Source organism: Rhodococcus sp. 105337 (assembly GCF_012844225.1).
Taxonomy (GTDB): domain Bacteria; phylum Actinomycetota; class Actinomycetes; order Mycobacteriales; family Mycobacteriaceae; genus Rhodococcus.
Window position 1 is genome coordinate 1 of sequence record NZ_JABAGQ010000010.1, and the last position, 57,189, is coordinate 57,189.

Here is a 57,189-nt window from a genome sequence, read left to right on the forward strand (position 1 = left end):
CCTCGGCGAGGGAGCGACACGCCGCGGACCTGGCCGGATGCGCTCAGCCGATTCCCACCACTCCCCGGGACTTACCCCAGATGCCGGGCGTGCAGATCAACCGAGAAGCGTACCTCCGAAGCGAGTTGAAGCGATTCTGCACCCAGGACCAGATCGAGCGAGCGATTGCCAAAACGCCCGCAGAGGCGGGCGTTTCTCTCGCCGTGGTCGACAAGATCGCGAACAGCGTGATCAGGTACGAGACAAGCAAGGTCACCGCGATCTCGACACTAACCGGCATCCCCGGAGGTATCGCTGCATTTGGCACAGTGCCGGCCGACATCGCGCAGTATTACGGGCACGTCCTGCGCGTCGTCCAGAAACTCGCCTACATCTACAGCTGGCCTGAACTCTTCGACAGCAACGGCGACGGACTGGACTCCGCGACCGAGAGCATGCTCACTCTGTTTATCGGCGTGATGGTCGGGTTGAACGCGGCCCAGATCGGTGTGGCGCAGGTGTCCGCGATGATTGCAAAGGAACTGACCAGAAAGCTGCCGCAGCAGGCTCTAACGAAGGGTGTCATCTACCCGGTGGTCAAGAAGGTGGCGTCACTGCTGGGCATTCAAATGACCAAGCAGGTCTTTGCGAAGAGCGCCGCAAAGGTCGTGCCGCTAGTGGGTGCGGCCGTCTCGGGGGGCCTCACCTTCGCCACCTTTAGGCCTATGTCGAAGCGGCTCCAGAAGCATCTTGCGACTCTGCCGCTGACCAAGCTCAGGCACGAAGACGCGCCGGCTGGGGTTTGGAACCCCCGGGACTGCCTTCCCAAAACGCTGTAAGCATGTCACCCGCGGCACCCACCACCGACCCAGTTGATTTCGCTACTGCAACGAAATTCAGGGCAGTTTGCCATCGAAGATGGGCCGCATGAAGGTGCGCTCGTAACGGAGCACACAGCCGCTCCGGTCTCGGATCGCGTTGGCCGCGCGAAACTCGTCGTCGGAATCGAACAACGCGCGGTACCGCTCGTACGCGGCGAGGGACTCGAACGAGAAGAGAGCCAGCGCACGGTCGCTGGCACCCTCACCGGGAAGGAAGTATCCGTGGTGGGTACCGCCGTGTTTGTCGACGAGCGCGATCCATGCGCGAGCGAACCGCTCGAAGTCGTCGGTTTTCGCCGGGTCGATCGTGTACTCCACAACGCACGTGATCATGACGCGAGGGTAATGCCGCAGGGGTGTACTCGGGCGGACGAATCACAATCCGGTCAGCGACTTCCACATAGGCGCACCGGCCCGTCACCACGCAGATGCTCTCCGGCCGTACCGGGCGACGTAGTGCCACACTCTCTTCAGATCCTGTGGGTCGACGTTCCCCACCCGAGCTGGTCCGAGTGAATACGGTGTGATCCACCCGTGCCGGGCGACCGAGCGAGCCACCTGGACCACCGCGTTCCCTCGGTACTCCGGATGAGCCTCGGCTTGTTCTATCGCAAGTCTGTAACCGTCGTGCCACAGAACAGCACAGGGCATCGTCCTTGCGACCTCATCGAACCGAGTGCCTCGGTAGCTCGGGTCCAGAACGAGTGCCTCGACGTCACATTCGATGTTGATGGGTCCGTGCACATGGGCCTCGATGTAGTGGTCGAGCGGATCGTCGAACTCGGCAACCGCCGCGGCCTGCAGCAGATGACTCGATGTCTCCGCGGTCCCGAACAACTGTGGTTCGTGCACGCTGTCGGGAAAGCAGAACGTGGTGCGCTCGAGAGTGTGCTCAGCCAGCACGAAGTACGACGACCCGAACCGCGGCGAACCACCGTAACCATCGCAATGACGGTCGAGGGAGCCGTACTTGGGACGATCCGACGCCGGGCGGGAGTCGTAGACACCACCGAACATCCGGCTTTCCCACCGCCACCGATCACCGCCTTCGAATGCCGTGAGTCCACCATTGCCCGTATTCGTCTCGAACTGCGAGAGATAGGCGCCACGACGGGCAATTGCGGACAGCGTCGACAGCCCACGGTACGGAGCATCCGGATGAAAATGCATCGTCACCCGCATCGACCCGCCGATGCTCTCCCCCGCAGCCGACGCACGTACGTGGGCAACTGCGGCCTCGGCCGAATCCACCGATCCCTCCATCCCCACTCTCCCGCCGTGCGACGCTACAACTCCAACCACGCCGTTGCACAGTGCATTCTGACTCGAGCTGCCGCCCGCACTCCGATTGAACACGATTGCGCTGCACGCCACTCCGGGAGTAGCCGTCGATCCGACACGAATATCGAGGGCCGGCACGATCTCGCGCACGGTGCGCGACCCGACGACAATCAGAGGATCGTCTCGACCGCGCGTTGCAGGGTGTGTGCGCTGGCTTCGAGTGCGGCACGTTCCTGTTCCGTCATCGGGGGCTGATGCATCTGGCTTACTCCGGCGCGGCCGAGCACCGAAAGCAACGACATCGTGACTCGGTACTCCGGGTGGTATCCGGCGACGGTGAAGACGGCCCGCTCGTCGCGCAGAACCGCTTCGGCCAGTCGTGCGCTCACCGCGCCGATACCGTACTGGCTCGCGCCGATCCCTTCGATGATGTTGATGTTGGCATAGCGGATTTCTGCCTCCACCCGGTCGCGGATCTGCTGACCCTGCTCGGCCAGCAGGTCGAGTACCGGCACGCCCGCAGCGGTGGCCGACGACCAGAGCAGCACCTCGCTGGTGCCGTGTTCGCCGATCACGAAAGCCTGGATATCGCTGGGACTGACTCCGAGATGATCGCCGAGGTGGACCCGGAAGCGCAGACTGTCGAGCACGGTGCCGGTGGAGAACACCCGGTCGTGCCCTGCCAGCACACGGGTCAGGTCGGCCAAGGGGTCCGGCGGGTCGGTGACCACCATGATCGTGGCGTCCGGTGCTGCCGCGACGAGTCCGGGGATCAACTCCCGATATACCCCGGCATTGTGTTCGAGCAACCGCAGTCGGCCCGCCGGGTCGCTCCGGTCGGTCGCGCCGCCCGCGGCTTCGTTCTCGCCCGCTGTGACGATCAACAGATCCGCGCCATCGAGGTCGTCTCGCCCGCCGGCGCGCACGTCCACCGGCGGAACCAGCGGCGTTCCGTAGCGCATGTCGAGCGCCACTGCCTGTGCCCGCTTCACGTTCTTGTCCACCAGCACGATTTCCCTGGCGGTCCCCCTGCCCAGCAGTGCAAGGGTGGTAGCCGATCCGACCGCGCCGACCCCCACCACGCCGATCTTCACGGCCGCCGCCGAGGACGAGGCGGATGGATCGGAACCGATGTGCAGCAGTGTGTTTCGCGAAGCCCGGGGATACTTGTCACGTTGTGGATCCTTGCCGTAGGTCTGCGCCTTCAGCGTGTGCGGAGGTGGTCCGCTTGCTCGGCATTCCGTCGAGTCCAGTACACACCGTGGTCACGGCTTCCGGAGTGAATCCCGCACGACCAGATCGACGTCGACGCCGGTCTTCCGGCGTGCCGGCACCCTGCGCGTGCATCCCGACAGCTGGCCGGTATACGAAAGGAAGCGAATGCGCTTGTAACAACGCCGCGTTCGGCCCCGATTCGTTCGGTGAAGGCTGTCACTACCACGTCAGGAGCGGAACATGGGATCGGTCGAGATCATCACGTGGCTTCAGGAGGGTGCGAGCCAGGGAGACCCCATCCGGGGGCCGCTCTACGTCATCACCTTTATCGCACTGGGCCTGTACAGCGTCCTCTTCGAGGGTGCCATCATCTGAGCCCGGCACTGTTCACCGTGTCAGGTGCAGCAGTTCGGGTCCAGTACGACGCGCAGCGCTTCGAGTGCGTCCGTTCGTACACGGTGGTAGACGTTCATTCCGTTGCGGGTGGATTCCACCATTCCGGCTTTCCGCAGCTGCCCGAGATGGTGACTGACGGTGGATTCCGCCAGGTCGACGGCCGTGGCGAGGTCGCATGTGCACACTTCGCCGGCGGGGTCGGTGAGCAGGATCGACATCAGCTGGATGCGGGTCGGATCCGCCAGCGCTTTGAGGCGGAGCGCCACTTCGAGTGCAGCGTTGCCGCTCATCGGGGCAGCGGACACCGGTTCGCAGCAAATCGGTGTGGTGATGTCGACGACGGGCAGTGCCTTGGGCATGGGAACTATTCTGCCGACCTCCTTGACATATGTCAAAAAGGTGGACCACACTGGAAGCCGCTAATTCGATGTATGTCTCACACGTGGAGGTTCCCATGTCCCGCGCTCAGCTCGCACTCAACGTCGACGACCTGTCCGAGGCCGTTGCTTTCTACTCGAAGTTGTTCGGTGCCGAGCCGAACAAGCTCCGACCCGGGTATGCGAACTTCGCCCTGTCGGAACCGCCGCTCAAGTTGGTGCTCCTCGAGAATCCCGGCAAGGGCGGTTCGCTCAATCACCTGGGCGTCGAGGTCGAATCCAGCGAGAAGGTGCACGAGGAGATCGCCCGGCTCACCGATGCCGGACTGTTCACCGAAGAGGAGATCGGCACCACGTGCTGCTTCGCGACGCAGGACAAGGTGTGGGCCACCGCCCCGGACGGCGAGAAGTGGGAGGTCTACACCGTGCTCGCCGACAGCGAGACCTTCGGTACCAGCCCCACGCTGCTCGCGGACGAAAACTCCGGTGCGGCAGCGTGTTGTGGCTCGGCCGCCTCGTCTGCCGCTACCGAACCCGTCGCCGGCATCGGCGCCGCCGCGGAGCAGCCGACTTCGTGCTGCTGACGCCCGAACCCCGGTCGTCCTCCCGGGTGTGTGTCCGGGAGGACGGGGGCTGCCGGTGTCCGGCGTGATTCAGGATGCGGTGGAGGCGGGGACTCGGACGAATCGCTTTCGCAGCGCGAGCGAGACGTACACGAGCGCAACGAGTACCGGCACCTCGATCAACGGGCCAACCACTCCGGCCAGTGCCTGTCCCGACGTGACGCCGAACGTCGCGATCGCCACAGCAATCGCCAGCTCGAAGTTGTTACCGGCGGCGGTGAATGCGAGCGTCGTCGTCCGCTCGTACCCGAGGCCCACGGCGGCACCGAACAGGTAACCACCGCCCCACATGAGAGCGAAGTACGCCAGCAACGGCAATGCGATCCGCGCGACATCCCAGGGCTGTGACGTGATCCGGTCGCCTTGGAGCGCAAAGAGAATGACGATCGTGAACAGCAAACCGTACAGCGCCCACGGGCCGATCTTCGGAATGAACCGGGTCTCGTACCACTCCCGGCCCTTGGCCTTCTCGCCGAAGTGCCGCGTCAGGAAACCGGCGACCAGGGGGATGCCGAGGAAGATCAATACCGATCCGGCAATCTGCCACGGCGACACATCGAGCGTGGTCTGCTCGAGCCCGAGCCAGCCGGGCAGCACCGAGAGGTAGAACCAGCCGAGCACGGCGAACATGACGACCTGGAAGACGGAATTGATCGCGACCAGCACGGCAGCAGCCTCGCGATCACCACACGCGAGGTCGTTCCAGATGATCACCATCGCGATGCACCGCGCCAGTCCGACGATGATCAAGCCCGTGCGGTACTCCGGCAGGTCCGGGAGCAGCAACCACGCAAGCGCGAACATCAGGGCGGGGCCGAGCACCCAGTTGAGCACCAGCGACGAGATCAGCAAGGTGCGGTCGCCGGTGACCGTGTCGAGGCGGTCGTAGCGGACCTTCGCCAGCACCGGATACATCATGATCAGCAGACCCAGTGCGATCGGCAAGGAGATGCCATCGATCTCGATGACGCTCAATGCGTCCCCGAGTCCGGGGATCATGCGGCCCAGCAGGAGACCGGCGACCATGGCGACGCCGATCCAGACGGGCAGGAACCGGTCGAGGGTCGACATCTTGCCGACGACCGGCGGACGTCCGGTGGTGGCGGTCACGAGAGTGTCTCCTGGAGTGGGTCGTTCGGCGAGCAGGACGAGGCGGGCAGCGCTCCGGATTCGATCGCCAGCACTGCGGACAGTTCTTCGAGAGCGGCGGGGACCACTCGGTAGTACACCCAGGTGCCGCGACGCTCACAGTCCAGCAACCCGGCTTCGCGCAACACCTTGAGGTGGTGGGAAATGGTGGGCTGCGCCAGGTCGAAAGCGGGACTGATGTCGCACACGCATGCCTCGCCACCCTCGTGGCTCGCGACCATGCTGAGCATTCGCAAGCGCACCGGATCACCGAGCGCTCTGAACATCCGGCCCAGGTCGGCAGCTCGCTCGGAGGACAACGGCTCACGCCCGATCGGCGGGCAGCATGGCGCGACCACGCTCGACAACTGATTCGACATATGTCTATATTGACGTTCATCGATACAACGCGTCAAATGGGCCTCGCCGGAAAGGACCTTCTATCTTGTCCACTGCTTCGGTGCTGTTCGTGTGTGTCAAGAACGGCGGAAAGTCCCAGATGGCGGCAGCGCTCATGCGCAAGTCCGCCGGCGACCGCGTGGGCGTCCATTCGGCCGGCACAGCGCCCGGATCGTCCCTCAACGCCTTGTCGGTGCAGGTACTCGACGAGGTCGGCGCACCGACCGCCGGCGAGTATCCCAAGCCGATCGATCCGCATCTCCTGAGCGAGGTGGACCTGGTCGTCACCCTGGGCAGTGAAGCCCGCGTCGATGCGCCCGCCACCGTCGTCGTGGAGGACTGGATCACCGACGAACCGTCGGAGCGCGGTATCGACGGGATCGAGCGTATGCGTCTGGTCCGCGACGACATCGCCGCGCGCGTCGACGAACTCACCGCCCGGTTGCTCACGGCCGCGGACGGACGATAACCCGACTCGTTCCCGTGGGCCACCCAGGGCGAGCGTGAGTGAAATCTCGGTCTCGCCGTCGCCCGCGGGCGTTAGGGTTCGACCGTGCGCAGGAGATTCGGAACACCGCCGCCTCGTCGTGCGCTCGGGGTGACCATGTCGGTGTTCGACACGACTGCACAAGAATTGGGCTTCGCTCTCGACGCCGCACAACAGCGTGCGGCCGAGGTCCTCGCGGACTCCGACCGGAACGTGTATCTCTGGGGTCCCGTGGGCAGGGGCAAGAGTTGGCTGATGGCAACCTATTTCGCCGCAGTACCGACCGACCGGAAGAAGCGCATCCACTTCCACGAGTTCTTCCGCGATCTGCACCTCGCCATCCGGCGACACCGCAGCAACCTTTCGGCCGCCTTGGACGAACTGCTGCACGACGTGGACCTACTGTGCTTCGACGAATTCCACGTTCACGACCCGGCTGACGGAAAGTTCATCGCCCGGTTGATGCCCGCGCTTCTCGACCGGCGCGTCCGGGTAGTTCTGACCTCGAATTACCCGCCCAGGTCCTTGCTTCCCAACCCGCTGTTCCACGACGACTTCCTCCCCACGATCGAATTGATCGAGAGTTCCCTGGCGGTCGTCGAGATCGACGGTGCTCTCGACTACCGCACCACATCCCGGCACGAGGCAGGGTTCGCCGCCGGATGGTGGGTCTCGCCGGGAACGGCCGAACAACGTGCTCGTCTCGGGCTCCGCTCACCACACCCCGACGAGCGGCGAATCCTCACCCCGGCGGGCCACCCTGTGCATGTCCGCCGGGCCACGGGACATTCTCTCTGGTTCGATTTCGGCGAACTCTGCGGAACCACCACCGCCCCGGTCGACTATCTCGCGCTCGCGGCGCACCACTTCGATTGGGTGATCGACGGTGTGCCGGATCTTCGCACCGTCGGGAGGGAACCGGCCCAGCGTTTCGCCAACGTCGTCGACGTGCTCTATGACCGAGACGTGACTCCGGTTTTCCTCGCGGCCACGTCGGTGGACAGCCTCGTCGGCGGTGCTCGGCTTCCCGTCGATATCGCACGGATCGTGAGCAGGCTAGGACAACTGGGAACTGCGGCACACGAACCGTAAGCACGTTCCGCCGACTTTCCGGATCGGGAGACGCCCGACCTCGTGTCGTTTACCGTCGAGCGATGAACGCCGACACCACGCGGTCCGCAGCCGTCCGGGTACGAGACGCATTCGAAAAGATCCTGGGTATCCGAGTGCCCGTGCGGGTTCGATGCTGGGACGGTTCCGTCAGTGGGCCGGACTCGCCCGCGACGGTGGTGTTCCGCAACCGCCGCGCGATCCGCAGAGTGTTGTGGTCGCCGGGCGAACTGGGACTGGTGCGCGCGTATATCGCCGGCGACCTCGAGATCGACGGCGACGTGTACGCGCTGTTGTCACTGCCCGGTCTTGTGAACCGGGTCGGGGCGTTCGATATCCGGGACGCCCGCCGGGCACTCGGCGGTGTCTGGGAGTTGGCCCGTCTCGGCGGCGTCGGGCTGCGGCCGCGACCGCCCGCGGTCGAGGTACCGCGCCGGCGCGGCATCAAGCACAGTCGCGCCCGCGACGCGTCGTCGGTGTCGCACCATTACGACGTCGGCAACGCGTTCTACCGGATTTTTCTCGGTCCGAGCATGGTGTATTCGTGCGCGTACTGGGACGAGACGGCCGACGGTCTGGACGCCGCGCAGCGCGCCAAGCTCGACCTGGTGTGCCGCAAACTCGGCTTACGGCCGGGGATGCGACTGCTCGATGTGGGCTGTGGGTGGGGGTCGATGGCGATCCACGCTGCGCGCCACTACGGCGTCGACGTGGTCGGCGTGACGCTGAGCCGCGAACAGGCGGCGTGGGCACGGAAAGCCGCAGCGGAGGCGGGCCTGTCGGATCGGCTCGAGTTCCGTGTCCAGGATTACCGCGATGTCGACGACGGGCCGTTCGACGCGATCTCGAGTATCGGGATGTCGGAGCACGTCGGGGATGCCGCGCTGCCCACCTACGCCGCCACACTGCACGGACTGTTGCGGCCACAGGGTCGGCTGCTGAACCACGCCATCGCCGCGGTCAGCACCCGAGATCCCGGCGGTAACGACAAGCCGGGCCTGATCCAGAACTACATCTTTCCCGATGGCGAGATCCTGCCGCTGAGCCGCACCGTGGACGCGTTCGAGCAGGTCGGTCTCGAAGTGCGCGACAGCGAGGCATTGCGCGAGCACTATGCGCTCACGCTCCGGGAATGGGTGCGCCACCTGCAGGAATCGTGGGACGATGCTGTCGCCTCCGTCGGTGCCGAACGAGCGCGCACATGGCTGCTGTATCTCGTGGCCAGCGCTCTCGGATTCGAGGAACCCGGCAGGCTCACCATCCACCAGGTGCTCGCCGTGCGTCCCGCAGACGACGGAGCGAGCGGTGTGCCCCGGACGCGATCACAGTGGCTCGCCCCCGCGTCGACGACGCGTGAGCCGGACGCTGCCGAAGCCCCCTGACCGCGTCCGGGACGGTTCGAAGAGGTCACGACGGCGGAAACCCTCCGGTGGCTACCGGTCCCCAGCGCTCGATGCGGATGCGGATCAGCGACTTGTTCTGGCGGGCCATGGCCTCGCGGTATTCGTTCCAGTCCGGGTGTTCCCCCGCGATGCTCCGGTAGTACTCGACCAGTCCGTCCAGTGCGTCGGGCATGTCCAGGACTTCGGCATGTCCATCGACCTGCACATACGGTCCGTCCCAGTCGTCCGACAGCACACACACCGACACGCGGGGGTCCCGCCGGACATTGTGGGACTTGGCTCGTTGCGGATAGGTGGAGACGACGATGTTCCCCTCGGCATCGAGGCCGCAGGTGACGGGCGACATCTGGGGACTCCCGTCCGCACGGAACGTCGTGAGGACCCCTCGGTGGCGTGGACGGAGAAACTCGAGAAGTTCGTCGCGCTCGACCTTGTCGGCAGTGGCTGTGCGAGGCATGTCGGACCTTTCGCTCGGGGGCGTCGTCGTCCCACCGTGGATTCTGCGCCGGAAAGTATTGATAGGCAAGCGCTGACTTGCCTATAGTGGGGAGGTGGTCACCGTCTATCGTGCGCTCGACGACGAGACGAGGCGCATCATTCTCGACGAATTGGCGGCGAGCGACGGCAAGACACTGTTCGAAATCTGTTCCCGTCTCACGATGGAGCACGGGCTCGGCCTTACACGCCAGGCGATTTCGCAGCACCTCGGCGTTCTGGAGTCGGCCGGGCTGGTCGTCACCGAGCGACGGGGCAGGTCCAAGTTCCACTACTTCAATTCGGAGCCACTCACCGAGATCACCAGGCGATGGCCCATCGGCGAAGGAAGAGAACCATGAGACTCGACATGACGAGCGTGTACGTCGACGACCAGAGGGCAGCCCTCGAGTTCTATACCGAAGTGCTGGGATTCACGAAACGCCACGAGATTCCTCTCGGTGACGACTGGTGGCTCACCGTCGTCTCACCCGATGCTCCGGACGGTCCCGAACTGCTGCTCGAGCCGTCGCATCACCCCGCCGTGAAGCCCTACCGGGATGCACTGGTGGAGGACGGAATTCCCTTGGCGCAGTTCACAGTCGACGATGTCGACGCCGAGTTTGCGCGGCTGACCGCACAAGGGGTTGTCTTCACGCAGCCGCCGACCGATATCGGCATGGTAATCGTCGCGGTCTTCGACGACACCTGCGGCAATCTCATCCAGATCGTCGCGCCGAAGCCGGATCCGGTGGGTGAAGCACCACTTCCGCAGTGATCACAGCACCCCGAGTCGCACGGTCACCGGCCAGGTGATCCGCCGTCTCCGGGTCGGCTCACCCCAGAGGCTGCGCAGGTCCGCCGCGAAGGAGTGGAGCATCGGCGTCTGCTGGGCGGCTTCGACGGCACGTACGGCAGACCACGTCGAGATATAGCCGAGTGTGTCGTCCACGGCCCACTCTTGGTGGATCTCCATCGGCGGTGCCGGGACCTCCGTGAACGGGAATTCGATATCGGCGTATCCGTTGTCGACGAGTCGCCGTTCCGGAGACCAGTACGGTCCGATCTCGAACCGGTAGAAGTCCTGGAATCGCGCGTCGAGGTCCGGCCCGAACTGCATCACGCCGTAACTGACGAGCGCGAGCACCGCCTGATCGGCCGCGATCCGGCGCACCTCGGAATAGAACGCACGCCGATCGAACCAGTGTGCCGCCTGCGCTGCCGTGATCAACGCGGTGCTCCGGTCGAGGATCGGCATGTTCTCGGCGGCGGCGACGACATACCGAACCCCTTCGGCCGCACGAGCATTGCGAAGTTGATCGACGCTGGGGTCCGACCCGACGACCGTATCGAAGTACGGGACGAGTTGTGTTGTCAGCTGGCCGTTTCCGCAACCGGCATCGACCGCGAGCCCATACGACGGAGCAAGGGACGCCAAGAACCTCGCCAGGCCGGCGGGGTACTCGGGACGGAACCGTGCGTACGCCTCGCCGCCCCGATCGAACCAGTTCTTCGGTGGCCCTCCCTCTGCCTCGGACACGCTCGTCCCCTTCCGTGGGTGGCCGGCGTACCCACCAGCCAGTAGTCGACCGTCGGGGCTGTGCGCCGTAAGGAAAACGTTAGGAACGGTACCTCGGGGCGTCAGGATTCCGCATGGATCCACGTCGCCGGCCCGGAGGAGTGCCAGCGTGGCATTTCGGGCGCCGACCGGCGCTCACTGCGCCGACGACAAGGGAAGACGACATGGCAGACACCGCGTATGTGGTGCTGATCCTCGCGGGATTCGTTACGTGCGCGCTGGTGCTGCGCGCTCTGCGGTCGGACGGTGAGAACCGATGACCTGGGCCGGAGCGACGAGCGTCGTGCTCGTCCTGATCGCCGCGGCACTGGTGATCTATCTGCTCGCCGCGCTGCTCGACCCCGAGAGGTTCTGACCGTCCGATGAATCCTGCTATTGCTGCGGCGCTGCAACTCGCCCTCGTCGTGGCTGTTCTTGCACTGGCATACGTTCCGCTCGGTGACTACATGGCGCGGGTCTACACCACCGATCCCGATCTCCGTTCGGGAGACGGGAGGGTGGAGTCGCTGATCTACCGGCTGGGCCGGATCGATCCGCGCGCCGAGCAGACCTGGTACGGGTACGCGGGCAGCGTGCTCGGGTTCTCGCTGGCGAGCGTTCTGGGCTTGTACCTGCTGCAGCGCGTCCAGGGTCTTCTGCCGCTCGATCACGGACTGTCCGGCGTCAGCCCCCCGGTCGCGTTCAACACTGCGATCTCGTTCGTCACCAACACCAACTGGCAGTCCTACGTTCCGGAAACCACGATGAGCCCCGTGACCCAGTCGGTCGGGCTCGCCGTGCAGAACTTCGTGTCGGCCGCGGTAGGCATGGCCGTCGCGATCGCTCTCATCCGTGGCATCGTGCGAGCCGCACGGGGTGGCGAAATCGGAAACTTCTGGGTCGATCTCACCCGGGGCACACTCCGCATTCTGATGCCGCTCGCGTTCGTCATCGCTTTGATCCTGCTCACCCAGGGCGTCATCCAGTCCTATCGCTCCGGGTTCGACGCGGTCGGTGTGGACGGCAACGGATTCACCACTGCCCTCGCGCCCGTCGCATCGCAGGAAGCGATCAAACTCCTGGGCACCAACGGCGGCGGCGTGCTGGCGGCAAACTCGGCCCATCCGTTCGAAAACCCTACTCCGGTCAGCAATATCGTCCAGATCATCGCGATCCTGCTGATTCCGGTGGCGCTCACCCGCACGTTCGGCACCCTGGTCGGGAACAGGCGTCAGGGATTGACGGTCCTGGGAGTGATGGCGCTGTTGTTCGGGACGATGCTCGCGTTGGCTTCCGCTGCCGAGTCCGGTACTCGCGGGGCTGCTGCCACGGCCGCCGGCGCAACGATGGAAGGCAAAGAGGTCCGGTTCGGCATCCCCGGATCCGTGCTGTTCGCCGTGTCGACGACCGGTACCAGCACCGGCGCAGTGAATTCGGCACACGACAGCATGTCGCCCCTCGGCGGCGGCACCGTGCTGCTGAACATGCTGTTCGGTGAGATCGCTCCCGGCGGGGTGGGCAGTGGCCTCTACGGGATTCTGGTGCTTGCCGTGATCGCCGTATTCGTAGGTGGTCTGCTCGTGGGCCGCACGCCGGAGTTCCTGGGCAAGAAACTTCGCAGGCGCGAAATCACCCTCGCCGCTCTGACGGTGCTGGTGATGCCCGCACTGGTGCTGACCGGCACGGCCGTCGCCGTGATCCTGTCGTCCACCACCGGATTCCTGGGTAACTCCGGCGAACCCGGTACACCCGGGGCTATTCATGGGTTCGGAGAAGTGTTGTACGCCTACGCATCGGCAGCGAACAACAACGGCAGCGCCTTCGGCGGTCTCACCGTGACCAGTGACTGGTTCCAGGCCTCGCTCGGGATGTGCATGCTCTTCGGGCGATTCCTCCCCATCCTGTTCGTGCTCGCTCTGGCCGGGTCGTTCGCGGCGCAACGCCGGATCCCCGCGGGCGCCGGAACGCTTCCCACCACCGGCGTCGCATTCGCGGGTCTGCTCACCGGCACGGTGGTCCTCGTCGCGGCACTCACGTTCTTCCCCGCGCTGGCGCTGGGGCCGATTGCCGAGGCCCTGCAATGACTTCGACGTTCCGTTCATTCTGCTCCATCACCACTTACACCCTGGAGATGTCTCGGTGACCATCGAACTTCGACGCCCTCGGGAGGACGACGTAACCGCGCCCGCCCCCCGCATCGCCGGCGGTCTGTTCTCGCCCCGGCAACTGATCGAATCCGTGCCGGGTGCAGTGCGCAAACTCGATCCCCGGCACATGGCACGCAACCCGGTGATGTTCGTCGTCCTGGTCGGTTCGGCGATCGCGACCGGTGCGGCGATCGTGGAGTCCACCGTCTTCTCCTGGCTGATCGCACTGTGGTTGTGGTTCACGGTGTTGTTCGCGAACCTGGCCGAATCGGTTGCCGAGGGGCGGGGCAAAGCCCAAGCGGCGAGCCTCCGGAAGGCGAAGCAGAACACCGTCTCTCGTCGCCTGCTGCCGTCTGGCTCGGAAGAGACCGTACCGGCTACCGAATTGAAGGTCGGAGATCTCGTCGTCGTGGAGGCCGGTGAAACGATCCCCGGTGACGGCGACGTCATCGAAGGAATCGCGACAGTCGACGAGTCCGCGATCACCGGCGAGTCCGCGCCGGTCATCCGCGAGTCGGGTGGGGATCGCTGCGCGGTCACCGGAGGCACTACCGTGTTGTCCGACCGTATCGTCGTGGGGATCACCGCTCCTGCGGGCCACACGTTCGTGGACCGCGTGATCGCGCTCGTGGAAGGTGCATCTCGGCGGAAGACCCCGAACGAGATCGCGCTCAACATCCTCCTCGCAGCACTGACGATCGTGTTCCTGTTCGCCGTCGTGGCCATCGGTCCCATGAGTGCCTACGCCGGTGCCGAGCAGGGCCCGGTCGAATTGATCGCATTGCTGGTCTGCCTGATCCCCACCACCATCGGTGCGCTGCTGTCGGCTATCGGTATCGCTGGAATGGACCGTCTCGTGCAGCGCAACGTGCTGGCGATGTCCGGGCGCGCCGTCGAGGCCGCAGGAGACATCGACACCCTGCTCCTGGACAAGACCGGGACGATCACCTTCGGCAACCGCCGCGCGACCGCACTGCACCCCGCACCCGGAGTGACGGAGGCCGAGGTGGCCGGCGCCGCGCGACTGTCGAGTCTTGCCGATACAACACCGGAGGGACGCAGCATCGTCGAACTGTGCGCCGAGCAGTACCGTCTCGATCCCGGACCCACCGGGGCCGGCGCCGACGCGGAATTCGTGCCGTTCAGCGCGCACACCAGGATGAGCGGACTCGACCTCACCGAGGCGGACGGCACGGCGGTGCGTATCCGCAAGGGCGCCGCCGACGCGGTCGGCCGCTGGACCGCACAGTTCGGGACGACAGTGCCTGTCGCAGTCACCGATCTCGTGACGGACATCGCCCGCAGGGGCGGAACTCCCCTCGTCGTTGCGCGCGTGTCGGGCACCAGCGCGTCGGTGCTGGGTGTCGTCGAACTCTCCGACGTGGTCAAACCCGGTATGGCGCAGCGGTTCGCACAGCTCCGCGCGATGGGTATCCGCACCGTGATGGTCACCGGCGACAATCCGCTGACGGCGAAATCCATTGCGGCAGAAGCGGGCGTCGACGACTTCCTCGCCGAAGCGACGCCGGAGGACAAGCTCGCGCTGATTCGCTCCGAACAGGAGGGGGGCCGCCTCGTCGCGATGACGGGTGACGGCACCAACGATGCTCCCGCGCTTGCCCAGGCCGACGTGGGGGTGGCGATGAACACCGGCACCTCCGCCGCCAAGGAAGCGGGGAACATGGTCGACCTCGACTCCGATCCCACCAAACTGATCGACATCGTCGAGATCGGCAAGCAACTGCTCATCACGCGTGGCGCTCTGACGACGTTCTCGCTGGCCAACGACCTCGCGAAGTACTTCGCCATCCTGCCGGCGCTGTTCAGCGGCATCTATCCGCAGTTGGCTGCGCTGAACATCATGGGACTCGCGACGCCACAGTCCGCGATCCTCTCGGCGGTGATCTTCAACGCGCTCGTCATCGTCGCGCTCATCCCGCTCGCACTCAAAGGTGTGCGGTACCGCCCCGCCGCCGCATCGTCGCTCTTGGGGCGAAACTTGCTGGTCTACGGCGTCGGCGGCGTAGTGACACCCTTCGTGGGCATCTGGCTGATCGACCTCGTCGTGCGTCTCGTTCCGGGAATCGGGTGAATGTCATGAGTCAAGGAAATTTCGTGCTCGGCTTCGTGCGGCAACTGAAGGCGGGTGCCATCGTGCTGGTCGCACTCACCGCCATCGTCGGCTTCGCATACCCGGCAGCGGTGTGGGCGGTGAGCCGGATCGACACCCACGCCGCGGAAGGATCACCACTGGCGGATTCGGCCGGGTGCATTGTCGGCAGCGAACTCGTCGGAGTCGATCCGCAGGTGGCTGCCGGGGAACCCGATCCCTACTTCCACCTGCGCGTCGTCGGGTCGGTCGCGGACGACGATCCGTACGCTCCCGGTGATCCGGCCGCGGCTCTGCCGTCGAACCAGGGACCCAGCAGCGAGGTGCTGGCGCGGTTCGTGGAGGAACGACGCGCCGCGATCGCCCTCCGCGAGGGTGTTGCTCCCGAGGACGTCCCGGTCGACGCGGTCACGGGTTCGGGTTCGGGCCTCGACCCGCACATCTCACCCGCGTACGCCGCGATCCAGGTACCGCGGGTCGCCGCCGCGCTCGGCGTTCCCGACGGTGACGTCCGGCGCCTTGTCGCCGAGCACACGGAGGGGCGTCAACTCGGGTTCCTCGGCGCCGAGCGCGTCGATGTTCCCGGTCTCAACGTCGCGCTGGGCTCCACCGCCCCGGACTGTGCCGGTGACACCTCGGGTGGATGATGGCGAGATGACAGGTTCGGACCACGCAGCATTCCCCGCCGTATCGCGCCGGGGAATGCTGCGGATCTACCTCGGCGCGGCTCCCGGTGCCGGCAAGACCTACGCGATGCTCGGTGAAGCGCAACGGCGTCTCGCGCGCGGTGGCGACGTGGTGGTAGCGATCGTCGACACGCACGGACGTGCGTGCACCGCCGAGAAACTGGCGGGCCTCGAGATCGTTCCACCTCGGCAGATCACCTACCGCGACACCGAGTTCGAAGAACTCGATCTCGACGCCGTGCTCGCGCGCCGGCCCGCCGTCGCGCTCGTCGACGAACTCGCCCACACCAACGTGCCCGGTAGCCGGCACACCAAGCGCTGGAAGGACGTCGAGGAACTGCTCGACGCGGGAATCGACGTGCTCTCCACCGTCAACATCCAGCATCTCGAGTCCCTCAACGACGTCGTCGAGCAGATCACCGGCGTGGTGCAGCGCGAGACCGTCCCGGACGACATCGTCCGCCGAGCCGACCAGATCGAACTCGTCGACATCACGCCACAGGCACTGCAGCGCCGGCTCGCACACGGAAATGTCTACGCGCCGGAGAAAGTCGATGCCGCGCTGCACAACTACTTCCGCGAAGGCAACCTCACCGCGTTGCGGGAGCTGGCACTGTTGTGGCTCGCCGACCAGGTCGACCTCGCCCTGGCGAAGTACCGGGGTGAACACGCGATCACCGCCACGTGGGAGGCGCGCGAGCGGGTCGTCGTGGCCGTCACCGGTGGTCCGGAATCCGAAACCCTCGTGCGCCGCGCCAGCCGCATCGCAGCGAAATCCAGTGCCGCACTGATGGTCGTGCACGTCGTGCGGGGCGACGGCCTGACCGGTGTGTCCGCGCCCCGGATGGGACAGGTTCGTGAACTCGCCGCGAGCCTCGACGCGAGCCTGCACAGCATCGTCGGCGACGACGTCCCGAGTGCCCTGCTCGACTTCGCTCGCGAGGTGAACGCGACCCAGCTGGTACTCGGGACCTCCCGTCGGCCGAGGTGGGCGCGCATTCTCGACGAAGGCATCGGCGCCGCAGTGGTCCGGGATTCCGGAAAGATCGACGTGCACATGGTCACCCACGAGCACATTTCGTCGGCACCGGGACTGGCACTGGCCGGCCGGCACGACCGTCGGCTCCTCTCGTGGGTGGCGGCGCTGTCCATCCCCCTCGCCGCCGCAGGCCTGATGGTGGTCGTCGACCGGGTCACCGGATTCACCGACCAGAACATCCTGTTCTTCGTCGTGGTCCTGGCAGTCGCGCTGTTCGGCGGCATCGGCCCGGCGATCGTCGCGGCGCTGCTGTCCGGTCTCCTGCTGAATTTCTTCTTCACCGACCCGCGTCACAGTCTTCTTCTCGCGGATCCGGGGAACTTCGTCACCACCGGCGTGTTGCTCGTTGTCGCCGTCGCGGTGGCGGCACTCGTGGATGCGGCCGCCGCGCGCACCCGGGAAGCACGCCTCGCGTCCCAGGAGGCAGAACTCCTCGCATCCTTCGCCGGTGCCGTCCTGCGTGGCGCCGGTGTGCCGACGCTGCTCGAGAAGGTCCGGGAAACCTACGCGCAGCACGGGGTCGGCTTCGTACGCGGCGACGAGGACGACTGGGACGTGCTCGGATCCGCGGGAGCAGCGCCCCCGCTGTCGATCGACGAGGCCGACACCGTCTGCCGCATCGACGACAAGCCGTACGCACTGCTGCTGTCCGGCCCACGGCTACGCGCACGCGACCGCAGGATCCTCACCGCTGTGACGGCGCAAGCCGCCGGCCTGGTGCGGCAGGAAGAACTCGCCGCGGAAGCTGCGCAGGCGGCGACACTCACCGAAACCGACCGCTTGCGCCGACTGCTGCTGTCCGCGGTCAGCCACGACCTGCGCACTCCGCTCGCGGCGGTCAAGGCAGCGGTGTCGAGTCTGCGCAGCACCGATGTTGCATTCTCACCCGACGACACCGCGGAACTGCTCGCGACCATCGAGGAGTCGGCCGACCAGCTCACGCGCCTGGTCACGAACCTGCTGGACTCCTCCCGGCTCGCCGCCGGGGTGGTGGTGCCCGCGTCCGAGCCGGTGTACCTGGACGAGGTGGTCCATCGAGCACTGGTCACCCTCACGAGCAGTGGCCCCGACACCGCCCGCTCGATACGTGAGCGCGTCGAAGTGGACGTGGACGACGCGCAGGTGCAGGCAGACTCCGCGCTGCTCGAACGGGCCCTGGCGAACCTCCTCGACAACGCGTTGCGCTACGCACCGACCGGCCCCATCCGCGTCGGCGCCACCTGCGGGAACGACCGGGTGACGGTGACGATCGCCGACAGCGGGCCGGGGCTCGCCGACAGCGAACACGACGACGTCTTCTCCACGTTTCCGCGGTCCGGCGACCAGCGGGCGGCCGGCGGCGCGGGACTGGGGCTGACGGTCGCCCGCGGTCTCGTCGAGGCGATGGGTGGGACCGTCACCGCGGCCGACACTCCGGGAGGCGGCACCACGATGATGGTCGAACTCGCCGCGCCACACGAGGACCAGCGATGACCCGCATCCTCGTGGTCGACGACGAGCCCCAACTGCTGCGTGCCTTGCGCATCAATCTGACGGCACGGGGATACGACGTGATCACCGCCACCGACGGACGCACCGCCCTGCTCGCGGCGTCCCGGCATCATCCGGACGTGATCGTCCTCGATCTGGGATTGCCGGATCTGGACGGCATCGAAGTGCTGGCGGGCCTTCGCGGCTGGAATACCGCACCCGTCATCGTGCTTTCGGCGCGGACAGATGCCGCCGACAAGGTGGCCGCTCTCGATACCGGTGCCGACGACTATGTCACCAAGCCGTTCGGAATGGAGGAGTTCCTCGCCCGCATCCGCGCCGCTGTCCGGCGCGCCGCGACGTTGCCCGACCTGCCCGAACCGGTGGTCGTGACCGATGCGTTCACCGTCGATCTCGCGGCGAAGAAGGTCGTCCGAGACGGTGCCGACATCCATCTGACCCCCACCGAATGGGGCATGCTCGAAATGCTGGTGCGCAATCGCGGAAAGCTCGTGGGGCAGCGTGAGCTTCTCACCGAACTGTGGGGGCCCTCTTATGTCGGCCAAAACCATTATCTGCGTGTCTATCTGACGCAACTGCGGCGCAAGCTCGAAAGGGACCCCACTCGTCCGCGGCATCTGATCACCGAGTCCGGTCGGGGCTACCGGTTCGAGCCTTGACCTGCCCCGCTGTGCGAGTTCGGGGCGGTGCAACCGTTGACCGGGACACGCTGTTGCCGGGACGTGGCGTTCGGTTAGCGTGGCCGGTATGACACCTGACCGCATCGAAGGACGCGGACCGCGGATGGCGGCCGCCGGACGCCTCCGATGACTCTGCGTCTCGGTATCACGAGCCCGATCGTGACCCGGGTGCCCGGAGTCGCCGGGGACTGGGAGGCCGACGCGGGCGTCGAGGACCTCGTCGCGATCGCCGAAGCCGCCGATCGCCTCGGATTCGACCACCTGACGTGCAGCGAACACGTCGCCGTACCGGTAGATGTTGCTGCGCAACGCGGTGCCACGTACTGGGACCCGCTGGCCACCTTGGGATTCCTCGCGGCGCGGACGCGGAGCATCCGGCTGGTCACACAGGTACTCGTGCTCGGGTACCACCACCCCCTCGAGATCGCGAAGCGCTACGGGACCCTCGACCGGGTCAGCGGCGGACGCCTGGTCCTGGGTGTGGGAGTCGGCAGCCTCGCAGAGGAATTCGCTCTCCTCGGTGCGCAGTTCGCGGGTCGCGGGGAGATCGCCGACGACGCGCTCCGCGCCGTGCGCGCAGCCTGGGGACGCGAGCGGCCTTCCTACGCCGGACCGCACTTCGAGTTCTCCGGCATGGTGGTGGATCCACACGGTCTCCGTACCGAGGTGCCCGTATGGGTCGGAGGCCGCACACCCCGGTCGTTGCGACGCGCGGTCGAACTCGGCGACGGCTGGGTTCCATTCGGACTCGACCTCGACACCCTCTCCGAAATGCTGTCGCGCGCAGAACTTCCGGCCGAGTTCGACGTCGTGCTGGGGACCGGCCGGCCCGTCGACCCGCTGGGCGACCCGTCCCGCACCAGGGACCGGCTGAGACGGGTCGGCGAGGCGGGTGCCACCGTGGCAGGGGTGACGATCGCCGCGACCTCGGCCGAGCACTACGTCGAGCAACTCGAAACGCTCGCGGCGCTCGATCTGCAGGGCTGAACTCTCACAGGCCGAACGACTCGCGGACTTCTTCCGCCTTGGCGAGGAGCACGGAGCGTTCCCGTTCGTTGCCTGTGAGACGTGCTGCCTCGAGCAATTCGCCGCGAGCCTCCACCGCGCGGCCGAGGCGGCGTAGCAGTTCACCCCGCACGCTGGGCAGCAGGTGGTACCCGGCCAGCGCGCCGGATGCGACGAGCCGGTCGATATCTTCGAGCGCGGCGGCCGGACCGCGCGCCATGGACAACGCCGCCGCACGGTTGAGATCGACGACCGGTGAGGGAGCCACCCGAGCGAGAATGTCGTAGAGCAGGACGATGCGATCCCAGTCCGTGTCCTCGAAGGTAGGTGCGCGGGAATGGCATTCGGCTATCGCCGCTTGAAGGCCGTACGGTCCCCGGCCGCGCCCTATCGCATCGGCTCTCGCGAGTGCGGCGAGACCGCGGTTGATCTGGGCGCGATCCCAGCGGGTGCGGTCCTGGTCGGCGAGCAACACCGGCTCACCGGATGGTGTCGTGCGGGCGGCGAACCTCGACGCGGTGAGTTCCATCAGTGCGACGAGTCCGTGCACCTCGGGTTCGCCGGGAAGAAGCTCGGCGAGGACGCGGCCCAGCCGCAAGGCCTCGTCGCCCAGATCCTTCCGGATCCATTCCTCACCCGAACTGGCAGCGTAGCCTTCGTTGAAGATCAGGTAGACGACTCCGAGAACTGCACCGAGTCGTTCCGGAAACTCCTCTCGCGCCGGAACTTCGAACGGCACCCGCGCGGCGGTGAGGGTCTTCTTGGCCCGGACTATCCGTTGCTGCACAGCGGTGGTGCGAGTGAGGAACGCTTTCGCGATCTCGTCGGACGTGAGTCCGCCGACCACCCGCAGGGTCAGCGCTACTTGCGCATTCCGGTTCAGGACCGGATGGCATGCGACGAACATCAACCGCAGCACGTCGTCGTCGATGCGGTCGGGGTCCCAGGCGTCGGTGTCGAACCCCGCCGCGTCGTCCCTCAACTCGCGTGCCAGAGTGGCATAACGCTCGTCGAGCCGGTCGCGGCGCCGCCACCCGTCGATAGCGCGCCTGGTGGCCACGGCCGTCAGCCATGCCGCCGGATTGCGGGGTACCCCGGTGTCCGGCCACTGCTCGAGCGCCTCGACCAGTGCCTGCCCGGCGAGGTCCTCCGCGAGGTCGAGGTCACGGACGGTGCGTGTCAGCGCCGCAACGATCTTGGCCGAGTCCATGCGCCACACGGCCTCGACAACGCGACGTGCGTTGTCGGGTCCGTGCGGCACCGTGTCGGTCATCGCGATCAGCCGACCACCGGCTTGTCGGTGCCCAGCTGCTCTCGCCACCCGGCTTCCTTTTGGACGTACTCGTTGTTCTGGTCGAATTCGTCGGATTCGGTCACCCGGCGAACCTCGAGCTTGGAACCGGGTCCGAGCGGGCACCGTTTCGCCCACTCGGCGGCCTCTTCCTTGCTCGACGTCTGGATGATCCAGAACCCGTTGAACAGTTCCTTGGTCTCCCCGTAGGGGCCGTCGGTGACGAGGGGCGGATCGGAGTCGAAATCGACGACGAAGCCTTCCTCCGGGTCCGACAGTCCGTCACCTGCGAGGAGGACGCCCGCCTTGATCAGAGACTCGTTGTACCGGCCCATGGCGTTGAGGATCTCCTCGAAATCGATGTTCTTCGAGGCTTCGAGGGCGGCGTCGGTGGCGCGCATGACGAGCATGTATTTCATGGGATTCTCCTTCGACTCGGAGACCGCGTGTCGATCTCTCAACCTATACGTCGAACAGGCTGGTCATCGATCGACAACACGGTGGATTTTTTTCGGGCCGGCTGCGTTCGTGGGCGGCCGTCGCCACGCGGGCAACCTTCGTGACACGGGAGCGGGGGCGGACGATCGAATCGGCGAGCATGCGCGACGATGGACGGATGCGTTCACCTCTGCCGGACTACCTGACCGAAGTTCTCTCCGTATGTTCCGAGGGAAAGGGCGCGACGTCCGATCACATCCCCGAGCTGAAAAACGCGGACCCCGACCGCTTCGCGATTTCTCTGGTCACCGCGGAGGGCGTGACGTATTCGGTAGGCGACGACGACACCGAGTTCAGCATCCAGTCGATCTCCAAGCCCTTCGTGTACGGCCTCGCGCTCGAAGAGCGTGGCTTCGAGCGGGTACTGGACGCGATCGGTGTCGAACCGTCGGGTGAGGCGTTCAACGAAATCTCGCTTCAGCGGGATACCGGACGTCCGCTCAACCCCATGATCAACGCGGGGGCGCTCACCGCTCACGCACTGGTGGGCGAGAACAAGACACCCGAATACCGCATTCGTGCGATCCGGGATCTGCTGTCGTCCCTTGCGGGGCGCGAGCTCGAGGTCGACGAGGGCATCTCGGCGTCCGAACTGGGTGCATCCTTCCGAAATGTCGCAATCGCGAACCTTTTGCGCAACTACGAGATCTTCCCGGACGATCCGGACGACATCGTCGCCGGATACGTCGGGCAATGCTCCGTGAAGGTCACCACAGCCGATCTCGCGATGATGGCCGCCACGCTCGCGGGCGGAGGCGTCCAGCCGCGGACGGGTGAGCGGATCTTTTCCCGGTCCGTCGTCCGGCAGGTGCTGTCGGTGATGGCGACCTGCGGAATGTACGACGCGGCCGGCGACTGGCTTTCGACCGTCGGTATCCCCGCGAAAAGCGGTATCTCCGGCGGGATCATCGGAATCCTGCCGGGGCAGTTGGGCATTGCGGTGTACTCGCCGCGACTGGACGAGCACGGCACCAGCGTTCGCGGCGTCGAAGCCTTCGAACGTTTGTCGCACGATATGAATCTGCACCTCATGGAGGCGCCGATCGTCTCGCGCTCGGTTCTGCGACGCCGCGCCGTCATAGGTGAGGGCAGTGAGGCTTTCACCTTTCTCGAACTCCACGGCGACATCCATTTCACGAACGCGGAAGGCGTCGTGCGGGCACTTGTCGAGGAACCCGTCGAGACGCAGCGCGCCGTGTTCGATCTCACGCTGGTGCGCGCCGTTCTCCCGGTAGGCCGCAGGATGCTGCTCGAGGTGATCCGGCGACTGCACCTCGACGGAATCGACGTTGCGCTGGTCGATCCCGAGGAAGTGTTGTCCGATCCGGACGCCGGCGACGGCTACCGTCCTCGGGTGTTCACCACGCTCGACGAGCTGCGCGACGAATCCGCAGGCTCTTCGGAGTGAACCAGAGGTACTCGAGGGACGTCTGAGATCGCGCCGAAGAGAATGTCGGTGGCGATGGTGGCGTGGACGCTGAGGAGTGAGCTACGGTGTCGTCCGGTGTGCCGCAAGGTCGGCGAAGAGATGTCGTGCCTACGAGAGAAGATTCAGCCAATGCTGTTCACCTGTGAACATGTCGTCGTGCCCGGCTCGGCCGGATTGGGCGGGTGACCCGGATGCTCACCCGATCCCCGTACCGCTGCCCCGGTGACGACAGCGTCATCCACTCCGCGTGCGCAGGCATGCTGTCGCACTGGTCGCGGCCGGTCGACGAACATATCGCGCGCACGTCGCTGGGCGAGACGTTCGTCCTGAGTGTCGGCGCCCCCACCGCGCCGCCGATCGTCGTTCTGGCCGGCGGGGACCTTCCGGCTGCCGGCCTGCGTGTCCTCGCGGAGCAGCTGGACGACTCGCGCCGGGCGATCCTCGTCGATCTTCCCGGCCTGCCCGGCGGGAGTGCCCGTACCCGGCCCGCGGCCGAGATTCACGCGGCGTACGGCCGCTGGCTGATGGAGGTCTTCGACGCACTCGAAATAGCGAGCGCGCCGGTTATCGGCCTGGGCTGGTCGGCATCTGTTGCGGCAGCCGCAGCCGACGTGGACCGAGTGGAGAAGCTGGTCCTTGCTGCGCCGCTCGGGCTGGTGCCGCGCGCCAGGTGGCATCGCGCGCTCATTCCCGGCTTGCAGTGGCGGAACGAGCCGAATCTCGAGAACACCCAGCGTTACCTGCAGGCCCTGGCCGGGAGCGGCTACCAGCCCGACGATCCGACTTTGCGCTGGTCGTGCCGTGTCGGTGCGTACTGCACCTCACTGACCGGTCTGCCTCGGATAGGACGGTCGGTACTTCAGCGCTGGCGTGGCCGCGCGGTCGAGATCGTGGTCGGCGAGCAGGATCCGCTGATCCAGCTGTCGTCCCTGCGAAAGCTCGGCGACGATATGGCGGTCGACCTCCAGGTGGTTCCCGGTGCCGGGCATCTCCTCGCGGTCGAAGCGCCCGCTCGGCTCGCCGAAGGAGTCTTTGCCCCGCGTTCGTGAGCGTCGGACGCGGAAAACAGCGAAGTGTGACCTACGTCGCGTTCAAAACTGTGGGGGCCGGTGGTACACCCTTTGAGGACCCACGGCACGGACGGAAGGTCGATCATGCTGTTTTCTTCGCTGTTTCCCGTAGCGGGCCGTGTCAAGCCCGATTCGGGCGGGGCCGAGCCCGTGAACCCGGCACCCTCCGAGGATTCGCTTCGCGTCACCGTGTCCGCGCTGCGCGCGTGGGGTGACGAGGGAGATCACGGAAGTGGAATCGCAGGGCGCGCCTAGCGCCGGCCCGAATCGTCGCGGTGGCTGTTCGGTAGCAAAGTGCGGCGCCGGACTGCCCCCGACGGGCGTACCTCAGTCCGGCGCCGCAGCTAGCAACACGACACGTCGTACCACGAGGTGAGTGTCCCCGCTCTGCGGGCTGTATAAACCGTAATGGAAGATCACGAAAAGGTCACGCGAAAAGCTGATACATCGGTCCGCGCGGTACGAGATCTCGCCGGCGCGGCCCGTGCCGGTCCGGTCAGCAGTGGGCGCTCGCACACGTCAGAGCCACCGAATGGGCACCTGTACGGGTAAGCAAACTGCGCAGAGGGCCACCGTCGAGCAGTTGACGCGTCACCTCTCGGTCGTCGAGGTCGTCGTCCTCCGCGCCCACCAGAATCTCCGGGCCGAAGCCGCTTCGGGGTCCGTGCAGCAGTAGCCGCTCTTCTTCTACAACCCGGACCGGTACGTCGTCGCCGCCGTCCACCGCACCGACGGCGAGCGCGACATATTCCCTCTCCTGTTCGACATCGCGGCAGGCCATCAGGCGGGACCCCATGAGCACCCGGTCCAGTGTCACGCCCGACGTATCCGGCGCCACACCGGAACGGCCGTACCTGTCGTCCTCCGGCAGCATCACGCGCCGCGACGTCCAGCTGAAATGCGCTTCACCGCTCGTATACATCGCAACTGCGCCTCCTCGACGACGCGCCGGGGCGAATGTCCCGTTCCTGTCTTTCGTGTCTGTCCGGAAAGTGTGCACCCGACGTCCGACACGTCCGGCGGCCCCCGCAGCGGCGACGAAGGCCCGCGAATCACCCCGTCGAAGCCCGCACGCCCTCCGAGACCACCACGCGGTACAACACCGCGAAAACCCCGAGGACGACGAGAGAACACACGGCCGCGAGGGCGGCGCCTCCCACGACGAGTGCATAGTCGCTCCGGGCAAGACCGTCCACGATCGGCCTGCCGACGCCACCGAAACTCACCGATGCCGCGATGGTCGCGGTAGCGACGATCTGGACCGCTGCGGTGCGCATGCCCACGAGGATCAGCGGCAGCGCCACCGGTAACTGCGCACGGAGGAGCACCTGCATCCGGGTCATGCCCATTCCCCGCGCCGCATCCGTGAGCGCGGGGTCGACGCCACGAATCCCCTCGTAGGAGTTGAGCAGCACGGGCGGCACCGCGAGCGCGACGAGCGGAACCAGAATCGGGACGAGCCCGATGCCGTAGAGCACGACCAGCAGCACGAGCAGCCCGTACGTCGGAAGTGCCCGGGCGGCATTGGCGAGGAGGGTCATGAGGATTCCGCCGCGACCGGTGTGGCCGGTCCACAACCCCAGCGGCAGCGCGAGCAGGACGGTCAGGACGAACGCCAGGAACGTGTAACCGAAGTGTTCGAGGAGACGGGCCGGAATCCCGGACGGCCCCGACCAGTTCGCGCCGTCACCGAAATAGTCGACGAGGTAGTACCACAGCGTCGTCACCGGGCCGCCCCTGCCGAGCGGTGCAGCCACGGGGTGACGAGCCATTGCACGAGAACCAGCACCGCGTCGGCGACGAGTGCCATCACGACGATCACCGCGATCCCGACCAGCGCGAGATCGAGCCGGTCGAGTTGCACGGAGGCTGTGAAGAGCGACCCGAATGCTCCCATTCCGATCAGTGCCCCGACACTCACCATGCTGATGTTGGCGACGACCGCGACCCGTAAGCCCGCGATGACCGCCGGCAGCGCAATCGGCAGGTCGACAGTGAGCAGCCTGCGGGGGCCCGAGAATCCCATCGCGATCGCGGATTGCCGCACACTGTCGGGGATCCCGCGTAGACCGTCGACCACATTCGGAATGAGTCCCGCGAGGGCGTACACGGCGAGCGGCAGGATCACGGTCGTGCGGCTGATGCCGGTGAACGCGATGAGCAGGACGAAGAACGCGAGCGACGGAATCGAGTACAGCACACTCGAAATCGCCAGAACCGGTGGGTACGACCGCGGCCAGCGCACGCACACCAGACCGAGGGGCAGCGCGACCACCAGGCCCAGGAAGGATGCACCGAGGGCCATCACCAGGTGATCCGACAGCAGTTCCCAGAACGTGCCGAGGTAACCCGGGATCCGGAGACTCACAGCTGCTTCCGCACCGGCGAGTCGGTGCGCTCCCGGTGTTCCCGGCGAACGACAGCGGCCACCTCTTCACTGCTCACGACGCCCAGCGCCCGCCCGTCCTCGTCGACCGCAACTGCGAAACCGCAGGGCGACAACACCGCAGCGTCCAGCGCGGCGCGCAGAGTGTCCTTCCCCGGCACGAATCCCCGTCCCGCCGGCACGAGGGTGCCGGAGGAATCGGAGGCATGCGGATCGCGCCAGCCGACCGGTCGTTTCCCGTCGTCGACGACGAGCATCCACCGGCCGTCGCCATCCCGAATCGGCATGTCTCCGGTGGACGTGATCCTGTCTGTGTGCAGCGGCAGACCGGCCGTGGAAAAGAACGACAGCAACCGAACCCCGCGGTCGACGCCCAGGAACCCGGCAACGAAGTCGTCCGCCGGGTCGCCGAGAAGTTCTTCGGGAGTCGCGTATTGGGCGAGCACCCCACCCGGTCGCAACACGGCGACCCGGTCGCCGAGGGTGATGGCTTCGTCGATGTCGTGGGTGACAAGGACGATGGTTTTGGCGAGTACCGATTGCAGGCGCAGTAACTCTTGCTGCAACTCCTTGCGGACGACCGGGTCCACCGCCGAAAACGGCTCGTCCATCAGGAGAATCGGCGGATCGGCGGCGAGTGCGCGGGCCACGCCGACCCGTTGCTGCTGGCCCCCGGACAGTTGGGCCGGGTAACGGCGCGCCAACTCGTCTCCGAGTCCGACGCGGTGCAGGACCTCCATGGCGGTCGCCCGGGCCTGCTTCCGTGACGCCCCCATCAGGCGCGGCACCGTCGCGACGTTGTCGACGACGGTCCGATGCGGAAACAATCCGGCGTGCTGGATGACGTACCCGATCCCGCGCCGCAGGGTCTGCGGATCCTGGGATCGCACGTCCTCGCCGTTGACCAGGACGCGTCCGGCGGTCGGATCCACCATCCGGTTGATCATGCGCAGCGAGGTGGTCTTACCGCATCCGGAGGGGCCCACCAGCACAGTGAGAGTGCCGGTGGGCACTTCGAGGGACAGTCCGTCGACTGCCACGGTCCCGTCGGGATACTGCTTTTGCACATTGTCGAAAGTGATCACGGAGCACCCGGCCCTCAGTTGATGCCGTTGTCCTGCAACCACTCTTCGGCGACGACATCGATGTCGCGGCCCTCGGTGACGACCTGGCCGACCAACTCGATGAGAACGTCGGTGGTGAGGTTCTCGGACACAGCGTCGAGCGTCGCGACGTTCTCGTCGGTGAGATCTTCCCGGTGGACGAGCGGCGTGACGTTCTGTGCCCCGAATACGGATTCCGGATCGTCCAGTGCCACAAACGGTTCGGTACTGAGAGACGGATCGGTGGTGAAGATGTTCGCAACCTGGATGGTGTTGTCCCCGAGCGCCCGGATGGTGATCGGCCCGCCCGTGTCGGTGGGCACGAACTTCTGGAACTCGACGCCGTAGACGTCTCGGAGACCGACGACGCCCTGCCGCCGTGTCTCGAACTCGGGCGGTCCGCCGAGGGCGAGTTCGCCTGCAACCGGGGCGAGATCGGCGATGGTCGTCAGGTTGTAGCGATCCGCGGTCTCCTCCGTGACGACGAGTGCGTCCTTGTTCTCCCCCGGCGCCGACGCGAGAATGGAGAGACCTTCCGGAAGCGACTCCGCCAGAGCGGCATTGACATCCTCCGTGGTAGCCGCAGTGCTCTCGGGATCGACGCGGGCGAGCAGTGCCCCGTTGTACTCGGGCAGCACGGTGATGGCTCCGGAGGCGACCTGGTCGTAGTAGATCTCCCGGCTGCCGATGTTGAACTGGCGCGTCACCTCGGCGCCACTCCCCTCGAGCGCCTGCGCGTAGATCTCCGCGAGCAGCACATTTTCGGGGAAGTTCGCCGAACCGACGACGATGGTGCCACCCTCGCCGGACTCGGACGCGAGCGGATCGTCGGCGTTGTTCCCGGAACATCCGGTCACCGCCAGGGCAGCGGTGGCGACAACTATGGCGGTGCGAACGAAAGCTTTCACGTGGGTCTCCTCGGCGGTCGGCGTGTCGACTCTAACGCGCTCTCCTGCAGCACTGCCTGATTTGTCACCGATCGGACCCGCGTGGCTGCCGAACAGACAACGCCGGGCGACCGAATGGTCGCCCGGCGTCTCGCCGTACCGTCTCTGCCGTTCAGGTGGAGTGTTCGTCTCTCACGATGGAAGCCATCGCGCGGGATCACTCACCGTTGTTTCGCGAGACCCATCGTTCGTGCAGTTGCCCGCGCCGGATTCCGGGACTCGTACCGGGCGCGGAACCGGAGTTGCCGCTCGGCGGTAGCGGGCGCTCCCACGGATTCTCCACCGGTGCGCCGGAGTACGTGTCGTTGTTGTTCTGCTCGTATCCGGTGTAGTTGTCGTTGTTGTTCTGCTCGTATCCGGTGTAGTTGTCGTTGTTGTTCTGCTCGTATCCGGAGTACGTGTCGTTGTTGTTCTGCTCGTATCCGGAGTACGTGTCGTTATTGCCTTGCTCGTACCCGGTGTAATTGTCGTCGTTGTTCTGCTCGTACCCGGAGTAGTTGTCGTTGCCGGGCGCCTCGTATCCGGCGTACGAGTTGTTGCCCGCCCGGGACACCTCGTTGCCGTTCTGGCCGGCACCCGAGTACGCCTCGCTGCCGTTCCGGCCCGCCGACGCATACGCTTCGTTGCCGTTCGGAGTCGCACCGGCGAACGACTCGCCGTTGTGGTTGTGCGACGCGCGCTGGTCGTACTGATCCGTGTACTCGGTGTTCGTCTCTCCGGGCGGAAGAGGAAGTCGGCGCGGGCGGTCGATCTGGAACGGGTCGGACTGGGTACCGACGCCCTTGAGCAGACGGAGCGGCAGATAGAGGCTCGCGGTGACGCCGGAGTTGGTCGACGAGTCGAACGTCGGACGCAGCCGCACGGTGATCCCGTGACGGTGGGCCAGTCGCGCGACCACGAACAGACCCATGCGACGCGCTGCGCCGGAGCCGGCTTCGCTGTCCGTCGCCAGCCGTTCGTTGATCTCGGCGAGTTCGTCGGCGGGGATACCGATTCCGCGGTCGGCGATTTCGAGCAACAAGCCGCCGTCGACGGCGCGCGAGAACGCGAACGCCACGGTGCTCTCCGGCGGGGAGGCTCGCAGTGCGTTGTCGAGGAGTTCGGCCACCATGTGGACGACGTCGGTTACGGCGGTACCGAGGAGCGAACCCTCCGGTGCGTTTCCGACGTTCACGCGCTGGTAGTTCTCGACCTGTGAGACTGCGGCACGGAGCACGTCACCGAGCGGGGTGTCCGGGATCCGTCCCATTCGCTGCCGGGTGCCGGCGAGGACGAGCAACGAGTCGCCGGTGCGACGCATACGGGCCGCGAGGTGGTCGAGCGCAAACAGGTTCTGCAGACGCGTGGGGTCGCGCTCCTCGTGCTCGAGCGAGTCGATGAGCGACAGCTGCTGCTCGACGAGGGTCTTGTTGCGACGCGCCAACGTTTCGAGCATCTCGTTGACCTGCCGGCGCAACTGCGCCTGCTCACCGGCGAGCCGCAGCGCACCCTCGTTCATGGTGTCGACGGCGCGGGCGACCTCGCCGATTTCTTCCTTCGAGTGAACGCTGACCGGAGGGAGTGACACCGTACCGATTTCTGCGCCGTCCTTGATGGCGGCGATGGCCTCGGGCAGGCTTTGCTCTGCGGCAAGAAGTGTGTCGTTTCGGAGGCGGCGAAGCGGGCGCACGATCGAGAAGGCGACCATCACGGCCAGGCCCAGCGCGACGGCCAGCACGATCGCAATTCCGATGGCGTTCTTGAGTGCTTCGGTGCGAGCTTCGCTGGCATGGTTGTCGAGGAGGCCGACGATGCGGGTGGCGGAGTCGCGGACTTCCTCGATGTAGACCATGAGGCTGGTGAAGATCGAGTTGCGCAGCGCTCCGGTGTCGCCGCTGGTGCTGTCCAGATTCGCCGTCAAGTTGCGGCGATTGTCCAGTTCCGCGACGAGCGCGTCGAGCGAACTCGTGTCGGCAATGTTGGGGTTGGACTCGACGGTTTCCCGCAGGATCGACATCTGCGCTGCGTCGACGCCGAGTGCGTTCGTCCACATCAGGAGAGCACCTTCGGTGCCGGCACCCAGTGCGGAGTACGCGACGACCTGGTCCAGCAGCGCCCACTGGGTCGTCCACATGTCGAGGAGGGTGGCGCTTTCCTGGAGGACATCGGGTTCGGGCGCGGTGGAGGACGCGGCACGGAACACCGAACTCACGCGGCTGATGAACGCCTGTGCGCGCTCGCTGGCGACCACGGGTGCCATCGATCCGGCGACAGCACTGTCGAGCAGGCTGTTTCCCTCGGCGAGCACCTTGTTCAGTGCTGCTTTGATCTCGGGCTCGAGGCTGATGTTCGCGATCTGGTCCGTGAGGACCGTCTCTGCTTCCCGCGCGATCGTCGCACCGTTGTCGGTGGGCAACCCGATGATCGTCGCGGCTGCGGCACCCGCGACGCCGGTGCTGTATTCGGCGAACATCGGCAGAATCGACACCTGCTCGGCAGCAGTGCTGAAGTGGCGGGAATCCTCGAACAGGCTGATGACGCGGAGCGATCCGAAAAGCGCGGCGGCGATGATGGGGACCGCCACGACGGCGGCGACCTTGCGCCATAGGCGCCAATTCTCGGGGGAATATTGCTGGAACTGCTGTTTGAGACTCATCGTGTTCGGCCCGAACCTCTCTTGTACGTACACCGGTCGGCCGGCCGAAGCGGATGACAAATCACATGGGCCAGGGCGAAACACGGGTCCGCCGCCGTCAGGACGTGGGTCAGCGTAAGTGTCGTACGACCGGCTCACAAGATCGAAAAGCAACTCGGATAGCTGCTATACATCTTTAGATATAGGAAACGGTGGTGGGTTACTATCCCGCCGGATATTGCCGTTACGCCGGGTTTCGGAAAGGGGGGTGCGGAGTGGACTTGAGGCGGGTGGATCTCAACCTGCTTGTCGTCCTCGACGTGCTTCTTTCCGAGTGCAACGTGACCCGCGCGGCCGAACGACTGAACATGTCGCAGCCGGCGACCAGCACGGCGCTCGCTCGTCTCCGGAAGCAGTTCGACGACCCACTGCTGGTGAAGAACGGCCGCACGTTGCGCCTCACTCCGCGGGCACAGGCCCTGATCGGGCCCCTGCGGAGCGTATTGCACACGCTGGAACGGTCGATACTCTCCGAACCGACCTTCGATCCGACCGTGGATTCACGCGTGTTCACGCTCATGACAGGCGATTACGCCGAGGTCACGTTGCTCCGCATGCTCATGCGGCGGGGGCACCCGGCCAACGTGCGATTCGATCTGCGTCCCCTCACCAAGGCGTCCCTCGCAGCGTTCCACCGGCACGAAACCGACCTCGCGGTGCTGCCGGAACACCTTCTCGACGCACCCGAGTTCGAGCGGTGCCGGCGCACCGAGGTCCTGACCGACAGATACGTGGGCGCCGTCTGGTCCGGGCATCCGTACATCGGGACGGAACTGAATCGCGACGTGCTCTCCCACTATCCGTTCCTGTCGTATCTGCAGTACGACGACGACACGGCTCTGGCGCGAGCGTTGTTGCGCGCCGGGATCGTGACACGGACGGGGGCGTCCACGACGAGTATCGCGGTGCTCCCCTTCGCGCTCGAACACACCGTGTTCGTCACGCTCCTGCCCGAGAGAATGGCTGAACGAATCGCGGGAGTGGCGTCCCTGCGGATCCTCGAGCCCGCCTTCGAATTGCCTCCGCTCAGCGAATATGCAGTCTGGCACGAGGAATCCGAATCGGATCCCGCCCACGTGTGGCTCCGTGCCCAAATCGATGCGTCGCAGCGACTACGCGTTCCCGCCGGGCAACCGGCCTGACCGAGGCGCCTCGGCCACGAATTCTCTCCGCCGATCCGCGTTTGTCGGATCGTCCAAACGACCGGAGACCACGTCTCGGGAAGTTTGTAGCGCGTACGGCACCGCCGGCTCCCTTCATCCGCGATCGTGGTGACGAGAGAGAGGAGTGCCGTGCCGTACACCTGTGCCGACTTCGATGCGCTCTGTGCCCGTGACGCAGCCGCAGCCCTGTCCGAGTGCTGTTCCAGCAGGACGTGGACCGAGCGACTCGTGCAAGGCCGCCCCTACCTGAGTCGCGCCGCGCTGCTGCGCGCGTCCGATGCGGTGACAGCGGCGCTGACTCGGGACGATCTCGCCGAAGCGCTCGCGGGGCACCCACGGATCGGTGAACGGTCGGACCACGCATCGTCGAAGCGCGAGCAGGCATCGGTCGCGAGCGCGGACGCACATATCCGCGATGCACTGGTGGCAGGTAACCGCAAGTACGAGGAGCGTTTCGGGCACGTGTACCTCGTGCGTGCCGCAGGACGATCCGCGGACGAACTCCTGTCGATTCTGCAGCGGCGCCTCACTCACGATTCCGAGACCGAGTGGCGCGAGACGCGAGCGACGCTTGCCGAGATCAACCGATCGAGACTCGAGTTGCTCGTCACCGACGATTCCGTCGAATCAGGAAAGGAAGGTGTGAGGTGAGCACCGTCAGCACCCACGTTCTCGACGCCACCCGTGGAGCGCCGGCCTCCGGAGTCGAGGTCACGCTCTCGTCCGCCGGAGCGGAACTCGCGAGTGCTCGCACCGACGACGACGGGCGAATTTCCGAATTCCAGGTTCCCGCACTGGAACCCGGTACGTACACGCTGACCTTCGCCACCGGCGAGTACTTTGCGCGGCGGCACACCGAGACCTTCTACCCGGAGGTTACCGTCACCTTCCGGGTCGGCGGTGCCGGCAAAGTCCATGTGCCACTGCTGCTGTCGCCTTTTTCCTACTCCACCTATCGAGGGAGCTGACCCGTGAGTGAACTGACCGGAAAGATCGTGCTGGGCGCCAACCGCTACGGCAAGGCGGAGAACCGCGTGGTACGGATCTATCGGGACACTGCCCGCCACGAGATCCGCGACCTCAACGTGTCGACCTGCCTCCGCGGAGACTTCGACGCGGCACACCTCGAAGGCGACCAAGGTGCGGTGCTCCCGACCGACACACAGAAGCAGACGGTGTACGCGTACGCGAAGAGCAAGGGCGTCGAGTTCGTCGAAACCTACGCGCTCGAACTCGCGCGGCACTTCGTCGACGACGTCGAACCAGTCCGCGCCGCCCGCGTCGAGATCGACGACTACGCGTGGCAACGGGTGACGATCGACGGTGTCGAACACGATCACACGTGGACCCGCACCGGACCGGAGGTCCGCACGGTTTCGGTGACGGTCGAGGGAACCGGGCGGGAGCGACGGGAGTGGGTGATCGGCGGAGTCAAGGATCTCGTCGTACTCAAGTCGACCGGATCCGAATTCTCGGGTTTTCTCACCGACCCGTACACGGTCCTGGAACCGACTGCCGACCGTGTGATGGCAACCAGTCTGGTCGCACAGTGGCGATTCACGACCGACGACGTCGACTGGGATGTCACCTACGCAGGTATCAAGGCCACGATGCTCGAGCGTTTTGCGAACCTTCAATCGAAGGCACTGCAACAAACTCTCTTCGAGATGGGCCGGGCAGTGCTGGAGAAGTATCCGGTGATCGCGGAGATTCGCATGTCGGCGCCCAACAAGCATCATTTCGTCTACGACCTCGAAAGATTCGGAGTCACGAACTCGAACGAGGTATTCCACGCCGACGACCGGCCCTACGGCCTGATCCAGGCGACGGTTCAGCGGGAGGACGCACCCGAGGCCGGAAGCGCGTGGGAGCGGTTCGTCGACTGGATGTGACGACGTGAGGGCGTCACGGAGTGGCGGTGGGTGCCGGTAGTCGCGGCACGCACCGCCACTTTTCGTTGTCACCGGGTGGCCGGGAGACTTTTTCGGACGCGTACCCATCCGTTCGTACCCCGGCTCCGAATCGCTGCCAGACGGTACCGGACCGTCTCCGTTCCGAAACGCGTCGGCACGGTGGCAGCGAGACGAGGTGGCCCACATGCGCGCACTGGTAGAAGCCGGTTTTCCGGCAGTTCACCCCGCTGGTCGAGTTCGACACGTGGTCGCTCACCGTCGTGCCGGCGTGAGATGAGGCCTCTCATGTCCCCTTCTGCCTCCGGTTCCCCCCGGCATCACGGCCCGTACACCTCGGGTATCGGGTTTCTGCAAATGTTCATGGACGCCCAACGGGTGGATCCCGCCGTGTCGGCCGACTCCGTCGAGGACTCGGGTAAGGACACGAACGCCCCGGACGAGCGGCGGCAGCAATGAGTGTGGTCCCGCCGCATCGGCCCGGCGGTACGAGGAGCGCCGTCGGCGTGAACCGCACGGACGTGCGTGAGGACGAGTCGACCGGCGTGCGTCGATGAACCGCGTCGTGTGGGGGATCGTCGTGGGTGCGCTGCTCGCCCAGATCGTCTATCCCCTCGTGTCCGGTACGTCGAGGGATGCCGTCACCGTGGCGGTGGTGCTCCTGCTCGCCGCCGCGTCGGTGGTGCATGCCGCCGTCACACGGGGTCCCGTGTGGGCCGTGGTGCTGGTCGCCTCGACCGCGGGACTCGGTCTCGTGTCCGAGATCGTCGGCACTGCGACCGGGTTCCCTTTCGGAAGCTACTTCTATGCGACCGGACGGCTCGGGCCCGAGATCGTGGGCGTTCCGGCGGTGGTCCCCTTGGCGTGGACCGCCGGCTTCTATCCGATCTGGTGTGCCGCGTCGTACGTCCTCCGGCATTCCCCGGTGCCGCCGGACAGGCGAGCGTTCGGGCGGGTCCTCGTGGTTGCCGTGGGGATGGTGGGGTGGGATCTGTACCTCGACACCCAGATGGTGACCGACGGTCAGTGGACCTGGACCTCGGGCAACGCCGGGTTACCCGGCATTCCGTTCATCCCGTACACCAACTACCTCGGCTGGTTCGCTACCGCTCTGATCATGGCGATCGTCGTCGACAGGGTGGGAGGACGCGCCGAGTCGCCCAGGACGAGTGGCCGGCGAATCTCGGATGCGGCACCGCTGGTGCTGTTCCTCTGGACCTGGCTCGGATCGGCATTCGCGCACGCGTTCCTGCTCGAGGGCGACGAACTGCGCTATTCCGCGCTCTACGGGTTCTGTGTCATGGGGGTCGTGGGTGTCCCCGTGGTGGCCATGCGCATTCGACGAGCCGGAAAGGCCACGGTGAAGACATGATCGCAACGACTATGCCCGCTCCGGGAGAGAAGAGCCGAGGAATGACCAGCGCGATACCCAGCCGAGTCGATACCGTCGTGCCGATGGGTGGCCGATCATGAAGACGATCCCCGGGCCCGTCGATTCCGTGGTCGTGGTGGGGGCAGGACTCTCCGGTCTCGCTGCGGCGCTGTACCTTACGGGCGCGGGTAAACGCGTCACCGTGCTCGAGCGCGACAACACGGTGGGTGGCCGGGTCGGGACCTATCCGGTGTACGACGACTCCGGCAAGCCCCTCTACACCATCGACAACGGCGCCAGCGTGCTCACGATGCCGGACCTGATCTCCGATGCGCTCGCCGCTGTCGGCGAGTCGTTCGATTCCACGACTCCCACAGTCGAACTGAGCGCACTGTCTCCCAGCTACCACGCTCGCTACGCCGACGGCAGTGCTCTCGACGTGTACGCCGATCCCACGGAGATGTCCGCCGAAGTCGAAAAAGTCTGCGGTCCAGGCGAAGTCGACGGGTATCGCCGATTGCGAGGCTGGCTCGCCAGCATCTTCGATACGGAGTTCGACCGGTACATCGCGTCGAACTTCGATTCGCCTCTCGACCTCGTCGGGTCGCGCGCAGCGCTGCGCGACACCGCCAGGCTGGCATTGATCGGCGGTTTCGGCCGCCTGGGCTCCCGGATCGCCTCGTTCGTCCGGGACGATCGGCTACGCCGGATCTTCACCTTCCAGTCGCTCTACGCCGGGGTCGCCCCGTCGAAAGCGCTCGGTGTGTACGGCGCTATCGCCCATATGGACACCTCGCTCGGGGTCTACTTCCCCGCGGGCGGAATGTCGGCTGTCGCAGAGTCCATGGCCGATGCGCTCACCCGTCACGGCGGAGCGCTCCACACCTCGGCCGAAGTGTCGGAACTGGAGATCCGCAACGATCGCGTGACGGCCGTCCTGACGTCCGACGGTCGCCGTGTCGAGTGCGACGCACTCGTCCTCACCCCGGACCTCCCGATCGTCGACCGCTTGCTCGATCGGGCCGGTGTGACGAGCAGCGGCAGGAAGCGGGGTTATTCCGTCGTGTCGCCGTCCGCAGTCGTCTTCCACGGCACCGTTCCCACCGAGGTCACGCAGTCGTGGCCGTCGAGCGCGCACCACACCATCGATTTCGGCGAGCAGTGGGCGGAGACCTTCGCACGTATCACCGCCGGTCCTGGCCGTGGACAGTTGATGGAGGACCCGTCGTTGCTGATCACCCGCCCGGCGGTCACCGACCCCGCCTTGCGGATGGTGCGTAACGGTGTCCTCAGCGAACCGGTGTCGATCTTGGCGCCGTGCCCGAACCTCGCGTCCGCGCCCATCGACTGGAACCGCCGCGCCGTGCCCTACCTGCGAGAGATCCAGATCGTCCTCGAGCAGCGGGGTTACTGCGGCCTGACCGCTGCGATGGTGGTCGACCACCTCGATACCCCGCAGACGTGGCGCGACAAAGGCATGCTCGAAGGCAGTCCGTTCTCCTCCGCCCATGTTTTCCGCCAGACCGGACCTTTCCGGCGCAAGAACATGGTCGGCGGCGTGGACAATGTGGTGCTGGCGGGCTCGGGTACCACCCCCGGCGTCGGAGTACCCACCGTGCTCGTGTCGGGGCGCCTTGCCGCCGAGCGGATCGTCGGATCGGCGACGAGCGAGCGGCCGCGTCGGACCGCCGTCACACAGTCGGTGCGCTCCGAGGAGGTAGTCGAGCATGGGTGAACTCGCCGGAATCGATCCCGGACTGCACGAGGCGTACCGGGTGTGCCGCGAACTGAACGAGCGCCACGGGAAGACCTATTTCCTTGCGACAAGGCTCCTTCCGGCATCCAAGCGTGCGGGCGTACATGCTCTCTACGGGTTTGCGCGGATGGTCGACGACGTCGTCGATGTCGAGGTCGACTCCGATCGGGCGGCCGCCGCGAAGGTCGATGCCTTCGAGGATCGGATCCGGGCCGCTTTCGGTGGCGCACCTCTGGGGCGGAGCCGGCCCGATCTCGTGCTCGGAGCGCTGGTGGATACCGCCGCGCGGTACGACATTCCGCACAGCTACTTCTATGCCTTCCTGCATTCGATGCGCATGGACATACCGGGGACCGTGATGTTCCGCCCGCGCTACCGCACGATGGACGAGTTGTCGGAATACATGTACGGATCCGCGGCCGTCATCGGTCTGCAGATGCTTCCGATCCTGGGTACGGAGACGGATCGGGACAAGGCTGCGCGGCCGGCCGCCGCACTCGGCGAAGCCTTCCAGCTCACGAACTTCATCCGGGATATGGGCGAAGACCTCGACCGCGACCGGATCTACCTGCCGACCGACGAGTTGAAGGCTTTCGGTGTCGACGAGGATCTTCTCCGATACTGCCGGACGACCGGCCGGAACGATGCCAGGCTCGAGCGGGCACTCGCGCACCTGATCGCGCACACCCGGTCGGTGTACCGCGAGGCAGACCCGGGGATCGACATGCTCGATCGATCGGTACGCCCGGGGATGCGCACAGCGTTCGTGCTGTACCGCGACATTCTCCGGGAGGTCGAGGACGGCGGATATCGTGTACTTCATCAGCGGGCACGCGTCTCCCGGCGGAGGCGCCTCGCCGTCGCCGCGCCACGATTGGCGGAGGCCGGATGGACCACCTTCCGTACGCGGTCGAGGACAGCGAAGAGCGTGGGTCAGCGGTCGAGTGGAGAGCGGACCCACTCACGACGAGGAACGGACAGAACAGGAACACCATGGAGCAAGTAGTGCTGCTCGACGAGGCGGGGCGCGCCGTCGGCACCGAACCGAAGGCAACCGTCCACACCGCGACAACGCCGTTGCATCTCGCCTTCTCCGCGTACGTCTTCGATGAGAACGGCCGTCTGCTCATCACCCGGCGCGCCCTGGAGAAGCGGACGTGGCCCGGGGTATGGACGAACAGTTGTTGCGGTCACCCGGCGCCGCAGGAGCCGCTCGAACTCGCTGTCCGCAGGCGGCTGGGCCAAGAACTCGGTATCGAACTCGACGACGTCGGCGTTGTGCTCCCGTCCTTCCGGTACAGGGCGGTGATGGACAACGGGATCGTCGAGAACGAAATCTGCCCCGTCTACCGGGCCCTGTACCGGGGATCGCAGCCGGCTCCCGACCCGGCCGAGGTGTGCGGTGTCGACTGGGTGGAGTGGACCGCCTTCGCGGACGCGGTGGTGGACGGGACCCGCGACGTGTCGCCGTGGTGCTACGAGCAGGTGCAGCAACTCCTGCAGCTCGGCGCCGATCCCCTTCGGTGGCCGGTTGCGGACGCCGCAGATCTACCGCCCGCTGCCCCCGACCGCCTGAGCGGGGATCTGCCGCGCCTCGCCTAAGCCTCCTGCACCTGCAGCATCCGGAGCGCCAGGTAAACGTCGAGCCTGTCATCGATCTGGGACAGATCGCGCCCGGTGAGCTTCTCCACCTTGCCGATTCGGTACCGGACCGTGTTGAGGTGCACGTGGATTCGTTCTGCGGTGCGTCGCCACGAGCCACTGCATGCGAGGAACACCTCGAGGGTGGAGAGAAGCCCGCTATCGGTCGACAGGTCGTGATCGAGCACCGGCCCGAGGATCCGTTGAGCGAAATCGTGACGCAACCTGTCCGGTACCGCGGAGAACAACTCCGCCGCCGAGTCCATTGCTGCCGTGCGCACGGACACCGGTTCGCGAATGTCACCGTCGTCCGTGGCGAGCGCGGTGGCGGTGGCGACGGCACCCGCCAGCGACCCGAGCGTGCACGTGGCGCTCGTGCCCACCCGCAATCGTGTGCGCTCGAGCGCCGGGACGACTCGGGCGAGCCGCCGACGAAGCACTGCGTGAACCTCGTCGGCGTCGCCGGCGACGGTCAGGACGACCCGGTCCCCGTCCAGCGCGCTCACGCACCCCGGCAGTGCGTCGCAGAGCGTGTCGCGAAGCGCCCGTAGCCGTTCGGCGGTGGCCGCAGCGGCCCGGTCGTCGTGGGACACCCGGCGCGCGACCACCGCGACAAGTGGACGTCCCGAATCGAATGTTGCTGCCGCAGTGGACACCAGCCCGGAACTGTCTCCGGCGTCCCAGGCGGTGCGCCGGCGTTCGTCTCGGCGAACCCGGTCGAGTGCCGCCACCGTGGCGAGTTCCCGGAACGCCTCGAGGCAGTCCGCGCGCGCGTCGCCCGTGTGCCGTACCACCAGCAGCCAGCAGGATGTGCGGTCGCGAAGGCCACCGCCCACGGAGAGCACCGTGTAGTCGGCGGTCGCGTGGGGAAGCCGCTCGGCGGACAAGGCCGCCGCGACGAGCCGGTCCACGATGTCGTCGTCGAGGGGTGCCGCGCCGGCGAGAGGCACTCCGGTGGCGGTGAGCAGCCACGCCTGCGCCCCGAATTCCTGGGCGGTGCGGTCGAGCAGGTCGCCGATGCTGCGACCGTCGGCGACCGCTTCGAGCAACCGCCGCTGCCGCGCGAGTCCGTTCTGCAGACGGTCCATGCGCGCGCCGGACATGCGTGCGGTCATCCGCTCGATGATCCGGCTGAACGGCACGTCCGCGGGGACCGAGAGCAACGGCAGCCGATGCCGGGCGCACGCGGCGACCACGTCCTCGGGCACCTCACCGAGCAGGGCCTCCCCCGCGGCGAGCGCAGTCACGCCCACGCGCGCGAGGTGTTTGACGAACAGATCCGAGTCTTCGGCAGACGCCCGCCACACCAGCCCCGAGAACACCAGCGACCCCGCGCTGACGTACCGGGTGGGGTCGGGCATATCGGTGGTACAGGTTCGCAGTACCGGCCGTTCGAGCATCGCGGGGTCGCCGTGGAGAACCCGGATTCCGAGTTCGGCATCGTCGAGTACATCGTGAAGAAGCACTGCACCACCTCCGTGCGCGGGCCTTTGGACGATCGCACAATACGAAGCGGGCATTTCGTTGCGGTTTCGTACACGGTGCCCGGGGTGTTGCGTCTCGAGCAGGAGTTCACTGGTAGGTGCCCGCCGACGTGAGGAGCAACCGTGCACACTCGCCCTACCACCCGACCGATCGTGATCCGTGGTGCGCACGTGGTCACGATGGATGCCGGTCGCGCCGAATACCGCAGCGGTCACGTCGTGGTCGACGGAAACAGGATCGTCGCGGTCGGCGACGGCGAACCGCTCGGGTACGACGACGCGCAGATCGTGGACGGCGCCGGATGCATTCTCACTCCCGGGCTCGTCAATACCCACCACCACCTCTACCAGTGGATCACCCGCGGTCTGGCCGTCGATCACACGCTGTTCGAGTGGCTGACCACTCTGTATCCCATCTGGGGCGGCATCGACGCCGATATGGTGCATGTCGCGGCGAAGGGTGCCCTCGCGCACCTGCTGAAGACCGGATGCACCACCAGCACCGATCATCACTACGTCGTCCCCCGCGACGGGGGTGACGTCTTCGGGGCCGAGATCGCCGCGGCGGCAGAGGTCGGTATCCGGTTCCACCCCTGCCGCGGTTCGATGGACCTGGGCGCGAGCGCGGGGGGACTCCCGCCGGATCACATCGTCGAGGACCTCGACGCGATCCTCGCCGGCAGTCAGGACGCCGTCCAGCGGTGGCACGATCCGTCGTTCGATTCGATGCTCCGCGTCGCGCTGGCCCCGTGCTCCCCGTTCTCCGTGACCGGGGAACTGCTGAAACAGTCCGCGGTGCTCGCCCGCGATCTCGGCGTCCGCTTGCACACGCACCTTGCGGAAACCCTCGACGAGCAGGACTTCTGCCTCGAGAGGTTCGGGTGCAACCCCGTCGAGTACATGGAATCTCTCGGCTGGACTGGGCCGGATGTGTGGTACGCGCACGCAGTACATCTCGACGACCGCGACATCGGGGTGCTCGCGGCCTCGGGCACGGGTGCGGCGCACTGTCCGACATCCAACGCGCGTCTCGGTGCGGGTATCGCGCGCGCCGCCGACCTCTACGCGGCAGGAGTTCCGCTCGGACTCGGGGTGGACGGCGCGGCGAGCAACGAATCGTGCTGCATGCTCGAAGAGGCCCACCACGCCGCGCTGTTCGCACGCGCTCGAAGCGGACCGCGGGCAATGACCGTTCGGCAGAGTCTCGCGCTCGCGACCATCGGCGGTGCGCGCGTCCTGGGTCGTGAGAACGAGATCGGCTCTCTCGAGGTGGGCAAGCTCGCCGATCTCGCTCTGTGGCGGCTCGACACACTCGCTCATTCCGGGATCGCGGACCCGGTCGCGGCGCTCGTACTGGGGTCGCAGCCTCCCCTGGATCTGCTTCTCGTCAACGGACGCGAGGTGGTACGCAACGATCGGGTGCTCACCGTCGACACCGACGTCGTCGCTCGCGGCGTGGCGGACGCGCACACCCGCCTCGTCTCCAAAGCGGGGTAACGCCATGGATCTGCACACCGTGACGGACTACACCGTGGCGCGGACACGTGAGGATCTCACCTGGGGACCGGGCACGGCGTTCGTCGGAGGCGGCACGTGGCTGTTCTCGGAACCGCAACCACACGCGCGTCGCCTCGTCGACCTGTCGGGGCTGGGCTGGCCCGCGACGGTGATCGACGACCCCGGCCTCGAAGTGGCCGCGACCTGCACGGTCGAGGAACTCTCGAGGCTCTCCGAGACCACGACGTGGCAGGCCGCACCATTGTTCGGGCAGTGCGCCGACGCCCTGCTCGCCTCGTGGAAGATCTGGAAGCGTGCCACCGTCGGTGGCAACATCTGCCTGTCGCTGCCCGCCGGTGCCATGATTTCCCTCGCGGTCGCGCTCGACGCCGACGCGGTGATCTGGTCCCGAGGGGGCGGTGAGCGACGACTGCCGGTGGCGGAGTTCGTCACCGGCGTCGGCGGCAACCTCCTGCACGACGGAGACATCCTGCGCAGTATCCGTATCGAGGCACCGAAGCTGTCCTCACGCACCGCATTCCGGAAGATCGCCTTGTCTCCGCTGGGCCGGTCCGGTGCCGTGGTCATCGGTCGACGCGACGCCGACGGCGCGTTCGCCCTGTCGGTGACCGCTGCCACCACCCGTCCCCACGTGCTGAGGTTCCCCGATCTGCCCGCTGCGGCGGACCTCGAGGCAGCACTGACCTCTACCGTCGCCGCGGACGCCTACCACGCCGATGTCCACGGGACCCCCCAGTGGCGCAGGGCGGTCACAGCCGTTCTGGCACAGGAAGTCCGGGAGGAGTTGTCATGAGACTGACGGTCAACGGTGACGAGGTCGACGCCGCTCCCCGCCCCGGGCAGTGCCTGCGCACGATGCTGCGAGACCACGAACACTTCGAGGTCAAGAAGGGCTGCGACACGGGTGACTGTGGCGCGTGCTCGGTGCTCGTCGACGGTGAGGCGGTGCATTCGTGCGTCTATCCCGCCGTCCGGGCCGAGGGGCGCGCGGTGACCACGGTGACCGGTCTGGGTACGCCCGACGACATGCATCCCCTGCAACAGCGGTTCGTCGACGCCGCCGGGTTCCAATGCGGATTCTGCACCGCCGGCATGATCGTCACGGCGTCGACGTTCACCGAATCCGACCTCGACGACCTTCCGCGCCGGCTCAAAGGAAACTTGTGCCGCTGCACCGGATATCGTTCCGTCGACGATGCGCTGCGCGGCGTCGGCAACGTCGGGAAGACATGCGGAAAAGCTTTCGGCGCATCCCATCCCGCACCTGCGGGCCCGCGGGTCGTCACCGGTACGGAGCCGTACACGTTCGACACCGTCGTCGACGGCGTGCTGCAAATCGCGACGCTGGGTAGCCCGCACCCGCACGCCCGGATCGTGTCCATCGACACCGTCGCCGCGGAGCAACTGCCGGGCGTGCACGCGGTCCTGTGCTGGCGCGACGCCCCCCAGTTCGCATATTCGACAGCGAGACACGAGAACCGGGAAGAAGATCCGGACGACACCTACCTCTTCGACCGGACGCTTCGATACGTCGGGCAACGGGTTGCGGCGGTCGTCGCCGAGACGGAAGCCCAGGCGCAGGAGGCCTGCCGGCTTCTCCGCGTGGAATACGAGGTCCTGCCCTTCGTGCTCGACCCGGACGAGGCCGCGGCACCCGGTGCCCCGCTGCTGCACGGTGACAAGGGGCCGGAAGCGCGGATCGCCGATGCCTCCCGCAACCTCATCGGAGAGGTGCACGGCGGGTGTGGTGACGTCGAAGCCGGCATCGCCGCGGCTGCGGCCGTGGTGCGCGGGCGCTGGCAGACGCAGCGCGTCCAGCACACCCATCTCGAAACACACGGCGCCGTCGGCTGGCTCGACGACGACGGACGGCTGGTGATCCGCAGTTCCACCCAGGTTCCGTTCCTCGTCCGGGACGAACTGTGCCGGATCTTCGGGCTCGAGCGTCACCGCGTCCGGGTGTTCACCGCCCGCGTGGGCGGGGGATTCGGCGGCAAACAGGAAATGCTCGTCGAGGACGTCGTCGCGGCGGCCGTCCTGCGCACCGGACGCCCGGCGCGGTGGGAGTTCACCCGGGCGGACCAGTTGACGGTCGCGCCGTGTCGTCATCCCATGCGGGTCGACGTCACCGTGGCCGCGGACGCCGACGGAATCCTCACGGCCCTCGCCATCGACGTCCTCAACGACGGCGGCGCGTACGGCAACCATTCGGCGAGCGTGATGTTCCACGGGTGCGGCGAATCGGTCGAGGTGTACCGCTGCCCGAACAAGCGTGTCGACGGCCGGTCGGTGTACACGAACAACCGGCCGTCGGGCGCGTTCCGCGGATACGGTCTCGGACAGGTGGTGTTCGCGGTCGAGTCCGCAATGGACGAACTCGCCCTGGAACTGGACCTCGACCCGTACGAGTTGCGGCGCCGCAACGTGGTGGTTCCCGGCGACGAACTGGTCGCCGCCCATCCCGAGGGCGCCGACCTCGGGTTCGGAAGCTACGGCCTCGACCAGTGCCTCGACCTCGTGCGCAGTGCGATGTCGCGTGCGGACGGGCCACCCGCGCCGGAGGGTCCACGGTGGCGAGTCGGCGAGGGAATGGCGTTGGCGATGATCGCGTCGAACCCGCCCGGCGGGCACATCGCCGACACGTCGATCGAACTCCTGCCGGACGGTACGTTCGTCGCCCGGGTCGGTACCGCGGAATTCGGGAACGGTACGACGACCGTGCACACACAGATTGCCGCGTCGGTGCTCGGGATCGAGCCGGACCGGATCCGCGTCGAACAGTCCGATACCGACGTCACGACGCACGATACGGGCGCGTACGGATCGTCGGGAACGGTCGTCGCGGCGAAGGCCCTGCACGCCGCGGCCCACGCGCTGCGCGGCGATATGGCGAAATGGGCGGCGGAACTGGCCGGCGAATCACCCGACGACGTGGAGTTCACGGCCGGCGGAGCCCAGGTGGGCGGCACAGAGGTGCCGTATGCGGACCTCCTGGAGGCGGCGGGCGGGACCCTGCGCGCCGAAGGCAGCCACGGCGGGCTCCCCCGCTCGTTGTCGTTCAACGTGCAGGGGTTTCGCGTCGCGGTCGACATCGGCACCGGTGAAGTGCGCATCCTGCAGTCCGTCCAGGCAGCCGACGCGGGTGTCGTCGTCAACCCCGAGCAGTGCCGGGGCCAGGTGGAAGGTGGTGTCGCCCAAGCCATCGGCGTCGCGATGTACGAAGAACTCGTCACCGATGCCAGCGGCACCGTCGTCACCGCGACGCTGCGGAACTACCACATTCCGCAGTACGCAGATGTGCCCCGCACCGAGGTGTACTTCGCAGACACCTACGACACCATGGGGCCGATGGGCGCCAAGTCCATGAGCGAGGCGCCGTTCAATCCCGTCGCCCCCGCGCTCGCCAACGCGGTCCGGCGCGCGATCGGAGTGCGGCCACACGAACTACCGCTGTCCCGGGACCGGATCTGGTCACTTCTTGCGGCACCCACTGCACGCTGAACGGTTCCGGCGCCGACGGCGGGACGTCCGGTTCAGGACCACCCCGACCACGAGCGCCACGGCGGCCACCACCCCCACCGGCACGAGTCGCTGGATCACAGAGCCTCGCGCGAACTCCATGAGATCGAGAGCCTCGGCTTCGGGTTGCGGATCGGCGGTCGCGTGCGCCGCGCCCGAATTCGCCGTTCCGGTGGCGGCATCCGCGGGCGGCGCCGGAGCGACGGCACCGGGCGTGGCCGCGGGTGCCGGTGTGGCGGTCTGCGCGGCGTCACCCGCCACGGGTGCGACGAACCCCGCACCGGCCGGTGTCGTGTCGGGAGGTGTCGGAGCCACCGCCGGCGCGCTGGACGGTACCGATTCGTTGGGAGTCGATTCGCTCGGCGTCGAGTCCGCGGCCTCCGGTCCCAGTTTCTTCGACAGACAGGACGCGAACTGTTCGAGGATCTTCCCGCCGACATCGGAGATCATCCCCCGGCCGAACTGAGCAGGCTTGCCCGTGACCGTCATATCGGTGTGGACCGTGCCGTCCGTACGGTCACCGTCGCCGGTGAGAACGATCGTGATGGTCGCGCTGACCGTGCCGTTGCCGCGCGTGTCCTTCGCGTTCGCCTCGATGACCGCCTTGCGGGCCTGCTCGTCCTTTTCGACGTATCGTCCGGTGCCCTTGAAGGTGAGCGCCACCGGCCCGAGCTTGACCTTCACCGTTCCCGTGAACGTGTCCCCCTCGGTCCCGGTGAGCTTCGCCCCGGGCATGCACGGTGCGACCTTCTCGGGGTTCAGCAAGGCGGTCCACACCTCTTCGACGGGTGCTGGAACTGACAAGGTGTGATCGAGTTGCATTGCGTCCTCTCGGATAGTGAAGGTGTCGGAAACGTCAGATTCCGGTTGCTGTCGTCACCGCCCGGCGAGTGAGCACCTGCGCCAGATGGCTGCGGTACTCGGCGTCGGCGTTTCCGTCGGTCATGGGGTCGGTGCCGTCTGTCGCGCGCTCCGCAGCCGCCCTGATCGTGTCCGCCGTGGCGGGCTGCCCGACGAGCGATTCTTCGACACCACGCGCCCGGATCGGCACCGCCGCCATGTTGGTCAGAGCCACCTTGGCGCGTTCGATGGTGCCGCCCGCGACCGACACGGTCGCGGCGACGCCGACGATCGACCATTGTTGTGCTGCGCGATGGAACTTTTCGTACCGGGCGGCCCACTCGGTGTGCTTCGGAATGCGGATCTCCGCGAGGATTTCCCCGGCGTCCAGCGCAGTCGTGAAGTAGTCCTGGAAGAACTCTTCCGCCGTCAGGGTGCGAATGCCCGCGGGGCCGACCACCCGGAGCGTCGCGTCGAGAGCCACGGCCGGAGCGGCGAGGTCACCGGCGGGATCGGCGTGCGCCAACGACCCGCCGAGCGTTCCCCGATGCCGGATCTGTGGGTCCGCGACGGTGGCCGTGGCCTCCGCGAGCAATCGTGCGTGCCGCGCGACGAGCGGGTCGTGCAGAACTTCGTGGTGCGTGGTGGTCGCACCGATCACGATCTCGTCGCCCTCCTCACGGATGCCGCGCAGTTCGGCGACGCGGCCGAGGTCGACGAGCGCCGACGGTGCCGCCAGACGCAACCGCAGGACCGGCATCAGGCTTTGGCCGCCTGCGATGATCTTCGAGTCCTCGCCTGCATCGCGCAGTGCCGTAACCGCCTCGTCGAGGCTGGTGGGCCGGAAATATTCGAACGCGGCCGGAATCATTGCGTGCCTCCCTGTGTACTCGTCCCGTCGCTGCGGGCAGAACGAATGGCATGCCACACCCGCATCGGAGTGCACGGCATCGTGATGTCGCGGACCCCGAACTGCCGTACGGCGTCGAGCACCGCGTTCACCACGGCCGGCGTCGACGCGATGGTGCCGGCCTCGCCGACTCCCTTGACGCCCAACGGGTTCCCCGGAGCCGGTGTGTCGGTGCGGTCGGTGGTGAACGACGGCAGATCCACGGCCGTGGGAAGCAGGTACTCGGCGAACGAGCCGCTGAGCAACGTGCCCGACTCGTCGTGCACCGCTTCCTCGTACAGTGCCTGGGCGATGCCCTGTGCCAGACCTCCGTGCACCTGGCCCTCCACGATGAGGGGATTGACGACGTGCCCGATGTCGTCGACGCAGACGTATTTCCGGATGCGGGCGTGACCCGTCTCGGTGTCGACCTCGATCGCACACAGGTGGGTGCCGTGCGGGAACGAGAAGTTGTCGGGGTCGTAGGTCGCCTCCGAATCGAGGTTCGGTTCGATCCCGTCGGGCAGGTCGTGCGCGGCGAACACGGCGAGCGCAATGTCCGTGAGCCCCACCGACTTCTCGGTTCCCTTGACCCGGAACTGTCCGTCGGTGAAGTCGAGATCGTCCTCCGCGCACTCCATCAGGTGTGCGGCGATCGGATGCGCCTTGGCCACCACCTTCTCGGCCGCCTTCACCACTGCGATTCCGCCGACGGCGAGGGACCGCGAACCGTAGGTGTCGAGACCCCGCGGGGAGGTCTGGGTGTCGCCGTGCAGGACCTCGATGTCCTCGAACGGGATACCGAGTCGATCGGCGACGATCTGGCTCCACGCCGTCTCGTGTCCCTGGCCGTGCGCGGACGCGCCGGTGACCACCTCGACCTTGCCGGTGGGCAGCATGCGGATCGCCGCGTGCTCCCATCCTCCGGCCCCGTACGACAGCGAACCGAGGACGCGCGACGGGGCGAGTCCGCACATCTCGGTGAACGTCGATACCCCGATGCCCAGTTGCACCGGGTCCTTGCGCTCCCGGCGCTCGGCCTGTTCGCGTCGCAGACCGTCGTAGTCCAGCAGTTCGAGCGCTTTCGCGGTGGCCGCCTCGTAGTTGCCGGAGTCGTAGGTCAGGCCCGCGACGGTGTCGAACGGGAACTCCTCGTGCGCGATCCAGTTCTTCTTCCGGAGTTCGATCGGGTCCATCGACAGTTCGACGGCGAGTTCGTCCATGATGCGTTCGATCGCGAAGGTGGCCTCGGGGCGGCCCGCACCGCGGTAGGCATCGGTGGGCACCTTGTTGGTGAACACGTTGGTGCAGGTGAATCGGTAGGCGTCGAACTTGTAGATGCCGTTGAACATGAACGCCCCGAGGATCGGGACGCCGGGCGTGACGAGTCGCAGGTACGCGCCCATGTCCGCCAGCAGGTCCACCTTCAGCCCCGTGACCGTGCCGTCGCGTCTCGCCGCGATGGTGAGTTTCTGGATCTGGTCGCGGCCGTGATGCCCGGCCATCATCGATTCGCTGCGCGTCTCGGTGTACTTGAGGGGCTTGCGCAACCGGCGCGCAATCAGCAGGGTGAGCACCTCTTCCGGTGTCACCTGGAGTTTGCCGCCGAATCCGCCACCCACGTCCGGGGCGATCACCCGCAGGGTGTGCTCGGGGATACCGAGTGTCATCGCGAGCATCAGTTTCAGGATGTGCGGGACCTGCGTGGACGACCACATCGTGGTCTGCGAGGCAGTGGGGTCGACGACCACCGAGCGCGGTTCCATGAACGCCGGGATGAGTCGCTGCTGGCGGAAGGTCCGCTCCACGACGACCTCCGCATCGCGGAGGGTGTCGTCGACGTTGCTCCCGCTCCCGGCTTCCGCCGAATCGAACACCCACGTCGCGCTGCGGTTGGTGCCGAGGTCGGGGTGGAGCACAACGGTGTCGTCGGCGGCCGCCGCGAGGTCGAGCACGACCGGCAGGTCGTCGTAATCCACATCGATCGCGTCGAGTGCGTCGTGCGCTTCGTAGTAGGTGCGGGCGACCACGACCGCCACGGCCTCCCCCGCGAACCTCACGGTGCCGACGGCGAGCGCGGGTGCGGACGGCGTCAGCATGTCCTCGGTGATCTGCCAGGCGCACGGCAGGCTGCCCTGTTCCTCCGCGAGATCCGCGCCGGTGTAGACGGCGACGACACCCGGTTGCTTCTTCGCTTCGTCCACATCGATGTGGGTGATGCGTGCGTGTGCGAACGGGCTACGCAATATCGCCGCATGCAGCATGCCGGGGAGCACGATGTTGTCGGTCCAGTGGGTGCGGCCCGTGACGAGGTGCTCGTCTTCCTTGCGGCGGCGTGCCCTGCCGAGTTCGGATTCGGTACGTGGTTCGGCGGTGCTCGTCATCGTGTGCCTCCCTGCGTTGCCGCCGGTGCCTCGCGCAGGCGCTGCGCGGCGTCCTGTGCGGCGGCGACGATGTTCTGATATCCGGTGCAGCGGCAGAGGTTTCCCTCGAGGCTGTGCCGCACCTGTTCGTCGTCGGGATCGGGGTTGTCCGCGAGCAGGTCGATCGTCGCCATGATCATTCCCGGCGTGCAGAACCCGCATTGCAGAGCATGTTTCTCCCGGAATGCCTCCTGGACGGGATGCAGGGAGCCGTCGACGGACAGTCCTTCGACGGTCGTGACCTCCTGCCCGTCCGCCTGTACCGCGAGCACCGAGCACGACTTGACGCTCTGCCCGTCGAGCAGGACGGTGCACGCGCCGCAGTTGCTCGTGTCGCAGCCGACCACCGTCCCGACTTTTCCCAGCCGGTCTCTGAGATAGTGCACGAGCAGAAGGCGGGGTTCCACGTCGTCGGTATAGGGCGTTCCGTCGACGGTGACAGTGATGCGCATCGAACCTCCAGTGCATGACGCGAGCGACTCCGGTGATACAGATCACTGCCACTTTGCGTCACCGGAGGGGCACGATGACCCGAATCGACGAAATCGGTCGCCGCAGTTCGGGTGGACCAGGAAGACGAGGAACTCGCAGATGGGAATCGCAGCGGTAATCGGCCCCGAACGGACGCTGTCGGTGACCGAGGTCGACCACTCGCCCCTTGCGCCGGGCGAGGTCCGCATCGACGTGGCGTACTGCGGAGTGTGCGGGTCGGATCTGCATCTGTTCTTCGACCCACCGGACCCGCTCACCGGGCACGTGCTGGGGCACGAGTTCGCCGGGGTGGTGAGCGAAATCGCCGCCGACGTGCGCGGATGGGCGGTCGGTGACCGGGTGACGGTCCGGCCGATCGACGAGTGCGGCGACTGCACAGCGTGCCGGAGCGACGACGGGGTGTGTCTCACCGGCGTGGTTCGAGGGCCGGGCCTGGGCCGGCCGGGCGGACTCGCGGAATCGGTCACGGTCCCGTCCCGAATGCTGCACCGGATCCCCGACACCGTGTCCTTGCGCGACGCGGCGCTCACCGAGCCGCTTGCGGTGGCGGTCCGCGCGGTCGGGCGGGCCGAGGTCGCACCGGGCGACGGGGTCGTGGTGTTCGGCGCCGGTCCCATCGGCCTGCTCGCCGTCGAGGTTCTCCGTGCCAGGGGCATCACCGACGTGCTGGTGGTCGAGCCCCACGATGCGCGCCGTGCGCTCGCGAGCGGATCGGGCGTGCGGACGACGACGCCCGACCGGGTGCTCGAGGACGCGGCCGCCTTGTTCGCCGACGGTCCCCGGGCGGTACTGGAGTGCAGCGGAAATCCGAGTTGCGCACAGGATGCCGTCGACGTCCTCGGATATCAGGGTCGTCTGGTGATCGTGGGGATTTCCGGGTTGCCGTCCGAACTCCTGCTGATGCGGTTGGCGATCTTCGAGACCGCGATCGTCGGCTCGACCGCGTACAGCGAGCGCGACTTCGGCGAGGCGCTGGCGCATCTTGCCGCCGGGCGCATCAGGGTCGACACGCTGGTGACGTCCGTGGTCGGTCTCGACGATGCCGACGCGAAGCTGCGCGAACTGTCCGGCGGCACCGGGTCGGACATCAAGGTGCTCGTGCAACCGACCGATCGTGGGCCACACGACCCTCGACATTCGACCTGAGGAGAACAGTCTGTGAGCCGATTCGACGGCAAGATCGCTTTCATCACCGGTGTGGCCCGAGGTCAGGGACGGGCACATGCCGTCCGGCTTGCGCGTGAGGGCGCGCGAATCGTCGGCGTCGATATTGCGGGCCCGCTGCCCGGGGTGCCCTACGAGTCCGCAACACTCGACGATCTCGACGAAACGCGCCGTCTCGTCGAGGCCGAAGGCGGGAAGGCGCACTTGGTGCAGGGCGACACTCGTGATCTCGAGGTGCTGAAGGAGGTCGCGCAGGAGGGCGTGGCACGATTCGGTGGCCTCGATGTCGTCGTCGCCAATGCCGGAATCTGCATTCCGGAGACGTGGGACGAGATCAGCCCCAACAGTTTCCGCGATACCCTCGACATCAACGTCACCGGTACGTGGAACACCGTCACGGCGACTGCACCGCACCTCATCGAGCGTGGCGGTGGCTCGATCATTCTCATCAGTTCACTGGCCGGCGTGAAGATGCAGCCGTTCATGGTGCATTACACGACCAGCAAGCACGCGGTGACCGGGATGGCCCGCGCCTTCGCAGCCGAGCTGGGCCGGCACAATATCCGTGTCAACAGTGTTCATCCGGGTGCGGTGAACACGCCGATGGGCTCCGGCAGCATGCGCGAACGGATCGCCGAAACCGCGGCGACCAACCCCAAGCTCGCGTCGATGACCACCCCGTTCCTCGAGAAATACATGGCGGAACCCGAGGAGGTCGCGGATATGGTGGCGTTCCTCGCCTCCGCCGAATCGACGTTCGTCACCGGACAGCATCTCGGCGTGGACGGCGGTGCTCAGTACTTCTGACCGGCACCAGGCTCGAACATCACAAGTGCTCGTGCGACCGGGTGGCCGGGCCCTACGACGCCTCGCGCATCGTGAGCCCGCCGAGTTCGACCGTGTACGTCTGCGTCGCTTCGTCCCACCGCACGGCATAGGTGGTCGGGTAGAGGCCCGCGCGCTGGTACGCGGCGGGCCGAGGCAGTGGTTCCTCGATCGTGGGCCGGGACGCGAGCCACTCCCGGGTCATCATGGGTTCGATGAACGCCTGCCTGCCGTCCCACGACCCGTAGAGCACCGACTCGGTGAAGTGGTGCTCCGTCTCGGTGGTGTCCAGCCAGTGCAGTCCCATGCCGGGGACAGTCGCTGTCAGCGGATTCCCGTCCGGTGCGTACCCCGGGGGCAGATACCGGGGGTCCGGCAGACGGGGGGCGGCCTGGAAATAACCGGGGGCAAGCGGGTGGATCGATTCCACGGTGGTCCTGTCCAGCAGATAGAAATGCACGTCGAAATGCGGTACGTCGAAACCGTGTTCGGGGTTGTGGCCGCGAGAATTCCAGTCCACCGTGACGTGGTCGAACGGCGTCGCGTTCGCCTCCGCGGGCAGGTCGAGCACGTACGCCTCGGTGACGGGCAATACACCGTCCGGCAGTCCGTCGAGTGCGGCCGCGTCGAGTCGCACCCCGACGGTGGCAGGCGTGCCCTCCGCGTCGAGGGTGATATAGGTGCGGGCGCTGCCGGCACCGACCGGGCGCGCCGGCCCCTCGGCCGCACCAGGGGTGCCGTCGCCCACCGCGGGCGCGGGGGCGACGACCAATCCGACGAATCCCACGGTGACGATCACGGCAAGATGACGGACACGCAGCCGAATATTCATCCGGGGCCCTCGATTTCGGTCGTCGGGCGGCATCGTGTGGATCCTACCGAGGTGCCGATGACGACGAGACGAAGTAGACCGATTCGTGATGCGCGGGCACGGTGGATTTTTGGCGCACACTATGCCGGTGGTGGTGATGCGCCACATGGCCGTGGGCGAAAACGCGGTCCCAAGTCTATGATCTGGCCGACAGCGCCGCCGGTCGTGGTGGTTGGTTCCTCGTACCGAATACCTGAAGGGCGCAATGCAGTCCGATAACGAGACTCGACCCACCGCAGCCGAAGTCCCCCCACTCTCCGACGCCCGATTCCGCCGGTTTGCGGCAGGAAACGTGATCAACAATATCGGTGAGACCGCTTTCGTCGGAGTCGCTCCGCTCCTACTGGTCCAGGTCTACGGCCCGGCCGCAGTTGCGCTCTCCGTGGTGGCAACCGCGGTGTCGGGTCTCCTGGCGCCCTTCGTCGGCGCGGCGATCGACATGCGCGGTTGGCGCATGTTCTTCTATATCGGCCTGGCAGCCCAGTCCGCGTCGATTCTCGCTGTTGTCGCCTCGCTGGCCGTCGGCCGGCTTCCGCTCGCTCTGCTGGGAATCCTCCTGGTCGTGAACGCAACCGCGAGCATCAGCTATCTCTCGGCATGGAAAGTGGGCCTGAACGAACTCTTCCCGGACTTCCGCCGTCGTGCCCGAGGCACCCTGAACACGCTCTTCTACATGACGGGCGTGATCGGCCCGTTAGCGGCGTTCGGCATCATTTCGGTGAACGGTGTGACCCTGTTCCTCGTCTTCTACGTCGTCACGTCCTTTGCCCCTGTTGTGGCTCTCCTGTGGATCGACCGGGGACGGCCAAGTACCGTGTCGCGCGCCGACGGGACCGCCATGGCGGCTCTGGCGGCGGGCGTGACGGCTATCCGAGGCTCGACGGTGTTGCGGCGGTTGCTGCTTCTCAGGTGCCTGGCTTCGGCGCTGCCCACGACGCTCATCGGCGCCCTCATCGTGCTCCGGTTCGAGTCGTACGCTGCCGCGCCCCTGCTGATCTTGGCTGTCTCCAACGTCACGGTCTATGTGGGGAATCAATACGTCAGCCGAATGGCGGACTTTCCGGAAGCCAGGATCGTGCTGGTGCACGGCACGCTGGGTCTTGCCGGAATAGCGATCCTGAACATCGACAACCTGTATGCATTCGTGATCGGGGTGGCGATTTTCGGAATCGCGACCGGAGTCGGACTCTCGCACTACGTCCTTGCCGTCGTCGTGTACTCGCCCACTCAGGTGTACGGATCGATAGGTGGCGTGTTCGGTCTTGCGTCGAGCGTTCTCGGTATCGCGGTCGGGCTTGTGCTGTCGATGGTGGACATGATCGGCCTCACGGCGTTCTATCTCATCCTGACGTTGCTGGCACTGGCCACTTTCGCAGCGGCAATCCGCTATATCCGTACCCCGGAAATATCCTCGCCTGCTCTCGTGAGCGAACAGTAGGACACAGTTTCTGGTCGCAACCGAGTTGCCGAGTTCGAACGGTCATTCGCTCCTCGTAGGCAGCGGAAAAGCGCGCAGCATCCCTTGCCCGTGCAGACCACCGGGGAAGTTCAGAGCCCCTGAGCGGCGCCATCTACGGATCGGACCGGTTCGTCGTGGGTGTGGATCGGTCCGTCGGTCTCCCCGAGTCGCCGCCCGCCGCCACCCCACCGCAGGGCGATGATCTCGGCAGCGATCGACACCGCCGTTTCCTGCGGGGTCCGGGCCCCGAGATCCAGCCCGATCGGTGAGGACAGGCGCGCGAGGTCGTCGTCCGTCATCCCCGCTTCACGCAACCGGGTCATCCGGTCGTCGTGCGTCCGGCGCGACCCCATCGCGCCGACGTACGCCACGTCGAGCCGGAGCGCGACCTCCAGGAGAGGCACATCGAACTTGGGGTCGTGGGTGAGAACTGTGATCACGGTGCGCTTGTCGATCCGTCCGGCGTCGGCCTCGGCGGCGAGATAACGGTGCGGCCAGTCCACGATCACTTCGTCCGCGCCGGGAAACCGCGCTTCGGTTGCGAAGACGCCGCGCGCGTCGCACACCGTGACCCGGTACCCGAGGAAAGTTCCCAGATCTGCCATCGCTGCGGCGAAATCGATTGCGCCGAACACGATCAACCGAGGCGGTGGCTGGAAGACGTTGACGAACACCGTCATTCCCTCGCCGCGACGCTCACCGTCGGTGCCGTAGTGCAGTGTCCCGGATCGTCCGACGTCGAGCAGACCACGTGCGTCGTCGGTGACGGCATCGTGCATCCGGGAGGACGGCAGCGTCCCGGCATCCCGGTCCGGCCACACCACCAGGCGTCGCCCGAGCACCGCCGGATCGGGATGTTCGGTGACCGTCGCGATCGCCACCGGTTCGCCGCCGCGTACCGACGCGACGACGTCGGCGAAGGAGGGAAATCCGGCACTGTCGATCCGTTCGACGAAGACGTCGATGATTCCACCGCACGTCAACCCCACGCTGAACGCGTCGTCGTCGGATACCCCGTACCGCTCGAGCACCGGCGTTCCGTCACCGATCACGTCCTGAGCCAGTTCGTACACCGCGCCCTCGACGCACCCGCCCGACACGCTGCCCGCCACCGTGCCGTCTCCTGCGACCAGCATCGACGCTCCCGGCGGGCGCGGCGCGGACCGGAACGTCGACACGACGGTGCCTACCGCGACGGCCTCGCCCGCCCGGTAGCGGCGGTCGAGTTCGTCGAGAACCTCACGCACGATGGACCTCCTCGAGCAATGTTTCCAATGTCGCGAGGCTGTGTCCCGCGAGCAGACGATCGATATGTGGCAATGCCACCGAGATACCCGATTGGATCGGTTCGTACCCGGCGTGGCCGGCGTGCGGATTGACCCACAGGATCGCGTGCGCGAGCCTGCGCAGTTGTGCCATCTGCTCTCCGAGCAGTACCGCGTCGCCGCGCTCCCAGCCGTCCGAGAAGATGACCACGACCGCGCCGCGGGCCAGCCCACGGCGTCCCCAGCGGTCGAGGAAGGCGCGCAGTGTGTCGCCGAGCCGAGTGCCTCCGGCCCAGTCGGGCACGGTGCGGGCGGCCGCGGCGAGGGCATGCTCGGGGTCACGGGCGCGCAGTGCCCGCGATAGCCGGGTCATGCGTGTGCCGAGCGAGAACACCTCTGTTCCGCCGGGGTGGGAACGGGTGACGACGTGCGCGAACCGCAGCAGAGCGTCGGCGTACGGAGCCATGGAGCCCGACACGTCGATCAGCAGCACCACCCGGCGCGGCCGCGTCGCCCTGCGGTGTCGCACGGGCCGTACCGCCTCGCCACCCGCCGCGAGCATGGCCCGCAGGGTGCGTCGCGCGTCCACCTGCCCGGCCCGGGAGGGACGCCTCCGCGCGGCGGCCCGCACAGGAGGACGGGGCCGCAATAGTGTCAGCATCTCCGTCAGGTGAGCGCGTTCGGCGGGTGTGAGTTCCGCGATGTCGCGATTCCGCAGCACTTCGGTATCG

At 66.7% G+C, this 57,189-nt stretch carries 56 protein-coding genes (1 of these 56 only partly in view); 32 read left to right on the plus strand and 24 right to left on the minus strand.

What is annotated here, in order from left to right:
- Positions 1-50: 50 nt before the first annotated feature.
- Positions 51-818, plus strand: coding sequence for a hypothetical protein (locus HF886_RS15555; protein WP_346765389.1), 768 nt, complete (start codon positions 51-53; stop codon positions 816-818).
- A gap of 57 nt (positions 819-875) precedes the next feature.
- Here the strand turns inward: HF886_RS15555 and HF886_RS15560 are convergent, their stop codons facing one another.
- The 3 genes from HF886_RS15560 to HF886_RS15570 all read right to left on the minus strand — a co-directional run bounded on the left by HF886_RS15560 (position 876) and on the right by HF886_RS15570 (position 3,235).
- Complete coding sequence (locus tag HF886_RS15560; RefSeq protein WP_169652798.1) at positions 876-1,193, minus strand: NIPSNAP family protein; 318 nt, start codon at positions 1,191-1,193, stop codon at positions 876-878.
- Between the two features lie 84 nt (positions 1,194-1,277).
- Positions 1,278-2,111 (minus strand): DUF3626 domain-containing protein, encoded by an 834-nt coding sequence (locus HF886_RS15565; protein WP_346765384.1) that lies wholly within the window; start codon positions 2,109-2,111, stop codon positions 1,278-1,280.
- Between the two features lie 200 nt (positions 2,112-2,311).
- On the minus strand, positions 2,312-3,235 hold the full coding sequence (locus HF886_RS15570) for a lactate dehydrogenase (protein ID WP_169652800.1): 924 nt from the start codon (positions 3,233-3,235) through the stop codon (positions 2,312-2,314).
- A 361-nt stretch (positions 3,236-3,596) separates the two neighbouring features.
- On the opposite strand from HF886_RS15570, the gene HF886_RS21290 reads away from it, so the two are divergent.
- Positions 3,597-3,731: a hypothetical protein gene (locus HF886_RS21290; protein ID WP_277350460.1), complete on the plus strand. Its 135-nt coding sequence runs from the start codon at positions 3,597-3,599 to the stop codon at positions 3,729-3,731.
- 20 nt (positions 3,732-3,751) lie between these two features.
- On the opposite strand, the gene HF886_RS15575 is transcribed toward HF886_RS21290, so the two are convergent.
- On the minus strand, positions 3,752-4,111 hold the full coding sequence (locus HF886_RS15575; RefSeq protein ID WP_169620978.1) for an Rv2640c family ArsR-like transcriptional regulator: 360 nt from the start codon (positions 4,109-4,111) through the stop codon (positions 3,752-3,754).
- Between the two features lie 95 nt (positions 4,112-4,206).
- Between HF886_RS15575 and HF886_RS15580 the strand changes: the two genes are divergently transcribed.
- Positions 4,207-4,713, plus strand: coding sequence for an ArsI/CadI family heavy metal resistance metalloenzyme (locus HF886_RS15580; protein WP_169620979.1), 507 nt, complete (start codon positions 4,207-4,209; stop codon positions 4,711-4,713).
- Positions 4,714-4,782: 69 nt separating this feature from the next.
- Here the strand turns inward: HF886_RS15580 and arsB are convergent, their stop codons facing one another.
- Both arsB and HF886_RS15590 read right to left on the minus strand, forming a co-directional pair.
- Positions 4,783-5,823: an ACR3 family arsenite efflux transporter gene (arsB, locus tag HF886_RS15585; RefSeq protein WP_169652876.1), complete on the minus strand. Its 1,041-nt coding sequence runs from the start codon at positions 5,821-5,823 to the stop codon at positions 4,783-4,785.
- Between the two features lie 35 nt (positions 5,824-5,858).
- Positions 5,859-6,260: a metalloregulator ArsR/SmtB family transcription factor gene (locus HF886_RS15590; RefSeq protein ID WP_169620980.1), complete on the minus strand. Its 402-nt coding sequence runs from the start codon at positions 6,258-6,260 to the stop codon at positions 5,859-5,861.
- Between the two features lie 65 nt (positions 6,261-6,325).
- Here HF886_RS15590 and HF886_RS15595 point away from each other — a divergent pair, with 65 nt between their 5' ends.
- From HF886_RS15595 to HF886_RS15605, 3 genes are all read left to right on the plus strand, one after another.
- Complete coding sequence (locus HF886_RS15595) at positions 6,326-6,748, plus strand: low molecular weight phosphatase family protein (RefSeq protein ID WP_240955169.1); 423 nt, start codon at positions 6,326-6,328, stop codon at positions 6,746-6,748.
- 84 nt (positions 6,749-6,832) lie between these two features.
- Positions 6,833-7,858 carry a cell division protein ZapE gene (zapE, locus tag HF886_RS15600; RefSeq protein WP_346765385.1) on the plus strand — a complete coding sequence of 342 codons (1,026 nt, stop codon included), beginning with the start codon at positions 6,833-6,835 and terminating at the stop codon, positions 7,856-7,858.
- Positions 7,859-7,920: 62 nt separating this feature from the next.
- Positions 7,921-9,258 (plus strand): cyclopropane-fatty-acyl-phospholipid synthase family protein, encoded by a 1,338-nt coding sequence (locus HF886_RS15605; protein ID WP_169652802.1) that lies wholly within the window; start codon positions 7,921-7,923, stop codon positions 9,256-9,258.
- 25 nt (positions 9,259-9,283) lie between these two features.
- Here the strand turns inward: HF886_RS15605 and HF886_RS15610 are convergent, their stop codons facing one another.
- On the minus strand, positions 9,284-9,736 hold the full coding sequence (locus HF886_RS15610; protein WP_169652803.1) for a PPOX class F420-dependent oxidoreductase: 453 nt from the start codon (positions 9,734-9,736) through the stop codon (positions 9,284-9,286).
- Between the two features lie 94 nt (positions 9,737-9,830).
- Here HF886_RS15610 and HF886_RS15615 point away from each other — a divergent pair, with 94 nt between their 5' ends.
- Complete coding sequence (locus HF886_RS15615) at positions 9,831-10,115, plus strand: metalloregulator ArsR/SmtB family transcription factor (protein WP_169620984.1); 285 nt, start codon at positions 9,831-9,833, stop codon at positions 10,113-10,115.
- Positions 10,112-10,531, plus strand: a complete 420-nt coding sequence (locus HF886_RS15620; protein WP_169620985.1) for a VOC family protein — start codon at positions 10,112-10,114, stop codon at positions 10,529-10,531. The genes HF886_RS15615 and HF886_RS15620 overlap by 4 nt, the downstream gene beginning before the upstream one ends.
- Here the strand turns inward: HF886_RS15620 and HF886_RS15625 are convergent, their stop codons facing one another.
- Positions 10,532-11,293 (minus strand): class I SAM-dependent methyltransferase, encoded by a 762-nt coding sequence (locus tag HF886_RS15625; RefSeq protein WP_169652804.1) that lies wholly within the window; start codon positions 11,291-11,293, stop codon positions 10,532-10,534. It lies immediately after the preceding gene.
- 295 nt (positions 11,294-11,588) lie between these two features.
- Here HF886_RS15625 and kdpF point away from each other — a divergent pair, with 295 nt between their 5' ends.
- The 7 genes from kdpF to HF886_RS15660 all read left to right on the plus strand — a co-directional run bounded on the left by kdpF (position 11,589) and on the right by HF886_RS15660 (position 20,451).
- Positions 11,589-11,687 (plus strand): K(+)-transporting ATPase subunit F, encoded by a 99-nt coding sequence (gene kdpF, locus HF886_RS15630; protein ID WP_169620987.1) that lies wholly within the window; start codon positions 11,589-11,591, stop codon positions 11,685-11,687.
- Positions 11,688-11,694: 7 nt separating this feature from the next.
- Positions 11,695-13,395 (plus strand): potassium-transporting ATPase subunit KdpA, encoded by a 1,701-nt coding sequence (gene kdpA, locus HF886_RS15635; protein ID WP_169652805.1) that lies wholly within the window; start codon positions 11,695-11,697, stop codon positions 13,393-13,395.
- Positions 13,396-13,450: 55 nt separating this feature from the next.
- Positions 13,451-15,550: a potassium-transporting ATPase subunit KdpB gene (gene kdpB, locus HF886_RS15640; RefSeq protein ID WP_169652806.1), complete on the plus strand. Its 2,100-nt coding sequence runs from the start codon at positions 13,451-13,453 to the stop codon at positions 15,548-15,550.
- Positions 15,551-15,555: 5 nt separating this feature from the next.
- Entirely contained in the window at positions 15,556-16,215 is a 660-nt protein-coding gene (locus HF886_RS15645; protein WP_169620990.1) for a potassium-transporting ATPase subunit C, read from the plus strand.
- A 7-nt stretch (positions 16,216-16,222) separates the two neighbouring features.
- The gene (locus tag HF886_RS15650; protein WP_169652807.1) at positions 16,223-18,766 is read left to right on the plus strand and encodes a sensor histidine kinase KdpD; all 2,544 of its coding nucleotides are present in this window, start codon (positions 16,223-16,225) and stop codon (positions 18,764-18,766) included.
- Positions 18,763-19,443 carry a response regulator gene (locus HF886_RS15655; protein WP_169620992.1) on the plus strand — a complete coding sequence of 227 codons (681 nt, stop codon included), beginning with the start codon at positions 18,763-18,765 and terminating at the stop codon, positions 19,441-19,443. The genes HF886_RS15650 and HF886_RS15655 overlap by 4 nt, the downstream gene beginning before the upstream one ends.
- A gap of 153 nt (positions 19,444-19,596) precedes the next feature.
- Positions 19,597-20,451 (plus strand): LLM class F420-dependent oxidoreductase, encoded by an 855-nt coding sequence (locus tag HF886_RS15660; RefSeq protein ID WP_169652878.1) that lies wholly within the window; start codon positions 19,597-19,599, stop codon positions 20,449-20,451.
- A gap of 4 nt (positions 20,452-20,455) precedes the next feature.
- Here the strand turns inward: HF886_RS15660 and HF886_RS15665 are convergent, their stop codons facing one another.
- Positions 20,456-21,742: an RNA polymerase sigma factor gene (locus HF886_RS15665; RefSeq protein ID WP_169621087.1), complete on the minus strand. Its 1,287-nt coding sequence runs from the start codon at positions 21,740-21,742 to the stop codon at positions 20,456-20,458.
- A gap of 5 nt (positions 21,743-21,747) precedes the next feature.
- Entirely contained in the window at positions 21,748-22,179 is a 432-nt protein-coding gene (locus HF886_RS15670; RefSeq protein WP_169652808.1) for a YciI family protein, read from the minus strand.
- A gap of 197 nt (positions 22,180-22,376) precedes the next feature.
- Here HF886_RS15670 and HF886_RS15675 point away from each other — a divergent pair, with 197 nt between their 5' ends.
- The gene (locus tag HF886_RS15675; RefSeq protein WP_169620994.1) at positions 22,377-23,666 is read left to right on the plus strand and encodes a glutaminase; all 1,290 of its coding nucleotides are present in this window, start codon (positions 22,377-22,379) and stop codon (positions 23,664-23,666) included.
- A gap of 212 nt (positions 23,667-23,878) precedes the next feature.
- Positions 23,879-24,736 carry an alpha/beta hydrolase gene (locus HF886_RS15680; RefSeq protein ID WP_169652809.1) on the plus strand — a complete coding sequence of 286 codons (858 nt, stop codon included), beginning with the start codon at positions 23,879-23,881 and terminating at the stop codon, positions 24,734-24,736.
- A 517-nt stretch (positions 24,737-25,253) separates the two neighbouring features.
- Here the strand turns inward: HF886_RS15680 and HF886_RS15685 are convergent.
- From HF886_RS15685 to HF886_RS15710, 6 genes are all read right to left on the minus strand, one after another.
- A complete protein-coding gene (locus HF886_RS15685; protein WP_169652810.1) occupies positions 25,254-25,679 on the minus strand; it encodes a hypothetical protein in 426 nt (141 codons plus the stop codon).
- A gap of 130 nt (positions 25,680-25,809) precedes the next feature.
- A complete protein-coding gene (locus HF886_RS15690) occupies positions 25,810-26,484 on the minus strand; it encodes an ABC transporter permease (RefSeq protein WP_296550336.1) in 675 nt (224 codons plus the stop codon).
- The gene (locus HF886_RS15695) at positions 26,481-27,125 is read right to left on the minus strand and encodes an ABC transporter permease (RefSeq protein WP_169620998.1); all 645 of its coding nucleotides are present in this window, start codon (positions 27,123-27,125) and stop codon (positions 26,481-26,483) included. The genes HF886_RS15690 and HF886_RS15695 overlap by 4 nt, the downstream gene beginning before the upstream one ends.
- Positions 27,122-28,228 (minus strand): ATP-binding cassette domain-containing protein, encoded by a 1,107-nt coding sequence (locus HF886_RS15700; RefSeq protein ID WP_169620999.1) that lies wholly within the window; start codon positions 28,226-28,228, stop codon positions 27,122-27,124. The genes HF886_RS15695 and HF886_RS15700 overlap by 4 nt, the downstream gene beginning before the upstream one ends.
- A gap of 14 nt (positions 28,229-28,242) precedes the next feature.
- On the minus strand, positions 28,243-29,154 hold the full coding sequence (locus tag HF886_RS15705) for an ABC transporter substrate-binding protein (protein ID WP_169621000.1): 912 nt from the start codon (positions 29,152-29,154) through the stop codon (positions 28,243-28,245).
- 196 nt (positions 29,155-29,350) lie between these two features.
- Positions 29,351-31,828 (minus strand): ATP-binding protein, encoded by a 2,478-nt coding sequence (locus HF886_RS15710; RefSeq protein ID WP_240955171.1) that lies wholly within the window; start codon positions 31,826-31,828, stop codon positions 29,351-29,353.
- Between the two features lie 254 nt (positions 31,829-32,082).
- Between HF886_RS15710 and HF886_RS15715 the strand changes: the two genes are divergently transcribed.
- The 9 genes from HF886_RS15715 (at position 32,083) to idi (ending at position 39,670) form a co-directional block, all read left to right on the plus strand.
- Positions 32,083-33,009 carry a LysR family transcriptional regulator gene (locus HF886_RS15715; protein ID WP_169621001.1) on the plus strand — a complete coding sequence of 309 codons (927 nt, stop codon included), beginning with the start codon at positions 32,083-32,085 and terminating at the stop codon, positions 33,007-33,009.
- A gap of 150 nt (positions 33,010-33,159) precedes the next feature.
- Positions 33,160-33,681, plus strand: a complete 522-nt coding sequence (uraD, locus tag HF886_RS15720; RefSeq protein ID WP_169621002.1) for a 2-oxo-4-hydroxy-4-carboxy-5-ureidoimidazoline decarboxylase — start codon at positions 33,160-33,162, stop codon at positions 33,679-33,681.
- Entirely contained in the window at positions 33,678-33,998 is a 321-nt protein-coding gene (gene uraH / locus HF886_RS15725; protein WP_169621003.1) for a hydroxyisourate hydrolase, read from the plus strand. Before uraD ends, uraH begins: the two co-directional genes overlap by 4 nt.
- Before the next feature lie 3 nt (positions 33,999-34,001).
- Positions 34,002-34,922, plus strand: coding sequence for a factor-independent urate hydroxylase (gene pucL, locus HF886_RS15730; protein ID WP_169621004.1), 921 nt, complete (start codon positions 34,002-34,004; stop codon positions 34,920-34,922).
- Positions 34,923-35,228: 306 nt separating this feature from the next.
- Positions 35,229-35,399 (plus strand): hypothetical protein, encoded by a 171-nt coding sequence (locus HF886_RS15735; RefSeq protein ID WP_169621005.1) that lies wholly within the window; start codon positions 35,229-35,231, stop codon positions 35,397-35,399.
- Positions 35,400-35,493: 94 nt separating this feature from the next.
- Positions 35,494-36,312 (plus strand): carotenoid biosynthesis protein, encoded by an 819-nt coding sequence (locus tag HF886_RS15740; RefSeq protein WP_169652811.1) that lies wholly within the window; start codon positions 35,494-35,496, stop codon positions 36,310-36,312.
- Positions 36,313-36,409: 97 nt separating this feature from the next.
- Positions 36,410-38,047, plus strand: coding sequence for a phytoene desaturase family protein (gene crtI / locus HF886_RS15745; protein WP_169652812.1), 1,638 nt, complete (start codon positions 36,410-36,412; stop codon positions 38,045-38,047).
- Complete coding sequence (locus HF886_RS15750; RefSeq protein ID WP_169652813.1) at positions 38,040-39,074, plus strand: phytoene/squalene synthase family protein; 1,035 nt, start codon at positions 38,040-38,042, stop codon at positions 39,072-39,074. The genes crtI and HF886_RS15750 overlap by 8 nt, the downstream gene beginning before the upstream one ends.
- Entirely contained in the window at positions 39,062-39,670 is a 609-nt protein-coding gene (gene idi / locus HF886_RS15755) for an isopentenyl-diphosphate Delta-isomerase (protein WP_169652814.1), read from the plus strand. Before HF886_RS15750 ends, idi begins: the two co-directional genes overlap by 13 nt.
- Here the strand turns inward: idi and HF886_RS15760 are convergent.
- Positions 39,667-41,175, minus strand: a complete 1,509-nt coding sequence (locus HF886_RS15760) for a PucR family transcriptional regulator (protein ID WP_296550341.1) — start codon at positions 41,173-41,175, stop codon at positions 39,667-39,669. The genes idi and HF886_RS15760 overlap by 4 nt on opposite strands.
- 141 nt (positions 41,176-41,316) lie before the next feature.
- Between HF886_RS15760 and HF886_RS15765 the strand changes: the two genes are divergently transcribed.
- The 3 genes from HF886_RS15765 to HF886_RS15775 are packed head-to-tail and all read left to right on the plus strand — an operon-like array spanning position 41,317 to position 46,212.
- The gene (locus HF886_RS15765) at positions 41,317-42,690 is read left to right on the plus strand and encodes an 8-oxoguanine deaminase (protein WP_169621011.1); all 1,374 of its coding nucleotides are present in this window, start codon (positions 41,317-41,319) and stop codon (positions 42,688-42,690) included.
- A 4-nt stretch (positions 42,691-42,694) separates the two neighbouring features.
- On the plus strand, positions 42,695-43,504 hold the full coding sequence (locus HF886_RS15770; RefSeq protein WP_169621012.1) for an FAD binding domain-containing protein: 810 nt from the start codon (positions 42,695-42,697) through the stop codon (positions 43,502-43,504).
- The gene (locus tag HF886_RS15775; protein WP_169652816.1) at positions 43,501-46,212 is read left to right on the plus strand and encodes a molybdopterin cofactor-binding domain-containing protein; all 2,712 of its coding nucleotides are present in this window, start codon (positions 43,501-43,503) and stop codon (positions 46,210-46,212) included. Before HF886_RS15770 ends, HF886_RS15775 begins: the two co-directional genes overlap by 4 nt.
- Here the strand turns inward: HF886_RS15775 and HF886_RS15780 are convergent.
- From HF886_RS15780 to HF886_RS15795, 4 genes are read right to left on the minus strand one after another with little or no spacing between them, the layout of a single operon-like run.
- A complete protein-coding gene (locus HF886_RS15780) occupies positions 46,183-47,034 on the minus strand; it encodes an SRPBCC family protein (RefSeq protein ID WP_240952206.1) in 852 nt (283 codons plus the stop codon). The two genes, HF886_RS15775 and HF886_RS15780, sit on opposite strands and share 30 nt — an antisense overlap.
- Positions 47,035-47,086: 52 nt before the next feature.
- Positions 47,087-47,941, minus strand: a complete 855-nt coding sequence (locus HF886_RS15785; protein ID WP_169652817.1) for a xanthine dehydrogenase family protein subunit M — start codon at positions 47,939-47,941, stop codon at positions 47,087-47,089.
- Entirely contained in the window at positions 47,938-50,343 is a 2,406-nt protein-coding gene (locus HF886_RS15790) for a xanthine dehydrogenase family protein molybdopterin-binding subunit (protein WP_169652818.1), read from the minus strand. Before HF886_RS15790 ends, HF886_RS15785 begins: the two co-directional genes overlap by 4 nt.
- Positions 50,340-50,834: a (2Fe-2S)-binding protein gene (locus HF886_RS15795; protein ID WP_169621017.1), complete on the minus strand. Its 495-nt coding sequence runs from the start codon at positions 50,832-50,834 to the stop codon at positions 50,340-50,342. The genes HF886_RS15790 and HF886_RS15795 overlap by 4 nt, the downstream gene beginning before the upstream one ends.
- Positions 50,835-50,973: 139 nt before the next feature.
- On the opposite strand from HF886_RS15795, the gene HF886_RS15800 reads away from it, so the two are divergent.
- Positions 50,974-52,020, plus strand: coding sequence for an alcohol dehydrogenase catalytic domain-containing protein (locus HF886_RS15800; RefSeq protein WP_169652819.1), 1,047 nt, complete (start codon positions 50,974-50,976; stop codon positions 52,018-52,020).
- A gap of 12 nt (positions 52,021-52,032) precedes the next feature.
- Entirely contained in the window at positions 52,033-52,845 is an 813-nt protein-coding gene (locus HF886_RS15805; RefSeq protein WP_169621019.1) for a mycofactocin-coupled SDR family oxidoreductase, read from the plus strand.
- A 52-nt stretch (positions 52,846-52,897) separates the two neighbouring features.
- Here the strand turns inward: HF886_RS15805 and HF886_RS15810 are convergent, their stop codons facing one another.
- A complete protein-coding gene (locus HF886_RS15810) occupies positions 52,898-53,695 on the minus strand; it encodes a DUF5602 domain-containing protein (RefSeq protein WP_169652820.1) in 798 nt (265 codons plus the stop codon).
- Positions 53,696-54,026: 331 nt separating this feature from the next.
- Between HF886_RS15810 and HF886_RS15815 the strand changes: the two genes are divergently transcribed.
- Positions 54,027-55,172 (plus strand): MFS transporter, encoded by a 1,146-nt coding sequence (locus HF886_RS15815; protein WP_169652821.1) that lies wholly within the window; start codon positions 54,027-54,029, stop codon positions 55,170-55,172.
- A gap of 110 nt (positions 55,173-55,282) precedes the next feature.
- On the opposite strand, the gene HF886_RS15820 is transcribed toward HF886_RS15815, so the two are convergent.
- Entirely contained in the window at positions 55,283-56,440 is a 1,158-nt protein-coding gene (locus tag HF886_RS15820) for an XdhC/CoxI family protein (protein WP_169652822.1), read from the minus strand.
- On the minus strand, positions 56,433-57,189 hold the 3' portion of the coding sequence (locus tag HF886_RS15825; RefSeq protein WP_169621023.1) for a VWA domain-containing protein. It continues 359 nt past the right edge of the window; 757 of the gene's 1,116 nt are visible here — the last part of the coding sequence; its start codon lies beyond the right edge, outside the window — the gene reads right to left on this strand; its stop codon occupies positions 56,433-56,435. Before HF886_RS15825 ends, HF886_RS15820 begins: the two co-directional genes overlap by 8 nt.

What these genes read in the sequence shown, in the direction of transcription:
- HF886_RS15560 (WP_169652798.1), bottom strand. Translation starts at nt 1,193, where the DNA reads ATGATCACGTGCGTTGTGGAGTACACGATCGACCCGGCGAAAACCGAC.
- HF886_RS21290 (WP_277350460.1), top strand. Translation starts at nt 3,597, where the DNA reads ATGGGATCGGTCGAGATCATCACGTGGCTTCAGGAGGGTGCGAGCCAG.
- HF886_RS15575 (WP_169620978.1), bottom strand. Translation starts at nt 4,111, where the DNA reads ATGCCCAAGGCACTGCCCGTCGTCGACATCACCACACCGATTTGCTGC.
- HF886_RS15580 (WP_169620979.1), top strand. Translation starts at nt 4,207, where the DNA reads ATGTCCCGCGCTCAGCTCGCACTCAACGTCGACGACCTGTCCGAGGCC.
- arsB (WP_169652876.1), bottom strand. Translation starts at nt 5,823, where the DNA reads ATGTCGACCCTCGACCGGTTCCTGCCCGTCTGGATCGGCGTCGCCATG.
- HF886_RS15590 (WP_169620980.1), bottom strand. Translation starts at nt 6,260, where the DNA reads ATGTCGAATCAGTTGTCGAGCGTGGTCGCGCCATGCTGCCCGCCGATC.
- HF886_RS15605 (WP_169652802.1), top strand. Translation starts at nt 7,921, where the DNA reads ATGAACGCCGACACCACGCGGTCCGCAGCCGTCCGGGTACGAGACGCA.
- HF886_RS15610 (WP_169652803.1), bottom strand. Translation starts at nt 9,736, where the DNA reads ATGCCTCGCACAGCCACTGCCGACAAGGTCGAGCGCGACGAACTTCTC.
- HF886_RS15620 (WP_169620985.1), top strand. Translation starts at nt 10,112, where the DNA reads ATGAGACTCGACATGACGAGCGTGTACGTCGACGACCAGAGGGCAGCC.
- kdpF (WP_169620987.1), top strand. Translation starts at nt 11,589, where the DNA reads ATGACCTGGGCCGGAGCGACGAGCGTCGTGCTCGTCCTGATCGCCGCG.
- kdpA (WP_169652805.1), top strand. Translation starts at nt 11,695, where the DNA reads ATGAATCCTGCTATTGCTGCGGCGCTGCAACTCGCCCTCGTCGTGGCT.
- HF886_RS15645 (WP_169620990.1), top strand. Translation starts at nt 15,556, where the DNA reads ATGAGTCAAGGAAATTTCGTGCTCGGCTTCGTGCGGCAACTGAAGGCG.
- HF886_RS15650 (WP_169652807.1), top strand. Translation starts at nt 16,223, where the DNA reads ATGACAGGTTCGGACCACGCAGCATTCCCCGCCGTATCGCGCCGGGGA.
- HF886_RS15655 (WP_169620992.1), top strand. Translation starts at nt 18,763, where the DNA reads ATGACCCGCATCCTCGTGGTCGACGACGAGCCCCAACTGCTGCGTGCC.
- HF886_RS15665 (WP_169621087.1), bottom strand. Translation starts at nt 21,742, where the DNA reads ATGACCGACACGGTGCCGCACGGACCCGACAACGCACGTCGCGTTGTC.
- HF886_RS15670 (WP_169652808.1), bottom strand. Translation starts at nt 22,179, where the DNA reads ATGAAATACATGCTCGTCATGCGCGCCACCGACGCCGCCCTCGAAGCC.
- HF886_RS15675 (WP_169620994.1), top strand. Translation starts at nt 22,377, where the DNA reads ATGCGTTCACCTCTGCCGGACTACCTGACCGAAGTTCTCTCCGTATGT.
- HF886_RS15680 (WP_169652809.1), top strand. Translation starts at nt 23,879, where the DNA reads ATGCTCACCCGATCCCCGTACCGCTGCCCCGGTGACGACAGCGTCATC.
- HF886_RS15685 (WP_169652810.1), bottom strand. Translation starts at nt 25,679, where the DNA reads ATGTATACGAGCGGTGAAGCGCATTTCAGCTGGACGTCGCGGCGCGTG.
- HF886_RS15710 (WP_240955171.1), bottom strand. Translation starts at nt 31,828, where the DNA reads ATGAGTCTCAAACAGCAGTTCCAGCAATATTCCCCCGAGAATTGGCGC.
- HF886_RS15735 (WP_169621005.1), top strand. Translation starts at nt 35,229, where the DNA reads ATGTCCCCTTCTGCCTCCGGTTCCCCCCGGCATCACGGCCCGTACACC.
- HF886_RS15740 (WP_169652811.1), top strand. Translation starts at nt 35,494, where the DNA reads ATGAACCGCGTCGTGTGGGGGATCGTCGTGGGTGCGCTGCTCGCCCAG.
- crtI (WP_169652812.1), top strand. Translation starts at nt 36,410, where the DNA reads ATGAAGACGATCCCCGGGCCCGTCGATTCCGTGGTCGTGGTGGGGGCA.
- HF886_RS15750 (WP_169652813.1), top strand. Translation starts at nt 38,040, where the DNA reads ATGGGTGAACTCGCCGGAATCGATCCCGGACTGCACGAGGCGTACCGG.
- idi (WP_169652814.1), top strand. Translation starts at nt 39,062, where the DNA reads ATGGAGCAAGTAGTGCTGCTCGACGAGGCGGGGCGCGCCGTCGGCACC.
- HF886_RS15770 (WP_169621012.1), top strand. Translation starts at nt 42,695, where the DNA reads ATGGATCTGCACACCGTGACGGACTACACCGTGGCGCGGACACGTGAG.
- HF886_RS15775 (WP_169652816.1), top strand. Translation starts at nt 43,501, where the DNA reads ATGAGACTGACGGTCAACGGTGACGAGGTCGACGCCGCTCCCCGCCCC.
- HF886_RS15785 (WP_169652817.1), bottom strand. Translation starts at nt 47,941, where the DNA reads ATGATTCCGGCCGCGTTCGAATATTTCCGGCCCACCAGCCTCGACGAG.
- HF886_RS15790 (WP_169652818.1), bottom strand. Translation starts at nt 50,343, where the DNA reads ATGACGAGCACCGCCGAACCACGTACCGAATCCGAACTCGGCAGGGCA.
- HF886_RS15795 (WP_169621017.1), bottom strand. Translation starts at nt 50,834, where the DNA reads ATGCGCATCACTGTCACCGTCGACGGAACGCCCTATACCGACGACGTG.
- HF886_RS15800 (WP_169652819.1), top strand. Translation starts at nt 50,974, where the DNA reads ATGGGAATCGCAGCGGTAATCGGCCCCGAACGGACGCTGTCGGTGACC.
- HF886_RS15810 (WP_169652820.1), bottom strand. Translation starts at nt 53,695, where the DNA reads ATGAATATTCGGCTGCGTGTCCGTCATCTTGCCGTGATCGTCACCGTG.